This is a genomic window from Christiangramia qingdaonensis (assembly GCF_048381525.1).
In the GTDB taxonomy this organism is placed as follows: domain Bacteria; phylum Bacteroidota; class Bacteroidia; order Flavobacteriales; family Flavobacteriaceae; genus Christiangramia.
Map to the genome: position 1 here is coordinate 18957 of NZ_JBLWIM010000001.1, position 47831 is coordinate 66787.

General features: G+C 38.1%; 42 protein-coding genes, 1 other RNA gene and 1 pseudogene. 24 read left to right on the top strand and 20 right to left on the bottom strand.

What is annotated here, in order from left to right; translation table 11 throughout:
• Positions 1-648, bottom strand: a pseudogene (locus ACNI3T_RS00125) (hypothetical protein); the annotation flags it as partial.
• Positions 649-735: 87 nt separating this feature from the next.
• On the opposite strand from ACNI3T_RS00125, the gene ACNI3T_RS00130 reads away from it, so the two are divergent.
• Complete coding sequence (locus ACNI3T_RS00130) at positions 736-1884, top strand: cysteine desulfurase family protein (protein WP_418226076.1); 1149 nt, start codon at positions 736-738, stop codon at positions 1882-1884.
• Between the two features lie 64 nt (positions 1885-1948).
• Here the strand turns inward: ACNI3T_RS00130 and ACNI3T_RS00135 are convergent, their stop codons facing one another.
• Positions 1949-3637 (bottom strand): M23 family metallopeptidase, encoded by a 1689-nt coding sequence (locus ACNI3T_RS00135; protein WP_418226077.1) that lies wholly within the window; start codon positions 3635-3637, stop codon positions 1949-1951.
• A gap of 185 nt (positions 3638-3822) precedes the next feature.
• Between ACNI3T_RS00135 and ACNI3T_RS00140 the strand changes: the two genes are divergently transcribed.
• From ACNI3T_RS00140 to rny, 4 genes are all read left to right on the top strand, one after another.
• Positions 3823-4113 carry a hypothetical protein gene (locus ACNI3T_RS00140; protein WP_418226078.1) on the top strand — a complete coding sequence of 97 codons (291 nt, stop codon included), beginning with the start codon at positions 3823-3825 and terminating at the stop codon, positions 4111-4113.
• 6 nt (positions 4114-4119) lie between these two features.
• The gene (locus ACNI3T_RS00145) at positions 4120-4413 is read left to right on the top strand and encodes a cell division protein ZapA (RefSeq protein ID WP_141877545.1); all 294 of its coding nucleotides are present in this window, start codon (positions 4120-4122) and stop codon (positions 4411-4413) included.
• Between the two features lie 51 nt (positions 4414-4464).
• Positions 4465-4583: non-coding RNA, 6S RNA (gene ssrS, locus ACNI3T_RS00150), on the top strand.
• Positions 4584-4636: 53 nt separating this feature from the next.
• Positions 4637-6199, top strand: a complete 1563-nt coding sequence (gene rny, locus ACNI3T_RS00155; RefSeq protein ID WP_322302639.1) for a ribonuclease Y — start codon at positions 4637-4639, stop codon at positions 6197-6199.
• Positions 6200-6268: 69 nt separating this feature from the next.
• Here the strand turns inward: rny and ACNI3T_RS00160 are convergent, their stop codons facing one another.
• Positions 6269-7216 (bottom strand): aldo/keto reductase, encoded by a 948-nt coding sequence (locus ACNI3T_RS00160; protein WP_322302640.1) that lies wholly within the window; start codon positions 7214-7216, stop codon positions 6269-6271.
• Between the two features lie 77 nt (positions 7217-7293).
• Positions 7294-8190 (bottom strand): site-specific tyrosine recombinase XerD, encoded by an 897-nt coding sequence (gene xerD / locus ACNI3T_RS00165; protein ID WP_418226079.1) that lies wholly within the window; start codon positions 8188-8190, stop codon positions 7294-7296.
• 110 nt (positions 8191-8300) lie between these two features.
• Here xerD and ACNI3T_RS00170 point away from each other — a divergent pair, with 110 nt between their 5' ends.
• The 7 genes from ACNI3T_RS00170 to ACNI3T_RS00200 all read left to right on the top strand — a co-directional run bounded on the left by ACNI3T_RS00170 (position 8301) and on the right by ACNI3T_RS00200 (position 12744).
• Positions 8301-8906 carry a porin family protein gene (locus ACNI3T_RS00170; protein ID WP_418226112.1) on the top strand — a complete coding sequence of 202 codons (606 nt, stop codon included), beginning with the start codon at positions 8301-8303 and terminating at the stop codon, positions 8904-8906.
• A 129-nt stretch (positions 8907-9035) separates the two neighbouring features.
• Positions 9036-9569, top strand: a complete 534-nt coding sequence (locus tag ACNI3T_RS00175) for an outer membrane beta-barrel protein (protein WP_418226080.1) — start codon at positions 9036-9038, stop codon at positions 9567-9569.
• Positions 9570-9703: 134 nt separating this feature from the next.
• Positions 9704-10234 carry an outer membrane beta-barrel protein gene (locus ACNI3T_RS00180; protein ID WP_418226081.1) on the top strand — a complete coding sequence of 177 codons (531 nt, stop codon included), beginning with the start codon at positions 9704-9706 and terminating at the stop codon, positions 10232-10234.
• Between the two features lie 140 nt (positions 10235-10374).
• Positions 10375-10908, top strand: a complete 534-nt coding sequence (locus ACNI3T_RS00185; RefSeq protein ID WP_418226082.1) for a porin family protein — start codon at positions 10375-10377, stop codon at positions 10906-10908.
• 119 nt (positions 10909-11027) lie between these two features.
• Positions 11028-11552: a hypothetical protein gene (locus ACNI3T_RS00190; protein WP_418226083.1), complete on the top strand. Its 525-nt coding sequence runs from the start codon at positions 11028-11030 to the stop codon at positions 11550-11552.
• A gap of 51 nt (positions 11553-11603) precedes the next feature.
• A complete protein-coding gene (gene aroQ / locus ACNI3T_RS00195; RefSeq protein WP_418226084.1) occupies positions 11604-12029 on the top strand; it encodes a type II 3-dehydroquinate dehydratase in 426 nt (141 codons plus the stop codon).
• Positions 12022-12744, top strand: coding sequence for a Dph6-related ATP pyrophosphatase (locus tag ACNI3T_RS00200; RefSeq protein ID WP_418226085.1), 723 nt, complete (start codon positions 12022-12024; stop codon positions 12742-12744). Before aroQ ends, ACNI3T_RS00200 begins: the two co-directional genes overlap by 8 nt.
• A gap of 160 nt (positions 12745-12904) precedes the next feature.
• Here ACNI3T_RS00200 and lpdA read toward each other — a convergent pair whose 3' ends face one another.
• The 5 genes from lpdA to ACNI3T_RS00225 all read right to left on the bottom strand — a co-directional run bounded on the left by lpdA (position 12905) and on the right by ACNI3T_RS00225 (position 16757).
• Positions 12905-14296, bottom strand: coding sequence for a dihydrolipoyl dehydrogenase (gene lpdA / locus ACNI3T_RS00205; protein ID WP_418226086.1), 1392 nt, complete (start codon positions 14294-14296; stop codon positions 12905-12907).
• Between the two features lie 137 nt (positions 14297-14433).
• Entirely contained in the window at positions 14434-14955 is a 522-nt protein-coding gene (locus tag ACNI3T_RS00210; protein WP_418226087.1) for a collagen-like protein, read from the bottom strand.
• A 16-nt stretch (positions 14956-14971) separates the two neighbouring features.
• Positions 14972-15364 carry a peptide-methionine (R)-S-oxide reductase MsrB gene (msrB, locus tag ACNI3T_RS00215; RefSeq protein ID WP_418226088.1) on the bottom strand — a complete coding sequence of 131 codons (393 nt, stop codon included), beginning with the start codon at positions 15362-15364 and terminating at the stop codon, positions 14972-14974.
• Positions 15365-15368: 4 nt separating this feature from the next.
• The gene (msrB, locus tag ACNI3T_RS00220) at positions 15369-15857 is read right to left on the bottom strand and encodes a peptide-methionine (R)-S-oxide reductase MsrB (protein WP_418226089.1); all 489 of its coding nucleotides are present in this window, start codon (positions 15855-15857) and stop codon (positions 15369-15371) included.
• A 27-nt stretch (positions 15858-15884) separates the two neighbouring features.
• A complete protein-coding gene (locus tag ACNI3T_RS00225) occupies positions 15885-16757 on the bottom strand; it encodes an alpha/beta fold hydrolase (RefSeq protein WP_418226090.1) in 873 nt (290 codons plus the stop codon).
• Between the two features lie 186 nt (positions 16758-16943).
• Between ACNI3T_RS00225 and ACNI3T_RS00230 the strand changes: the two genes are divergently transcribed.
• Positions 16944-17765 (top strand): M48 family metallopeptidase, encoded by an 822-nt coding sequence (locus tag ACNI3T_RS00230; RefSeq protein WP_418226091.1) that lies wholly within the window; start codon positions 16944-16946, stop codon positions 17763-17765.
• Between the two features lie 61 nt (positions 17766-17826).
• Complete coding sequence (locus ACNI3T_RS00235; RefSeq protein WP_418226092.1) at positions 17827-19176, top strand: MFS transporter; 1350 nt, start codon at positions 17827-17829, stop codon at positions 19174-19176.
• Between the two features lie 23 nt (positions 19177-19199).
• Here the strand turns inward: ACNI3T_RS00235 and ACNI3T_RS00240 are convergent, their stop codons facing one another.
• The 4 genes from ACNI3T_RS00240 to ACNI3T_RS00255 are packed head-to-tail and all read right to left on the bottom strand — an operon-like array spanning position 19200 to position 22142.
• Positions 19200-19922 (bottom strand): head GIN domain-containing protein, encoded by a 723-nt coding sequence (locus ACNI3T_RS00240; RefSeq protein ID WP_418226093.1) that lies wholly within the window; start codon positions 19920-19922, stop codon positions 19200-19202.
• Positions 19923-19947: 25 nt separating this feature from the next.
• Positions 19948-21069, bottom strand: coding sequence for a DUF4097 family beta strand repeat-containing protein (locus ACNI3T_RS00245; protein ID WP_418226094.1), 1122 nt, complete (start codon positions 21067-21069; stop codon positions 19948-19950).
• Positions 21050-21598 (bottom strand): DUF4179 domain-containing protein, encoded by a 549-nt coding sequence (locus ACNI3T_RS00250; RefSeq protein WP_418226095.1) that lies wholly within the window; start codon positions 21596-21598, stop codon positions 21050-21052. The genes ACNI3T_RS00245 and ACNI3T_RS00250 overlap by 20 nt, the downstream gene beginning before the upstream one ends.
• The gene (locus ACNI3T_RS00255) at positions 21588-22142 is read right to left on the bottom strand and encodes an RNA polymerase sigma factor (protein ID WP_418226096.1); all 555 of its coding nucleotides are present in this window, start codon (positions 22140-22142) and stop codon (positions 21588-21590) included. Before ACNI3T_RS00255 ends, ACNI3T_RS00250 begins: the two co-directional genes overlap by 11 nt.
• Positions 22143-22352: 210 nt before the next feature.
• On the opposite strand from ACNI3T_RS00255, the gene lon reads away from it, so the two are divergent.
• The 3 genes from lon (at position 22353) to rpsA (ending at position 27652) form a co-directional block, all read left to right on the top strand.
• Entirely contained in the window at positions 22353-24803 is a 2451-nt protein-coding gene (gene lon, locus ACNI3T_RS00260; RefSeq protein WP_418226097.1) for an endopeptidase La, read from the top strand.
• A 90-nt stretch (positions 24804-24893) separates the two neighbouring features.
• Complete coding sequence (cmk, locus tag ACNI3T_RS00265) at positions 24894-25592, top strand: (d)CMP kinase (protein WP_322302659.1); 699 nt, start codon at positions 24894-24896, stop codon at positions 25590-25592.
• Between the two features lie 209 nt (positions 25593-25801).
• Positions 25802-27652 carry a 30S ribosomal protein S1 gene (rpsA, locus tag ACNI3T_RS00270; RefSeq protein ID WP_322302660.1) on the top strand — a complete coding sequence of 617 codons (1851 nt, stop codon included), beginning with the start codon at positions 25802-25804 and terminating at the stop codon, positions 27650-27652.
• A 76-nt stretch (positions 27653-27728) separates the two neighbouring features.
• On the opposite strand, the gene ACNI3T_RS00275 is transcribed toward rpsA, so the two are convergent.
• The 3 genes from ACNI3T_RS00275 to ACNI3T_RS00285 form a co-directional block, all read right to left on the bottom strand.
• Positions 27729-30113: a glucosidase family protein gene (locus ACNI3T_RS00275; RefSeq protein WP_418226098.1), complete on the bottom strand. Its 2385-nt coding sequence runs from the start codon at positions 30111-30113 to the stop codon at positions 27729-27731.
• Positions 30114-30253: 140 nt separating this feature from the next.
• Positions 30254-30685: a response regulator gene (locus ACNI3T_RS00280; protein WP_418226099.1), complete on the bottom strand. Its 432-nt coding sequence runs from the start codon at positions 30683-30685 to the stop codon at positions 30254-30256.
• Complete coding sequence (locus ACNI3T_RS00285; protein WP_418226100.1) at positions 30672-33356, bottom strand: PAS domain S-box protein; 2685 nt, start codon at positions 33354-33356, stop codon at positions 30672-30674. Before ACNI3T_RS00285 ends, ACNI3T_RS00280 begins: the two co-directional genes overlap by 14 nt.
• 290 nt (positions 33357-33646) lie before the next feature.
• Between ACNI3T_RS00285 and ACNI3T_RS00290 the strand changes: the two genes are divergently transcribed.
• From ACNI3T_RS00290 to ACNI3T_RS00315, 6 genes are all read left to right on the top strand, one after another.
• Complete coding sequence (locus ACNI3T_RS00290; RefSeq protein WP_418226101.1) at positions 33647-34648, top strand: alpha/beta hydrolase; 1002 nt, start codon at positions 33647-33649, stop codon at positions 34646-34648.
• A gap of 96 nt (positions 34649-34744) precedes the next feature.
• Positions 34745-35299 carry a bifunctional pyr operon transcriptional regulator/uracil phosphoribosyltransferase PyrR gene (gene pyrR / locus ACNI3T_RS00295; RefSeq protein ID WP_418226102.1) on the top strand — a complete coding sequence of 185 codons (555 nt, stop codon included), beginning with the start codon at positions 34745-34747 and terminating at the stop codon, positions 35297-35299.
• Positions 35292-36224, top strand: a complete 933-nt coding sequence (locus ACNI3T_RS00300) for an aspartate carbamoyltransferase catalytic subunit (RefSeq protein ID WP_418226103.1) — start codon at positions 35292-35294, stop codon at positions 36222-36224. Before pyrR ends, ACNI3T_RS00300 begins: the two co-directional genes overlap by 8 nt.
• Before the next feature lie 8 nt (positions 36225-36232).
• Complete coding sequence (locus ACNI3T_RS00305) at positions 36233-36565, top strand: ribonuclease Z (RefSeq protein ID WP_418226104.1); 333 nt, start codon at positions 36233-36235, stop codon at positions 36563-36565.
• A gap of 3 nt (positions 36566-36568) precedes the next feature.
• Positions 36569-37492 (top strand): ribonuclease Z, encoded by a 924-nt coding sequence (locus ACNI3T_RS00310; protein WP_418226105.1) that lies wholly within the window; start codon positions 36569-36571, stop codon positions 37490-37492.
• 173 nt (positions 37493-37665) lie between these two features.
• Positions 37666-38172 (top strand): CAP domain-containing protein, encoded by a 507-nt coding sequence (locus tag ACNI3T_RS00315; RefSeq protein ID WP_418226106.1) that lies wholly within the window; start codon positions 37666-37668, stop codon positions 38170-38172.
• 101 nt (positions 38173-38273) lie between these two features.
• Here ACNI3T_RS00315 and ACNI3T_RS00320 read toward each other — a convergent pair whose 3' ends face one another.
• Positions 38274-39752, bottom strand: coding sequence for a S41 family peptidase (locus ACNI3T_RS00320; protein WP_418226107.1), 1479 nt, complete (start codon positions 39750-39752; stop codon positions 38274-38276).
• 339 nt (positions 39753-40091) lie between these two features.
• On the opposite strand from ACNI3T_RS00320, the gene ACNI3T_RS00325 reads away from it, so the two are divergent.
• Complete coding sequence (locus ACNI3T_RS00325) at positions 40092-42242, top strand: T9SS type A sorting domain-containing protein (RefSeq protein WP_418226108.1); 2151 nt, start codon at positions 40092-40094, stop codon at positions 42240-42242.
• Between the two features lie 422 nt (positions 42243-42664).
• On the opposite strand, the gene ACNI3T_RS00330 is transcribed toward ACNI3T_RS00325, so the two are convergent.
• The 3 genes from ACNI3T_RS00330 to ACNI3T_RS00340 form a co-directional block, all read right to left on the bottom strand.
• Entirely contained in the window at positions 42665-44539 is a 1875-nt protein-coding gene (locus ACNI3T_RS00330) for an OmpA family protein (RefSeq protein ID WP_418226109.1), read from the bottom strand.
• 16 nt (positions 44540-44555) lie between these two features.
• Positions 44556-45452 carry a PorP/SprF family type IX secretion system membrane protein gene (locus ACNI3T_RS00335; RefSeq protein ID WP_418226110.1) on the bottom strand — a complete coding sequence of 299 codons (897 nt, stop codon included), beginning with the start codon at positions 45450-45452 and terminating at the stop codon, positions 44556-44558.
• 12 nt (positions 45453-45464) lie between these two features.
• A partial coding sequence (locus tag ACNI3T_RS00340) for an HYR domain-containing protein (RefSeq protein WP_418226111.1) occupies positions 45465-47831 on the bottom strand: 2367 nt, incomplete at its 5' end.

Below are 47831 nucleotides of genomic sequence, written 5' to 3' on the forward strand. Positions count from 1 at the left end.
CAGATAGTTAGGGATACCATCTGTGTCCGTATCAACCTCTCCATTATCATCCAATATGGAATCTTCGTTGATAGCACGTTCTCTTTCAGTAAGTACGTTATCACCATCATCATCCACGTCCAGGTAATCTGGAATTTCATCACCGTCTGTATCCTGATGATTAATTCCATCTGGATCCCAACCTTCCTGTAAATTAGAGAGACCATCGTCATCTGGATCTGCATCTCCGGTTTCGTCTGTAAATCTGGTAGCGATGGTCACAGTTCCATCAGAACCACTCTCATACTCTGTTGTTGGCACCGGTTCACTTGGAGGAACTACCTGGCAGAAATAGTTACCGCCATCAATCTGTCCATTATATATACGGTAAATAACCTTGTTTGATGTATTTAGAGAGAAGGTAATGTTTTCAGAAGTGTTGGTAATAAACTTTCCAGAATCATCGGTAGTAATATTGCTATTGGTGAATTCCAGAGAGATGGATTCGTTTACATCATCATTATTGGTAGCGTAGATCACAAACTTATTCGGGCCTTCACAAAATTGAAGTGTACTGTCCTCAAAATCAAAGTCGGTTACAATGATATCTCCATCATCACAGGAAGTAAGCAGGCCTAGCAGCGCAATCGCGATCAAAAAACGTTTCATTCTATTGCTTTTTAAACAAAAATACAGGAATCAAAGATATGAGGAAGAGATGTAGGAAGTTATTTTATTTCCATTAATTTTGCGGCCATGAAAAATGTCTATTTTGATTCTGCAGCTACCACCCAGATTCGGGATGAAGTGGTCGATAAAATGACCAGCGTTTTAAAAGAAAACTATGGAAATCCATCTTCCACGCATAGCTTCGGAAGATCTTCCAAAACCCTGATCGAGCAGGCCAGAAAATCTGTTGCTAAGATCCTTAATGTAAAAGCATCTGAGATCGTATTTACTTCCGGAGGGACTGAAGCAGATAATCTTGCTTTAAATTCTGCCGTAAGGGATCTGGGTGTTCGAAGGATCATTACTTCCAAAATCGAACATCATGCGGTACTTTATACTGTTAATCAACTACAGGACTGTTTTGATATCGAGGTAGAATATGTTTCCCTGGATTCCAAAGGTCATGTGGATCTCAAAGATCTTGAAGAACGATTAAAATCTTCAGATTCCAAGACATTGGTAAGCCTGATGCACGTGAATAATGAGATTGGTAATATGCTGGATCTCAAAAAAACCGCCCAACTGGTAAAGTCCTATAATGCTCTTTTTCATTCAGATACCGTACAGTCTGTGGGTCATTTTGAGCTTGATTTCGAAGAAATTCCTGTGGACTTCACCGCGGTAAGTGCTCATAAATTTCATGGACCAAAAGGTGTTGGCTTTGCGTATGTGCGTCGCAACTCTGGTTTAAAACCGTTAATTTTTGGTGGGGAGCAGGAGCGAGGTCACCGTGCAGGAACTGAAGGTGTACACAATATTGTGGGTCTGGAAGAGGCTTTAAAACTTGCCTATCAGGATCTGGACAAAGAACAGGCTTATGTAAAAGGTTTAAAACAACACTTTATAGATAAGCTGAAGCAGGAAATTCCTGGTGTAAGTTTTAATGGTGCCTGTGAAGATCATACTCAAAGTACATATACTTTATTGAATGTTTGTCTGCCTGTAACCCAAGAGAAGGCTTTAATGTTATTATTTCAGCTGGATCTAAAAGGGATTGCCTGTTCTAAAGGGAGTGCCTGCCAGAGCGGTAGTGACACGGGTAGTCACGTGCTAAACGCATTTTGTTCGGAAGAGGATTTGAAAAAACCTTCCCTGCGATTTTCATTTTCCCGATACAATACTAAAGAAGAAATCGACTATGTAGTAGCGACTTTAAAAGATTTTATAGAAAGCTAAACTATAGTCCAACTATAAAAAAGCCCGGATCATAGATTCGGGCTTTTTCTTTTTTATATAACTATTATTTTCTGAAGAACTTCGCGGTGTAAGTAGTTGTATTGCCAACATTATCATTCACGATGATCTTTAGATCATTCTCAGTTTCGGTCACTACATCATCTGAAAAGTAATGCGTGAGTGTATTGTTCTTGTATTCGTATTCCATCAAAATGAACTTCCCATTCACTGTTGCTCTGAAATCCTGAATTCCTGAAAGATCATCTGATATTTTAACTTTCAGGGTTTCATTACCAGAAATCCATTGACCATCGTAGAAATTAACCGGTCTAACGCTCGGGGCATTCGTATCCTGTGCTAGTCGATAATTACCAAATGTTCTGGTGCCTGTGGTAAAACGATTTCCTTTCTTATACGTCGTCGAATAGTTCAACCTGCCATTATCTGAAACACGTGCAATAAAGGTTTTCGCTTTATCTTCTTCGGAAAGATCACTTACATCAAAACCTATAGTGAAGTTTTTATGTAAAGGTATTTCATCGCGATGTACCGTTACAACATCATCACTGAAGTTGATATCAAGATAGGTGTCATTATATAAACTACCACCGGGAATATATACATCCATTTTTCCTCCTTTGGCAGATAGTCCATTGTCGCTGGAAGCCAGGTATTCCGTTTCCAATTTTTCTCTTTTAACGATCTTATCACTAATCTGTCCTTTAATTGGAATGCGAATAAGCTTTTCATTGCCTTTAAGATCTGTTACTCTTATAGTGTATTGATAATCGAGGCTATCCTTAATATTAAGCAATCCCTCGTTCTGCATATTTCCGTAGATACTTAAAGGATTACTTGGAGTTTTATAAAGGCGTTGTATTCTACTTCTATTGGACATGTAATATTCATAATCGATCAACTGATTAAGATGCCTGGTTTCAGCGAAAGAAAACTTTTCGAACTTTATTTCGAAAACTTCTTCTCCATTCAGAATTGATTCTATTTTAAAAACACCATTCTGATTGTAAGCGCCATCTTGCTGATCTACAGTGGTGATACCAAAGCCTATTTCACCACAAGCTTCAACTTCTGGAACTGCAAATGTTCCGTCATTTTGAGGGATCAGTTTCAATTTCTGTCGGTTTTGAGAGTTATTTACATGGGCATCTTCACCAATAGGATAGGCAAATATTCCCTGAATGATAGGCGGTTTTGAGTCGGCAACATCCAGACCAAATAATTGAGCATTCATGGGGCGCTGGCTTCCATCCCTTATTTCGAAATGTAGATGCGGGCCACCGCTACCACCTGTATTGCCACTATAGGCGATCAATTCTCCTTTTTCAACTTTAAGTTCACCAGGTTCTGGGAAAAGTTCTATTTCGTAAGATTCCTTAGCATATTGCTGTTTCCGCAGATAATCCTTCAGCTTTGGAGATAACTTCTGAAGATGTCCGTATACTGTAGTGTAACCATTTGGATGCTGGATGTAAAGAGCCTTTCCGTAGCCATAATGCTGAATATTGATTCGGCTAATATAACCTTCCGCAGCAGCATTTACCTCAAGACCTTCACGCTGCTGGGTTTTAATATCTAGTCCGCTATGGAAATGATTGGACCTTAATTCACCAAAGGTTCCAGCGAGAACGATGGGTACATTAAGCGGATTTTCAAAATAATCCTGAGGTAATTCTTGTTGGGAGTGAACCTGAATACAGATAAAGGATAACAGGAATAATAAGGCTTTCTTCATAGATCTGGGGACTTTTTCATTTTCAAAGCAGCTGTAAAGTTAATTAAAGTTCTATCAATATTAAATGGCTTGCCTACAGAGAATTACTAACATTGTTCATTATTATTTTAAATCACCTGAAAAAGTATTGGGATATTTCAAAGCGTATGTTAACTTTGTAAGGGTTCACATCGGTTTTAGCGATTATGAGTGATATGACAGAAATAGTTGATAACCTGGAGAATAAGATCAGTAAGCTCCTTCATAGATATGAATCTGCGAGGCAGTCCAATAAATCTTTACAAGAGGAATTGATTTCTGTAAGATCTGAATATGAGAAGCTGGAGGAGGATTTACAACTTTCCAGAGATCAAATTCAAACTCTAAAAGCAGCGAACGCGATGCTTGGCAGTACCGAACATAAGACAGAAACGAAGCTCAAAATAAATAGCCTGATTCGGGAAATCGATCAGTGCATCGTTCAGTTATCTGAATAATTTAGGATGGAAGATAAACTGAAAATTAAAATATCGATCGCAGACCGCGTGTATCCGTTAACCATTCAGCCCAGCCAGGAGGAAGGTTTGCGAAAGGCAGCGAAAAAGATCGAAGCGATGATCAAACAGTTTGAGCAAAATTATGCTGTGCGCGATAAGCAGGATGTATTAGCCATGTGTGCTTTACAATTTGCGGCTCAAACAGAGCAGAAGAATATAGATAAGTCGAGTGAGATGATTGAAGCAGAAGATAAGTTAAAGGAACTTAACGATCTGTTACAGGAACATTTAAGCTCATAAGTTCATAAAATATAATAAAGGTTACTGCCTGTATTAGTGCTTTTTTGATAAACTCAACACGAATTCTTTAAAGAGGGTAAGTCTATGTTGTAAAAGCGTGCCGTGTCCCTTTACCGGGAGAGCGGATTCTTGATCAGCTTGTTAGCCCTAAACTTGATTTTAAGGAGTTTAATCCAAAACACAGCTAATACAGGCTTTTTTTTTTACATCTAATTCAATATAAATGGAAATACTTATAATAATTGTTGCAGCAGTGGTAGGCCTTGCGTTGGGTTTTGCGATTGCAAAGATGCTTGAGAAGAAACAGGCTTCTAATACTATTATCAGCGCAAAAAAAGAGGCAAATTCTATTATAAAAGAAGCCAAAGCAGAAGGGGAGAGCATTAAAAAAGATAAAATTCTTCAGGCAAAAGAAAAGTTTATTGAATTAAAGTCTGAGCATGAGAAAGTGATCTTATCCAGGGATAAGAAAATTGGTGATGCAGAAAAGAGAATAAAGGATAAGGAGTCTCATGTCTCTAATGAGCTTAGCAAAAACAAAAAACTAAACAAAGATCTTGAAGGTAAACTTGCAGATTATAATCATCGTGTAGATTATTTAGATAAGCGCCAGGAAGAGATCGATAAACTTCATAACAGTAAAGTGCAGCAACTGGAGGTTATCTCCGGACTTTCTGCGGAAGATGCCAAGGCACAACTTATAGAATCACTGAAGGATGCTGCTAAGGCAGACGCTATGTCTTTGATCCAGGATACGGTTGAAGAAGCAAAGCTAACTGCACAGCAGGAAGCGAAGAAGATCATCATTAACACCATTCAGCGAATTGGAACTGAAGAAGCTATTGATAATTGCGTTTCAGTATTCAACCTGGAAAGTGATGATGTAAAAGGCCGGATTATTGGTCGTGAAGGTCGAAATATTAGAGCTTTGGAAGCTGCTACGGGAGTTGAAATCATCGTTGATGATACTCCAGAAGCAATCATTTTAAGTTGTTTTGATTCTGTTCGTAGAGAAGTTGCGAGATTATCACTTCACAAATTAGTGACCGATGGTAGAATTCACCCGGCACGTATTGAAGAAGTAGTTAAGAAAACACGTAAACAGATCGAAGAAGAGATCATTGATATAGGTAAAAGAACTGTCATCGATCTTGGTATTCATGGTTTACAGCCAGAATTGATTAAAATGGTAGGAAGAATGAAATATCGTTCTTCTTATGGGCAGAACCTGCTACAACACTCTAGAGAAGTCGCCAAACTTTGTGGAGTCATGGCTTCAGAACTTGGTTTAAATCCAAAATTAGCTAAGAGAGCAGGATTATTGCATGATATTGGTAAAGTTCCAGAAACGGAAACTGAAGTTCCTCACGCGATCCTTGGAATGCAATGGGCAGAGAAGCATGGCGAAAAGCCGGAAGTGTGTAATGCTATTGGAGCTCACCATGACGAGATCGAAATGAATTCACTATTATCACCGATCGTTCAGGTTTGTGATGCTATTAGTGGTGCCAGACCGGGAGCAAGAAGACAGGTGCTTGATTCTTATATTCAGCGTTTAAAAGATCTTGAGGAAATAGCCTTTGGTTTTGGCGGAGTTAAGAAAGCTTACGCTATACAGGCTGGACGTGAACTTCGAGTTATCGTTGAAAGCGAGAAAGTTTCTGATGATAAAGCTGCGAACTTATCTTTCGAGATCTCCCAGAAGATCCAGACAGATATGACCTATCCAGGACAGGTGAAGATCACCGTGATCAGAGAAACTAGAGCAGTCAATGTTGCAAAATAAAAAATGGAAGTATTTATAAAAAAAGGCCGTTCGTAAGAACGGCCTTTTTTTTATTTGAGTTCTGTATTCTTAATCATTATAGATGTTCTCATATGAGTTTCCTTCCATCTCAAAGAATTTCCCGGTAACATATCTAAAGTGATCATCAAGATCTGCGATCTCTTTAAGATCATCTTCGTCCAGTTGGAAACCGGCACTTTGTAGATTTTCCTTTATCCTACCTTCATTAGTGGACTTTGGAATAACAGCAGTACCTCTTTGCTCACTCCATTTGATTAGGATCTGTCCAGCAGAAGCTCCATGTTTTTTGGCAATTTTATTTATCACAGGATTTTCAAGCAGAGAAGGTTCGTCATCAGCTTTCATTTCGTCGCTACGATCACCACTACCCAGCGGAGAATAACCAGTGACATTAATCCCATTTCTACTGCAGAATTCCAGCAGTTTATCCTGTTGCAAATAAGGATGAAGTTCAACCTGATTCATTTCAGGTGCATGGTCGGTATCGTTCATAAGCTCCTCTAGTTTTTCAATACTAAAATTGGAAACTCCAATATGCTTTACCAGGCCTTGCTCTTTCGCTTTGATCATTTCTTTCCAGGTCTCTATGAGTGGTACTTCCTCCAGAGATAAGAAATCTTCCGCTTTTTCAGGAAATGATACATCAGGTTTAAAAGCTACCGGCCAGTGAATAAGATACAGATCAAGATACTCCAGCTGTAAATCTTTAAGGGTCTGTTTCAAAGCTGGAATGACATCTTCCTTTTTATGGGCGTTGTTCCACAATTTAGAAGTAACCCAAACATCTTCACGTTTTATATCACCTTTGCCAAAAACTTCTGCGAATGCCTCGCCAACTTCAGCTTCGTTGCCATAAGTGGCAGCACAATCAATGTGTTTATATCCATTGTTCAGGGCAATCTTCACGGCGTTCGCTACTTCACCTTTTTCAGATTTCCATGTTCCAAGACCTATGGCATCCATATGGTCTCCATTCTTAAATTTTAAAGTCTTCATAATTCAATTTTTTATGAAGTTAAGGATTTATAGAGGGAGCGAAAAGTCCTGAAATTGGTTTAGCAGAACTTTAATATCTAGCGGCGCGGATGGAAGCTTTCCATGACTTCCCTCAAATGCGACCTGTCTACATGTACATAGACTTCAGTAGTTGTGATGCTCTCATGTCCTAACATTTGCTGAATGGCTCTTAGATCTGCTCCATTTTCCAGTAAATGGGTAGCAAAGGAATGACGAAAAGTATGCGGACTCACTTTTTTCTTAATACCGGCTTCTTCGGTGAGTTTTCTTATAATGGTGAAGATCATAGCTCGTGTTAGTTGCCTCCCTCTACGATTCAGGAAAAGCGTATCGCTGTATTCGTCTTTAATTGCCTGATGTGGACGAACTTCATCTTTATAAATAGTGATGTATTTTATGGTGTATTCTGAAATAGGAACAAAACGCTGTTTATTGCCTTTACCGGTTATTTTAATGAAGCCTTCATCGAAAAAAAGATCAGACAATTTGAGTTCGGTAAGTTCGGAAACACGTAATCCACAGCCGTATAAGGTTTCAATAATGGCTCGATTTCTTTCGCCTTCAGCTTTACCAAGATCTATCGCCCGTATAATTCTGTCAACTTCTTCCGTAGATATAATATCGGGAAGTTTTCGTCCTGTCTTTGGAGATTCAATAAGTTCCATAGGATTTTGTACCCGGTAATTTTCAAAAACCAGGTAATCAAAAAAGCTTCGCAAACCGGAAATTAATCTTGATTGAGAACGGGCATTTATGCTTGAAGAAACATCATAAATAAACTTTTGTATGAGTTCTTCTGAAACTTGATCGGGACCTACTTCAATTTCATTAACATTAAGGAACTTCTGAAGTTTTCGTACGTCCAATTGGTAGTTTAAAATGGAATTATCTGATAATCCACGTTCAAGCTTAAGGTAGTTGGTATAATCCTTTAAGGCATGCTCCCATTTCATGTGTTAAAGATAGCAATTACGGGGTATCAGTCTTAATAATACTTTAAGCTTGCGTAACTTTTTGTTAACAGGTTGTATCCTACTTTTGGCGGAAATAAAAATTAATCATGATGAAAAAAACAGTTTTATTAGTAGCCGTTGCGTTGATGGGATTTGTATCTAATTCGTTCGCACAGGAAAGTTGGAGTTTTGGTGTTAAGGGTGGTGTAAACTTCTCTACCGTAACTGGAGATTACTTCAATGATCCAAGTCATAGAACAGCATTTAATGTTGGTGTTCTTGCTGAAATTCCTGTTGCAAACAGACTATCTATTCAGCCAGAGGTATTATACTCTGCTCAGGGATACGATTTTGCATCGATCGATGAAGACAACATTTTCGATATTGACGACAACATTGAATATCAATTAGATTATATCCAGGTACCGGTACTTGCAAAAGTATATGTAACTGATGGATTGAGTGTTCAGGCAGGTCCTTCTTTTAACTTCAATGTGAACGAAGAAATCGATTACTCTCCGACTGAGAACGGTGGGGATATCGATCTTGAAGATCAGGTAAAAGATTTTGAAATTGGTGGTGCTGCAGGTTTGGAGTACAAACTTAACAACGGATTCTTTATCCAGGGTAGATATACTTACGGTTTTACCGAAGTATTTGATGGATCTGATGCTCATAATTCAGTTTGGCAGGCAGGTATTGGATACCAGTTCTAGTCTATTGACAAATCAGTATGAAAAAGCGGACGTTGTCCGCTTTTTTTATGTCAAAAAATTTGAAGGAAAATTTCTACAAGTATATAATATTATTAGTTTTGGCGATCTAACTACAAATTCAATCAAATAATGTTAAAAACAATTATGTGTGCGATGGCATTCACCATGCTGTCATTATGTTCCTTTGCGCAGGAATCAACTTTTGGTCTTACCGCAGGGTATTTAAATGCCGAGTTCAAAGTAAGTGAAGAGACTGTAAGTTTCTCTGATGACGGATCTGGTTTTTATGTTGGAGTTCTAGCCGACTTCGAACTTAACGAAGCATGGCATCTTGTTCCCGGAGTAAATTATGGTAGAGTGGAAGAGACCAATCTTTTATTTATTCCCGTAATGGCGCAATACCATATCGCGAACTCCGGAGTCTTCCTTCAGGCCGGGCCGCAAGCGACATTGAACCTTGAAGATGATCCAGGAGAATATACCAACACAATAGGTGTGGATGCAGCATTTGGCGTAGGTTATGAGATCAATGAGAATTTTTTCGTTGAAGCTAAATATGCGCTTGAACTCACAAACCGATTCGCAGATAGGGTAAGGGAGATGGATGATGACTTTAAACTGAATTTAAATACGTTCACCGTTGGAGTAGGCTATAAGTTTTAGATTTTTCTTTCCTAAAGCCTTGAAACCGAAGAGATTCTCTTCGGTTTTTTTATTTATAAACGTTAGTTGGTAATATTTCAGAAAAAGCTCCGTTTTCCTTGTTATACTTACTAACCTCATTAAATAATAAACCTATGTTTAAAAAAATCATGTTGATTGCAGGATTCGTAATCCTTTCCTTTTCATCTTCCGCCCAGGAAACTTCATTTGGAGTTACAGCTGGTTATCTAAACTCAATATCGACTCTTAACGATACTGAAATTGATTATACAGATAGCTCCTCTGGCTTTTATGTTGGAGCGCTATTAGATATTACTTTAAATGAATCTTTCAGCCTGGTTCCGGCAGTTCAGTATGCCCGTGTTTCTGAAGTTAACCTTTTGTATGTTCCTTTAACATTACAATACGATATTGGCAATTCCGGAATATATGTACAGGGTGGACCTCAGGCTACCGTATTATTACAGGAATCCAGTAGAATATATAATAATTTCGGACTTGACCTTGGAGTTGGTCTAGGGTACGACATCAATGATAATTTTTTCGTTGAAGCAAAATATTATCACGAAGTAACCAACAGGCATGGCGAAGATCCTTATGATCTTTACGATGATCTGGATCAGGGTCTCAATTCATTAATGATTGGAGTTGGTTTTAAATTCTAAAATTTTTCTATTAGTAAAGTATTGAAACCGAAGAGAATCTCTTCGGTTTTTTTAATTATAAACGTTAGCTAATAATAATTCATAGTAAGCTTCGTTTTCCCTGCTATACCTTACATCTAACCTATTTAAATTATTATCTAATGTTTAAAAAAATCATTTTGATTGCAGGTTTTGCAATCCTTTCTTTGTCATCTTTTGCTCAAGAAACTTCTTTTGGAGTTACAGCTGGTTATTTAAATTCAATCTATTCCGTAAAAGATGAAGTTTATAACTATAATCTCAGTGAATCCGGATACTATGTTGGTGCCTTTCTGGATATTAGCCTCAATGAATCATTAAGTCTTGTGCCCGGTGTAAATTATTCAAATTCTCATGATTCTAATATGCTGTATGTACCACTTATGTTGAAATACAAAATTGCTAATTCCGGTTTCTATCTTCAGGGTGGGCCACAGGCATCTATAATTTTTGAAGAAGAACGCGTTAGACATAATCAGGATTTTGGTATTGATCTGGGTTTCGGACTTGGATATAATATTAACGAACATTTTTTCGTGGAAGCTAAATACTATCACGAGGTCACGAATAGATTTAAAGATCATGAATTTCATATGTCCAATGACCTCAAAGAAGGAATAAATTCATTGATGATAGGAGTCGGCTACAAATTCTAATACATTGAAAAATTTAAATTTTAAAGCGAAGATTAAATCTTCGCTTTTTTTTAGAATAAATCTGAATCAATTTCGTTATTATTGGTATTACGCTTACGACTACTAAAACCTATCTAATTATGCTGAAATCTTTCAATATCTTATTGATCCTTGCTATATGTTCTTCCAGTCTTGTGGCTCAGGAAAGGGAAGAATCTCCATTAACACCTGAAGAAAATCGTGCTAAAATCAATTTTGAAGGTCAGCAGGGACAGGTAAAATATTATAATGATAGCAACCTGGAAGCTGATACTTTCTATCTTGGTAAAATTTTGCCGGGCTTGAAATTACAGCCTCATCAGGTAAGGTATGAGAACCCGACCAGTAAGACCGATATTATGGGATATAATTTAAAATATCAATTAGGGAATTCAGACTTTTCAATAATGGCGGGTGGTCAGGAGATCATCTATTCAAGTATTGACGGTAAAAGAGACTATGATTTTACTACAGTTCTTGGTGCAGATTATGAAGTAAATAAAACCACCTCTTTAGAAGCCAATTACTTTTTTGGTTTTCAGAATTTAAATTCGGGGAAAGCCGTTTCTCCAGTTCAGTATATACCTTTGCAACCTTTAAATTTCAAATTCAAAACAACATTTTAGAACAGCTTAGCCTATTCTTACTTTTTCTTCAGAATTGATTATTTTCACCTTATGAAATTATTGATATTAAACGGGCCTAATCTTAATCTGTTAGGAACCAGGGAACCTGATACTTACGGCAGCAAAAGTTTTGAAGACTACTTTTCAGAACTTCAGTTCAAATTTAGAAACATTGAGCTTTCTTACGATCAAACCAATATTGAAGGGGAGCTTATAGATATGATCCAGAAGGGACAGGAAGATTTTGATGGCATCATCCTTAATGCAGCTGCTTATACACATACTTCAGTAGGAATTGGTGATGCAGTCGCAGCAATCAATATTCCGGTGGTAGAGGTCCATATTTCTAATACTTTTTCCCGTGAGGATTTCAGGCACAAATCCTACATTTCACCTAATTCGAAAGGTATTATTGTTGGCTTTGGTCTGCAAGGCTATGACCTGGCCATTCAAAGTTTTCTAAAGGTCAATGAATAAAGCCTATATCAACTGGAGCAGTGGAAAAGATGCTGCGATGGCTTTTTACTACGCCCGGAAGAACAGGGAGCTGGAAGTTGGAAAGCTGGTAACAAGTCTGAGTGTAGATGTTGAGAGAGTTACCATGCACGGAGTGCGCAGAGAATTGCTGCTTCAACAGGCTCATTGCATCGGTATGGATTTACAAATTATAGATCTTCCTGCCAATGCGGGAATGGAAACCTATAATCAATTAATGTCTGAAGCTACAGAACAATTAAAGTCAGAAGATTATTCTCATGCGATTTTTGGTGATATATTCCTTGAGGATCTACGAACCTATCGTGAAGAGCAATTACAAAAAGTTAATATTCAGGCGGTCTTTCCTTTATGGAAACTCAATACAAAAGAATTGCTCCAGCAGTTTATCGATCTCAATTTTAAAGCGATCGTGGTTTGTACCAACTCCAAAGTGCTCGATGAATCTTTCTGCGGAAGACTTATTGATAAAGAGTTTGTAAATGACTTACCCGAAAATGTTGATCCCTGTGGAGAAAACGGAGAATTTCACACTTTTGTTTACGACGGACCAATTTTCGAAAAACATGTTGAGTTTGAAGTAGGAGAGAAGGTAAAGCGATCCTATTCTTCTGCGGAAGATGAAAATAATTGTCATAGCGATACTGAAAAACCCTGGGATACTGAATTTTGCTTTTGTGATCTTCTTCCGAAGTAAAATTTTGAAATAGTATCTATTTCGCTGAGCTAAAATAAAATTTAGTAGAAGATAGAAATATGATCATCGTGATTCTTTGTTTAGTCTAGCATATATCACATTAAAATAAAAAACCCGCCTTCATTTGAAGGCGGGTTTTAATATATAATAGGTTTACTTCTTACAAGTGAATCACTTCATCGTAAGCAGCAGCTACAGCTTCCATTACCGCTTCACTCATCGTTGGATGAGGGTGAACTGCTTTTAATACTTCATGACCTGTAGTTTCAAGTTTTCTACCTAAAACAGCTTCCGCGATCATATCGGTTACACCTGCACCAATCATATGACAACCTAACCATTCACCATATTTAGCATCAAAGATTACCTTTACGAAACCATCTTTTTTACCAGACGCGCTCGCTTTTCCTGAAGCTGAAAATGGGAATTTTCCAATTTTCAATTCATAACCAGCTTCTTTTGCTTGCTTTTCAGTCATTCCAACTGAAGCAATTTCCGGAGTAGCATAAGTACATCCAGGAATATTTCCGTAGTCAAGTGGTTCTACATCCATTCCTTTGATCTTTTCAACACAAAGAATTCCTTCCGCAGAAGCAACATGCGCCAGAGCTGGTCCGGCTACTACATCTCCAATTGCGTAAATTCCTGAAACATTTGTTTGATAAAAATCATTCACGAGAATCTTATCCTTGTCTGTCTTGATCCCAAGATCTTCAAGGCCAATATTTTCGATATTTGTTTTAATCCCAACTGCAGAAAGTACTATGTCTGCTTCCAGAGTTTCTTCTCCTTTTTTGGTCTTTATTTTAGCTTTTACTTTATCGCCAGACTTCTCAACGCTTTCTACTGAAGAATTCGTCATTACTTTGATGCCGGCTTTCTTGATGCTTCTTTCAAATTGCTTGGAAACTTCTTCATCCTCTAAAGGAACAACGTTAGGAAGATATTCCACTACGGTTACTTCTGTTCCCATAGAATTATAGAAGTGCGCGAACTCCACACCAATCGCTCCAGAGCCAACGACGATCATTTTCTTTGGCTGCTTTTTAAGAGTCATTGCTTCACGGTAACCAATCACTGTTTTACCATCTTGCTTAAGATTTGGCAATTCTCTTGATCTTGCTCCAGTTGCAATGATAATATTATCTGCCTGGTATTCAGTTTTCTTGTCCTTACTGTCGGTAACCTCTACTTTTTTACCAGATTTAAGTTTACCAAAACCTTCAAGAACATCAATTTTGTTCTTCTTCATTAGGAACTGAACACCTTTGCTCATTCCATTGGCAACATCTCTGCTTCGTTTTACTACCGCATCAAAATCCTTATCTGGATTTTCAAGTTTTAAACCATAGTCTTCAGCATGTTTCAGGTATTCAAAAACTTCAGCACTTTTTAATAATGCTTTGGTTGGAATACATCCCCAGTTAAGACAAACTCCACCAAGACTTTCCTTCTCAACAATAGCGGTTTTAAAACCAAGTTGAGAAGCACGAATGGCAGTTACATATCCACCTGGGCCACTACCTAGAACTATAATATCATATTTAGTCATATTCAGAATATTTTGATTCGGTTAACGAAGTTGCGAATTTAAGGAATTTCAGCTTAAACTAAAAGCCGAGAAGACCCATTATAAAATGAAAAAAGCCTGCTTGATTCAAGCAGGCTTTCGATATAAATTAATGAAGATTATTTTACTTCAAATCTCTTGATATTAGAATCATTAAGATCAAGCGAAGTCTTTACCGACTGGTAATCACTTACGTCAAGATTATTGTCCTGAGCATAATCTACAGGTAATACTACGATCTTAAAGATCTGATCCTGAGTGTATCGCTCTCCTAAAGTTCCAAGGTCGATATTTCCCTGAAGGTATATATTCACGTCAAAATCTGTATGATTGTAGTTATACTGAAATTCTCCGTCTTCAAAATAAATTGTTTGTGGGATCAGGTTCCAAACATCGGTTCCATCGTCCACCAGTTCCAGCCAGTAAACCAATACAACATCAGATTCCAGTACTTCAATAGTAGAAGGAATATCAGCAAAAACTGAATAATCTGGATCATTGAAGTCTGCTTCGATCTCAAATGCCTGTCCAACGATATTGACACCATCCTGTCCCGGAGGTCCTGGAGGTCCAACTTCACCGTCTGAAGAACATGCGACAATAGTACTTGCTATTAAAATAAGTGATAGTAATTTTTTCATGATAAATTGGATTTAGTTATTGATTAAAGTTGATGCTTGCCGAATTAACGCAATAGCGCTGACCGGTTTCTGTAGGACCATCATCAAAAACGTGGCCAAGATGGCTTCCGCAGTTAGAACATAGGATTTCAGTACGTATCATTCCAAAAGTTCTATCCTGGATATACTCGACTTTTCCATCAATCGCATTGTCGAAACTTGGCCATCCACATCCACTTTCAAATTTTGCATCACTTTCAAATAATTGCTCTCCGCAAGCCGCACACTGGTATTCGCCATCTTCGAAATGAAGATTGTATTCACCCGTGTGAGGCGCTTCGGTCCCTTTTTGTCTTAAAACTCTATATTGTTCCGGAGAAAGTTTTTCTTTCCACTCTTCTTCGGTCTTCTCTATATTATATTTTTTCATCTTACTACTTTTTTGGTTCGAAATCCATTGCGACTCCGTTGATACAATGTCTTTTTCCCGTAGTTTCCCTTGGACCGTCATTAAAGACATGACCAAGATGTCCACCACACTTAGCACAATGAACTTCATCGCGTTGATATCCTAATTTTGAATCACTTCCATAGGCAACACCGCCTTCGATCGCACGATCAAAACTTGGCCATCCGGTACCGCTTTCAAATTTGTGCTCATTCTCGTATAATTCATTTCCACAAGCAGCGCACACAAAGGTCCCAGGTTCCTTAATATCCAGTAGATCACTACTATAAGGTCTTTCTGTTGCCGCCTCTCTCAAAACTGCATACTCCTGTGAAGTTAATTCTGCCTTCCATTCCTCTTTGGACTTGGTTACTTCGTAGGATTTGGAACTTTCCTTAGTAGAATCTTTTTGTGCATTTCCGTTACAACTAAACAGAAACGTGGCCATTAGGCTTAGTATTAAAAACTTTTTCATCTTTTAATTTTTTCTTTAAAATTACAATTATTGTGCCGCTATAAAACTTGTAATTTTGTTAATTACTTCAGGATTACCTAGTATCCTGCGGTGTCCAAGGTTTTCGGTGATCATCAATTCACTATTCTCCAGAACCTCATCAATCTCGTAAGCCGAATTCACTTCAACATCCACATCATGTTTGTCGTGAATAATAAGAGTAGGAGTAAACACTTCTTTGGCAGACTCTGCACCAGAAAGTGCGTCCATATCCTGTTTAAATTTATTGTCCAAATATGCTTTCATCTTCCTAGCAACCTTATCGTTCATTTTCATGTTAGCAGCAAAGTTTTTAGTGATCTCGGTAACGTTATTTGCCGTTCCAATCAATATTAGCTTGTTGGTTTTTAATCCATCCTTTATAGCTCTAAGAGATGACATACCTCCAAGAGAATGTCCGATTACAGCTTCAAATGGACCATACTTATTATCCAGAAATTTTACAGCTTCAATAAAGAAAGGCATCATGCTCATTTTCCCGTCGGCTTTTCCGTGTCCTGGAGCATCAAAACTTATTGTTTGATAGCCCATTACTTTTAATGCTGAAGCAATTTTAGCCAGCTGAGTTCCCCGGCCGCTCCAGCCATGAACAAGCAGAACTTTCTTACTTGACTTTCCATATTTGTAGGTCACGATTTCTCGGTTCATTGAAGGAACTATTACCTTTTCCTGTTCTGTGTTTTCATCCATTTCCTTTTCTCTCTCCGGAAGTTTATAACGGAAAGGAGTAAGAAATAGCTTCGCCGCAAATCTGCTGGCCAGAAACGGACTTACTTTTGTTAGAATTTGGGATGTAGTTAGAATATACTGCGGAACCAATAGTCTTTGAACCGGTATGCTGTCTTTAGTATTTTGAGTCATTTTGGGTGCGTTCTGGTCGTGAGTCGGCTTTCATACGATGTTTGTAATATGCTTTGAAAGCCTTGTGAATACTGCAAATATCAACAATGGTATTGTTTTTGAAACTGCTTTTATTGTTAAATCATACTTAATTCAACTCGAGCAGGTTTGCTGCTTTTGTACTTTTAGGTATCAAAAACCAACGATATGAAATTTAAGAATGCCTTATTAGGTTTAAGTGTACTGCTTATAGTGGTGTCATGTAAGACCAATCCATTTACAGGAGAGAAAAATTTGAACTTTGTCTCCAATGATCAATTGTTCCCAACTTCTTTTGAACAATACAATCAATTTCTGAACGAAGCCGAAGTCGTGAATAATACGGAAGAATCCAGAAAGGTTAAAAGACTTGGAGAAGATATTGTAACTGCTGCTGAAAGATATTTGAACGCCAACGGTTACCAGGGTTTTATGAATGACTTTAAATGGGAGTTCAATCTTGTAAAAGATGATCAGGCCAATGCTTTTGCTATGCCTGGTGGAAAAGTTGTCGTTTATACAGGTATTTTGGACGAAGCTCAGAATACAAATGGTCTCGCTACAATCATGGCTCATGAGATCGCCCATGCACTTGCAGATCACGGTGCTCAAAGAATGAGTGCAGCACAATTACAACAATTAGGAGCAGTAGCTGGAACGGTAGCTGTGAGTGGTCGTAGTGAAAGTACGCAACAAATCTTTGCCCAGGCTTATGGTCTAGGTACGACAGTAGGAGTAATGCTCCCTTTTAGCAGAAGTCATGAGTCTGAAGCTGATAGAATTGGGTTAACACTTATGGCAATTGCTGGTTACGATCCTAGGGAAGCTCCGGAATTATGGAAAAGAATGCAGGCTAATAGTGACGGACAGGCTCCACCAGAATTTTTGAGTACTCACCCTTCAAATGCTACAAGGATTAACAATTTAACTCAGTGGGCTCCTGAAGCTATTGCTGAAGCGAAAAAATACGGTTCCACTACTTTTAAATAAGATATCTTAAAATTAAAATTGAAAAGCCACCGGTCTCGGTGGCTTTTTCTATTTTTAGTGCATGAAGCAATTACCTAAAGGCAGCAGAAAGCTAATTCACGCTTGGGCTTTTTATGATTGGGCCAATTCAGTTTATAGCCTGGTTATCTCCTCGGCAATATTTCCAATATTTTATGGTGCCCTAACGATCGTAAAAGATTCCGAAGGGAACATGATAAGCGATACGGTTAACTTTTTAGGTTTCGAATGGAATAACGATACCCTCATTAGTTACGTTACAGCCGCTGCATTTCTTGTAGTTAGTTTTCTTAGTCCATTTCTGTCTGGTATTGCCGATTATGTTGGAAACAAAAAGAATTTCCTGAAATTCTTCTGTTACCTGGGGGCTGTATCCTGTATAGGTTTATTCTGGTTTAATCTTGAGGATTTGTGGTTCGGTTTACTTTGCTACTTTCTCGCGCTAATTGGTTTTTGGTCGAGTCTGGTGTTCTATAACTCATATTTGCCAGATATCGCCTTTAACGATCAACAGGATAAAGCAAGTGCGAAGGGATTTTCCCTTGGCTATTTAGGTAGTGTGATACTACTTGTGCTTTGCCTTATTATGATCCTGAAATACGAATGGTTTGGTTTTGAAGATGAAGGTTTGCCTACACGACTTTCCTTCGTGCTTACGGGAATCTGGTGGATCGCTTTTAGTCAATATACCTATTACTATCTTCCAAAGGGGAATAAGAAAGCCCGACTTACAAAGAATGTACTATTTAACGGGTTCAAGGAATTGAAAGGTATCTGGTTTAAGATCAATCAGAATAAACAATTGAAGCGCTATTTAGTGGCATTCTTTGTTTACAGTATGGCTGTTCAAACCATTATGTTGATCGCGACTTATTTTGGGATCGAAGAACTGGAATGGGGAGAACAGGATGCAACTACAGGTTTGATCATAAGTATTTTGCTAATTCAGCTTGTAGCGGTACTTGGAGCTTTTTTAACCTCTCGACTGGCCATTAAGTATGGAGATGTTAAGATCCTGATTTTCATCAACCTGATATGGATAGCAATTTGTGGGTATGCTTATTTCATCACAACTCCGCAACAATTTTATGTAGCAGCAGCTTCCGTAGGTTTGGTTATGGGCGGGATCCAATCACTATCAAGATCTACTTATTCCAAAATGTTACCAGAGAATGCTGTAGACACTGCCAGTTATTTTAGTTTTTACGATGTAGCAGAAAAGATCGGGATCGTGATAGGGATGTTCATGTATGGTTTGGTAGCTCAAATTACTGGTAGTATTAGAAGTTCAATTCTATTCCTGGTCGTTTTCTTTATCGCCGGAGTATTTTTATTAATGCGTGTACCTAAAAAGCATCCAAAAATAAAAAACCTGCCAGAAGACAGGTTTTAATATTACAGCAATTTTAATACTTTTTAGTAGCTGGAAACACTTCCGGAACCATTCGTTTTAAAACTTTGTTTTTCCGGATAACCTTTATAAACGATATCTCCTGAGCCACTCACGTTTGCTTTCAAACTTGAAGAAGCGTAAACCATAACATCTCCGGAACCGGAAACTCTTGCTTCCACATTTTTTGCTCTTAGATCGAATGCGTCAAAATCACCGCTTCCCGTTACGTTACATTCAAAATTGTCACTACTACCTTTGATCTTTATGTCACCCGACCCGGTTACATGACCTTTTAAAAAATTTGTCTGTATATCCAGAACCATATCTCCAGAACCTGTAACACTCACGCTCAATCTTTCTTCTGAAAGTTGATCCTGTGTCCAGATATCCCCGCTTCCAGTAAGCGAAATGTCATTCACACTCTTTACGGGAACAGTAATGAGCAGATCTTTTCTAGTCTGAAGGTTAACGCCTTTTTCCGTAGAAATTTTAAGCGTTCCATTTTTTACTTCCGTAAGTATATATTCCTGAAGATTACTTTCTGCAGCAACTTTGATATTTCCTTCAGTTCCCGAAACTAATTTTACGTTCATGGATCCAACCACATGAATTTTTTCATAATCTGAAGTATTCCTGCTTTCCGTCACCATATCTCCGTTTCCACGAATTTTTTTACTGCCCCATTGTGCGTGGGCAGAGGTGAAGGCAAGAAGGAAGAAGGCCGATAGTAATAGTGCTTTTTTCATAATAGTTATTTTAATTGATGATTAATTATTCTTTGCTAAATTTTACACTTCCATAACTGGTGGAGATATCGATCCATGCTCCAGAACCAGAACCATAGTTTCCAGAGATGGATTTACTAGTGTTTTTTTCATTGGTACGGTGAACATCCAGACCATCTGTTCCATTAATGCCGCCATAACTGGTCTTTACGTCAAAACTGAATGCCATTTCACGATCGTATCCCAGATGCACACCAGCATAATCGGTGTCAATATTTACAGATTTGGTACCGTTTACTATTTTTTCGATATGCAAAGATCCATAATCAAGATTGATGTCTGCAGAAGTGAATATCCTGTCTACTTTGGTTGTTAAGTAATCCCCATTCCCAATGAGTACCTTTACTTTGTTGATCTCAATACTTCCATAATCACAGTTGAAATCAAGTTTGGTTACTTTGCGAATTCGGGATTTGGTATAATCTGCATTTACCAGTAATTCTTCGGCTTCTCCAATTTCATAGTCTGAATAGTCAGCATCAATTTCAGCATTGGTGACAAAACCTATTCGGCTACTTCTGCTATAATCAAAATTCAGAATATTAGAGCGACCATTTAACTCGCCTACATCTATCTTTCCGTAGTCACAATTGATATCAGTATTCCCAAAAGTTTTGTCAATGTAGATTCCGCCGTAATTATTATCGAGAGTAAGATTGTTGTTCTCTGGGGCGCGAATTACGTAATCCACTTCCATGTTCACATTGTCGAATCCATCAAAGATATTCTTCCACCAGGACCTGTTTTCCTTAGAGAATTTGGTAGTTGCCGTCACTCCTGAAGAATTCTGTTCAAATTCCACTCGTATATCATCTAGCTTGTCTTCCACATCATCCTCATCGTTCCCATTGGTTTTGATGGTAACCTCAATAAGAACCCGATCTTCTTTCCAGGTCACAATATCGATGTTCCCATAACTATTGTTAATATTGAGATCACCATTCGTCTTTACGTCAAATTCCTTCCTTATTGTCTTTTTTCTGGTGTGTTTGGCTTCTTCATTTACAGTAGCTTCAGTCGTAACTTCGGGCTCTGTACATTTGCTTTCAGGGTACATGTTGGTAACAAGCACCATGAGGAATAGGATGCTAGATAGTATTGCTTTCATAATTTTGATTGTTTAATGATTTGATGTTTTCAACTTGTTCTAAAACTTGGCTAAGTAGATCTATACGCTGCTGGAAATTTTGAATCATAGCGTGTATAACTCTCTTATCATTTCCACTTTCTAGAAGGTCATTCTCCATTCTTTTATATCGATTTTCCAGTTTTTTTAATTGCTGAAGGGCATCCTTGATGATCGCCTGAGTTTCAGGAGTGGCTTCAGCATTTAGAGCGATGAGTTCTTTTTCAATTAATCCTGAATAAAATTGCTGAGTCTGCTTCATTTCAGGAGAAATACTTGCCAGATCTGATTGGTTTTCCTGGTTAAAATTATTGGATAATAACAGCACTAACGCCAACACGGCAGCGATACTTAATAATCCAGTCCAGATATTTCCTGAGTTGCTTCCAGCTTTTTCTGACTTTTTAGTTTTTTCCAACTTACGGGCAAACTTTTCGCGATGATCTGTTTGCGGTTCTTCGATGTCAAAATTTGCAGACTCGAAGAATTCTTCAAATTCATTATCTTTCATATTGCTGCAATTTTTTTCTTAAACTTTCTTTAGCTCTGGAAATCATCGTTCTACAATTTCCGTAGGAGATTTTCATAATCCCACCAATTTCTTCATGATCATAACCTTCAATAAGATGTAGCGTTAGACAAACTCTGTAGTTCTCCTTCAAATTCTTTAATGCGTTAAGCACTAATTTCACTTTATCATTGGTATAATCATCGATTACCAAACCACAAGAGTCCTCTTCATTTCTCAGCTCATCATTATAAGAAACCTCCGCCAGCTTTTTGGATCTGTTTAAAGCAGTGATACTTTGATTAATTACGATACGTTTCAGCCATGCTCCAAAGGTGGCATCCTCGTTAAAACTATCTATTCTCGTAAAGGCCTTTAAAAATGATTCCTGCATAATATCTTCAGCTTCAGCAGAACGTCCTGTAATCCTATACGCGGTGTTGTACATTGCTTTGTAATACCGGTCATAGATTTCCATCTGCGCACGTTGTTCTCCTTTACGGCAACGGGCAACAAGATCATTAATATGTGTGATGGTTGGTGTCAATTAATGTCTGGTTTCTATACTAAAGATGGAACTATTTGAAGATTGTTACACTTTCTGAAAATAAATTTATAAATAAGGCGTGGCATAGGAATTGAATATTTGATATTGCAAAACTATAGAAAGCCCCAATGCGTTGCATTTCAAGGCTTTTAACGAACGTTACCAAATTACTGAAATTTAATCTGGTGACAGTTTGACTTAAATACAATTATGGCTAAAACAAAGTTTACGAATATTGACAGTTTGTCATTTCAGGGAATAGATGAAGATGCAGAATTGATTCCTTTAATGACACCTGAAGATGAAGAAGAAATCAATAAAGAAAATCTTCCGGAAACCTTACCAATTCTACCTCTTAGAAATACGGTTCTATTTCCAGGAGTTGTAATTCCTATTACGGCGGGTAGAGATGCTTCTATTAAGCTTATTAATGAAGCGAATAATGGAAGTAAGATCATTGGCGTTGTTTCTCAGAAGGACGAGGAAGTAGAGAATCCAACCTCAAAGGATATTAATAAGGTTGGAGTAGTTGCCCGTATTCTTCGAGTGTTGAAAATGCCTGATGGTAATACAACAGTAATTATCCAGGGTAAAAAGCGCTTCCAGATCACCCAGGTCGTGACCGAAGAACCTTATATGAATGCTACCGTCGCTGAGGTTCCTGATAATCGTCCTGAGCAGGATAATGCTGAATTTGGAGCAATCATAGAATCTATCAAGGATCTTGCGCTTCAAATTATCAAAGGGAGTCCTAATATTCCTTCGGAAGCTTCCTTTGCGATCAAGAACATAGAAAGTAATTCTTTCCTCATCAACTTTGTTTCTTCTAATATGTCTCTATCTGTTTCTGAAAAGCAGAAGTTACTGGAGATGAACGATCTTAAAGAAAGAGCACTTTCCACGCTGAAGCATATGAATACTGAGAACCAGAAACTGGAACTTAAAAATGATATTCAGAGCAAGGTTCAAAGTGATATGAGCCAGCAGCAAAGAGAATATTTCCTACACCAGCAAATGAAGACCATTCAGGAAGAACTTGGTGGTGTTTCTCATGAAGGTGAAATTGTGGAAATGCGTGATCGCGCAAAAGACAAGCAATGGGACGAGGATGTTCAGAATCATTTTGAGAAAGAACTTTCCAAGATGCAACGTATGAATCCGCAGGTTGCAGAATATTCCATACAACGAAATTACCTGGACCTGTTCCTGGATCTTCCATGGAACGAGTTCAGTAAAGATAAATTTGATCTGAAAAGAGCTAAGAAAATTCTTGATCGTGATCATTATGGTCTTGATGATGTGAAAAGAAGGATCATAGAATATCTTGCAGTTTTAAAGCTGCGAAACGATATGAAGTCTCCAATTCTTTGTCTATATGGGCCTCCCGGAGTTGGTAAAACTTCTCTTGGAAAGTCGGTAGCAGAAGCACTTGGTAGAGAATATGTGAGGATTTCCCTGGGTGGATTGAGAGATGAAGCAGAGATACGCGGACATAGAAAAACATACATTGGTGCCATGCCAGGTCGAATTATTCAGAGTTTAAAAAAGGCCGGAACCAGCAATCCTGTTTTTGTTCTGGATGAGATCGACAAATTAAGTATGGGAAATGCTGGAGACCCTTCTTCAGCATTACTCGAAGTACTGGATCCTGAGCAGAATTCAGAATTTCATGACAACTTTCTCGAGATGGGATTTGATCTATCCAAGGTGATGTTCATAGCTACCTGTAATTCATTGAATACTATTCAGCCAGCACTAAGAGACCGAATGGAGATTATCAATGTGACAGGTTATACGATTGAGGAGAAAGTAGAGATCGCAAAAAGACATTTACTTCCGAAGCAATTAGAAGAACACGGTCTGACTGCAGAACATCTTAAAGTAGGTAAAAAGCAACTTGAGAAAATTGTTGAAGGTTATACCCGGGAATCTGGAGTGAGATCTCTGGAGAAGCAAATAGCCAAAGTGGTTAGATATGCAGCCAAGAATATTGCAATGGAAGATGAATATAATATCAAATTAAACGAAGAAGATATTATTGAAATTCTTGGAAGTCCTAAAATGGAGCGTGATAAATACGAGAACAATGATGTTGCTGGTGTAGTTACCGGACTTGCCTGGACTCAGGTGGGTGGTGATATTTTGTTTATCGAATCTATTCTTTCTAAAGGTAAGGGGAATCTTAGTATTACCGGAAATCTCGGGAAAGTAATGAAGGAGTCGGCCACTATCGCTATGGAATATATCAAAGCGAATGCAGATGATCTCGGAATCGATGCCTCAATTTTTGAGAAGTATAATGTACACATACACGTCCCAGAAGGGGCAACCCCTAAGGATGGTCCTAGTGCAGGTATCACCATGCTTACCTCTCTTGTATCCCTATTTACTCAGAAGAAAGTTAAAAAGAGTATTGCCATGACCGGCGAGATCACTTTACGAGGAAAGGTTCTACCTGTTGGCGGAATTAAGGAAAAGATTTTGGCGGCCAAAAGAGCCCGTATTAAGGAATTGATCCTTTGCGAAGAAAATAAGCGAGATATCGAGGAGATTAAGGACGAATATTTAAAGGGTCTAACCTTTCATTATGTAAGGGATATGAGCGATGTCATAGATATTGCCATTACCAAGCAGGCGGTAAGGAACGCTAAGAAATTATAAACTAAGAAGCCCCGAAAGGGGCTTTTCTTTTGGATATATACCTAGTAAAAAGTTTAAAAATTTACCTTTGTAATTAGAAGTTTAGAGAATATGAGTAAGAAAATAACGATCGCCATCGACGGCTTTTCTTCAACGGGCAAAAGCACTGTTGCAAAAGGACTGGCTAAAAAATTGAATTATGTATACGTCGATACCGGCGCCATGTATCGCGCGGTGACTTTGTATATGATGCGAAAGCTATTTGTTTCAGATACTAACTTCGATGAAGAAGCGATCATCAGGCATTTGCCTTTTGTTAGTTTAAAATTCATTTTCAATGAAGAAAAAGGCTTTGGTGAAATGTATCTGAATGGTGAAAATGTTGAGAAAGAAATTCGATACATGGAAGTTTCGGAACAGGTGAGTAAGGTTGCAGCTGTTACAGATGTTCGAAAAATGCTTGTAGACCAGCAGCAGGAGATGGGAAAAGAGAAAGGTGTTGTCATGGATGGGCGCGACATAGGGACCGTAGTTTTTCCAGATGCTGAGCTAAAGATCTTTATGACAGCTTCTACTGAAAAAAGAGCCCAACGAAGATACGATGAGCTTATTGAAAGAGGTGATGAGGTGGAATTTGACGCGGTTTTGAAAAATGTGAAGGATCGTGATTTTATGGATTCAACGCGGGAAGATTCGCCGCTAATCCAGGCTGAAGACGCCGTGGAATTTGATAATTCTGAAATGGACCTGGAAGAGCAATTTGATAAGATCTTAGAGATCGCTAATAAACGAATTGATGAGGTGAGCTAGTCACTTGATTTATAAAGAATAAAACCTCCGCAATTAATCTAAGTATTAGTTGCGGATTTTTATTTAGTTATGTATTTTTGCACTCCTTTTTTGGCAGAATACCGGGAATCCAAAAAGGGTTGAAAATCAAAACTATAAACAACTTCTGTAGTTTCTGTTTTGCTGAAAGATTTCCGAAGAAACACAGAATACAAATTTAGGAGTCAGTAATGGCTGAAGAAAACACAAACAAAGAATCTCAGGAAATCGAAGTACAAGATGTTGCCGGAATGGCAAATGAGTCTCAACCTGACGCAGAAACGCAACAGGCAAACCCTGAGAAATTTCTAGAAGAATTTAACTGGCACAATTACGAAGAAGGAATTGATCCTATCGACGATAAGAAGCTGGAAGAATTCGAAAAACTAGTAGCTGAAAATTTCGTTGACACTTTAGATGACGAGGTTGTAACAGGAAAAGTAATTAATATTACAGATCGTGATGCAATCATTGATATCAATGCAAAGAGTGAAGGTGTTATTTCTCTAAACGAATTTCGTTACAACCCAGACCTTAAAGAAGGTGATGAAGTTGAAGTACTTATTGACGTTCGTGAAGATTCTACAGGTCAGTTGATCCTTTCTCACCGTAAGGCGAGAGTGATCAAGGCATGGGAAAGAGTAAATACAGCACATGATGAAAGTCTTGTTGTAAATGGATTCATTAAGTGTCGTACCAAAGGTGGTATGATCGTAGACGTATTTGGTATCGAAGCCTTCCTTCCAGGATCGCAAATCGATGTGAAGCCAATTCGTGATTACGATGCTTACGTTGGTAAGAACATGGAATTCAAAGTTGTAAAGATCAACCACGAATTTAAAAACGTTGTTGTTTCTCACAAAGCGCTTATCGAAGCAGATATCGAAGAGCAGAAGAAAGAGATCATTGGACAGCTTGAAAAAGGTCAGGTACTTGAAGGTACTGTTAAGAATATTACTTCTTACGGTGTATTCGTTGACCTTGGAGGTGTTGATGGACTTGTTCACATTACAGACCTTAGCTGGTCTAGAATCAACCATCCAAATGAGATCGTTGAACTAGATCAAAAACTTAACGTTGTAATTCTTGATTTTGATGAGTCTAAGTCTAGAATTCAGTTAGGTCTTAAACAACTTAGCCAGCACCCATGGGATGCGCTTAGCGAAGATCTTAAGGTTGGTGACAATGTAAAAGGTAAAGTAGTTGTAATCGCAGATTACGGTGCATTTATCGAAGTTGCTGAAGGTGTTGAAGGTCTTATCCACGTTTCTGAAATGTCTTGGAGCACGCACTTGCGATCAGCTCAGGATTTCGTAAATGTTGGTGATGAGGTTGATGCTCAAATCCTTACTTTAGATAGAGAAGACAGAAAAATGTCTCTTGGTATCAAGCAATTGAGCCAGGATCCATGGACTGATATCACTACTAAATATCCGGTTGGGTCAAGACATGAAGGTATCGTTCGTAACTTCACTAACTTCGGAGTATTCGTTGAGTTAGAAGAAGGAATCGATGGTCTTATTTATATCTCTGACCTTTCATGGACTAAGAAGATCAAGCACCCATCTGAGTTTACAAACGTAGGTGATAAGCTTGAAGTTGTAGTTCTTGAACTGGATGTTGATGGTAGAAAACTTAGTCTTGGTCACAAGCAGATCGAAGATAACCCTTGGGATAAGTATGAAGCCGACTTTGGAGTTGGAACAAAACATACTGCTGAGATCACTGAGATCGTAGACAAAGGTGCAACTATCGACTTCAATGAGGATATCACTGCATTCGTTCCACAGAGACATCTGGAGAAAGAAGATGGTTCTAAACTTAAGAAAGGTGAAGAAGCAGAATTCCAGATCATTGAATTCAATAAAGAATTCAAAAGAGTAGTAGCTTCTCATATGGTAATTCACAAAGAAGAAGAGCAAAAAATCGTTAAGCAGGCTGCTAAGAAATCAGCTTCGCAAAACAAGGACAACGCCACTACAATTGGTGATGTTAATGCTGATCTTCAAGCGTTGAAAGACAAGATGGAAGGGAAGAGCTAATTAACTCTCTCAGACATTAAATATAAAAACCTCCTTAGTTCGCTAAGGAGGTTTTTTTTATTCATATTATCCGTTCTTAATTGGATATTATTTCCGCTTCATTTCCGGTTAATAGAAAAGATGAACTGCCTTTATCTTCCTGAGCTAAAATTTCTCCACTCACTTGATAATTGCCTTCAGGTAAGATGATTCTAACCTTCCATTCTGGCTGAAGCTGACTAATTTTAAAAGAAACTTTATCATTCAATTTCGAGTAATGGATCGAAAGTGAGTTTTGCGCTATTTTTACATTTTCCAGAGAAGCATTTTCCCACTCTCCTGGCATTTGTGGTTTGATCGTTACAAGTTTTTCGGAAGCCATTGGATCAATCCCAAAGAATTGCTGAATAATTGGAATTGCATAGCTGTAAATGGTCCATGCCTGAGTGATCATCCCATAATCCGGACTTACTTCGTACATACTTCCAGGGAAGGCATGGCTGAACGAACGGGTCATTTTCTTAAGATAATTCAATGCTTCATCAGGCCGGCCATAATTGTTTTCAGCAATTGCCTGAACTCCGGTTGGAAGTGTCATTACAGCCCCTGTATAGGAAAAACTTTTACTTCCTTTGAAACTTTCATTTCCTGTATCTGATGATTTATCGCGGTCTATCCCTGTAACAAATACCCCAAATGGATTCGTGTAAATTTCAGCTGTCTTTAGGGCTTTAATAGCTTTGGAAGAATCTGCTATCTTCATTTCCATTGGAGCATTTACCACCCAATTATGGTGTAGAACGAAAGGGCGCGACTCGGCAGAGGGATTATTCTGGATATAAGCCTTTGTTTTCTTCAATTCTGATACAGACCAGGGTTTATTTAAGGTATCGGCTCTTACGATCGCATCATCAATTAAGCTCAAAGCCTGGGAGTCAGTACCAATGAAATCTGCGAAAGATTGAAATTCTTCAGACCAGAAATCGGAATTGATCTTGCGTTTTAAACTTTCGGAAATACGTTTGTAATCTTCAGTTAAAGCATCCTGATTCAATACTTTAGCGATTAGAGAAGCATCCTCGAATCCTTTCTGGGTATAAGAAGCAACATCGATCATTTCACTATCCAGTCCATGAATTTCCATCATTCCAAAGCCATCCGGAAAAAGATTCTTATTGACATCGTTTTCGTTCATCAACCAGTTCAGACCTTTCTTAATGGTGGGAAAATATTTATTGATGAAGCTATGGTTACCGTTCCATTTATAGATCTCCCAGATCAACGAAGCGAACTGTGGGGTTTCATTAATATTTCCATTATTAAAAACAGCCCCATTTGTGGACATTTCGTGGATAATACGGCCGTTTGAATTAATCGCCATAGATACGCTATCTAGTAATTTGATGGTTTTATCGACCGCTTCGGTCTGGCCAACCGCCATATATCCTCTCAATGCGTATTCACTATCTACTCCAAACCACCAGGGGTAGTCTGGTATACCAGCGGTTATACCAGTTCCAATTTCAGGAACAGTCTGTACAAGCCATTCACAGTTGTACTTCAACCATTCAAATGTTTGCTGTATATTTTTATCTGGAATAGTTAACTTTGAATTTTGTGCAATCTGCTTGTATTTCTCCTTTTTATAGGTGATCTCACTCTTCAGATTATCTTTTATATGGTTAAGATCCTTGAGAGAGTTTGAAACGGAAGTATATGATCCGGCAAGAAAAAAAGTGATCATTTCAGTCTCCCCAGGCTCTATAGACAGATCATAGCCAAGAAGTGTTCCTGTCCCCATGCCACGATACTTCTTAGGGACATTTTGGTGATAGTCTGATTTTCTATCAGCTTTAAAGACCGCACTCCACGGGTTTATACTATCATTAATAATCCAGTAGTCATGATCACCGTGGTATACAGCATGATCTGGTGAATCCACCATATTAGTTCTTTCTCCCAGCCAGGTTGGTCTGAGATCTGAATATGCACTGAAATTAAATTTTAAGTTTCTCGATTCAGATCCTGTATTTTTAAGAATGAACTGAATGGCCAGACTTTGTGTTGTGTCAGATACAAATTGCCATCGTTCTATTTCAATTTGTTTTTGCGCAAAATTGAAAGAATGCAGGCTGGCATATGGATAGTTAGTAAATAGTGCTGCATTATTTAATTCCAGGCTGTCCTGTTCTATTATAATCTCTGCTGAGACACCGTCAAAAAGTTTGATAGGATGATTCCAGATTCCACCCATCTCTCCGTTAATATGCCATCCTATTTCAGGAAATGAGCCATCTTGATAGCCAACCATATATGTTCTTCTTCCTGAGGTAACAAACGGTGAATTTAGATAGGATTCTTTACCATTTATATGAGTTGATTCTTTTAAATGATCTTTTATCCTTACTTCATTCTGAGATATCACAAAATTGGAGAGAAAGATTATAGTTAGAAATGAAATTTTGTCAATCATATTGGACATAACAATATTATTTATCATCTTAATTTAAGGACAAATTCGCAAGTGAGTCATCTTATGACCTAATCTGAATATAAAAATTGCGAGTTACCGGACGAAATTTCTGATCGAATGTTCAGGAAGCTGTTAGTTCTTCTGTAAAATTACTTTTCTGAACTATTTTCTGTTGAGAATATATTCTTCTGAAAGTTATTCATTAAATCCATAAGTTGATCTGCTTTGATAGGTTTAATAAGATAATTATCTACTTCACCATAACTCTTTGCCCTTTCTACATCATCTGGATCTACTGAAGAAGTTACTATATATATAATGACCTTTTTTGAACTTGGTATTGTTATGAACTCATCCAGGAATTGCCATCCATCCATAATTGGCATATTCAGGTCCAGTAATATAACATCCGGAACTGATTTATTAGATATCATGATAGGCCGTAATTTGGTAATTGCTTCTTCACCATTTTTAAATACCATAATACTCTCGGCAAAATTTGCCATTTCCATGATCCTTTTTGTGCCATAGATAAAAATTGGATCGTCATCTATAATACAGGCTATATCAACTTTTTTCATAATTCTTTAAATAAATTGAGAAGGTCGTTCCATGTCCAGGTGCACTATCAACCTGAACTTTACCTTGAAGGGCTTCAATTTGATTTTTGGTAATGAATAAACCAATTCCTCTGGAATCTTTGTGATCGTGGAATGTTTTGTACATTCCAAAAAGTTTTCTTCCGTGTTTTTTAAGGTCTATACCAAGGCCATTATCTTCAATTTCAATTCGAACATATCCATCGTCTAATCTTTTCGCGCTTAATTTTACAAAAGAATCTTTTTCTAAAGAGCTGTATTTTAAAGCATTGGTCATAAAGTTTAGAAGTATGCTATCTATATATGCCGGAACTCCTAATACATAAATATCATCTGGAATGATGTTTTGAATATCAACCATTTCTCTCAGTGCAATGGCTGAAATTGAATGTTTGATATTTTCTGCACTTTTGTAAAGATTTACAGCATCTAAATTCTCTTCAACTGCGGTATTGATAAGGGTAACTTCGTTAAGATGTTCAATAGTTTCTGTAAGATTTGCAGATGCGTTATTGAGATGAGTGCATATCTCATTCTCTGTCAATTCTGGATAATCACGCATCGCAAGATCCAGGAGCATCCCGATGTTACTGGAATGAGATCTTAGATTATGAGAAACTATATGCGCGAAGTTTTTGAGTCTTGCATTCTGCTCCTGGGTGATGTTCATCACGCTGGAAAGTTCTTCTTCTACCATCTTCAAGTTCGTAATGTCGATAGCCATAAAAAGGTATCCTGTATTCTCACCGTTTTCTAAAATTGAAGTAATTGCCAGTTGCACAGGAAATTCTGTACCATCTTTTCGAACATAGGTCCAGTCCTTATTTTTGAGCTTTTTACTATTTGAAATCTTTTTCAAAAACTCAGGGAGATCATAGTTCTCATGATCATTGAATAGATTATTGGAGAAAGATTCAAGTTCGTTAGAAACATGAATTGAAGTAATATTCAATTGCTGGGAAACTTCAGTCTGGGTGTATCCAAGCATTCTCTCAGCTCCTTTGTTGAAAGATTCTATGCGCCCTTCAGAATCTGTTGAAATGATACTAACGTGGGTGCTCGCATTAAAAATACCTTCCAGTTTGTTTAATGTTTGTCTCAGCTTTTCTGAAGCGATCTTTTCTTTAGTTATATCTGTAATTTGAGAAACAAAATGTAGTGGTCTGCCTTTATTATCCCGAACCAGTGATACGGCAAGTTTGATGAATACGATCGATCCGTTCTTATGGAAATATCTTTTTTCCATGTGATAAAATTCTCGTTCCCCGGCAACCAGCTCATTAAGTAAACTTAAATCGGTATTCAAATCATCCGGATGGGTAATATCCTGAAATGTTAGTTTTCTGAGCTCTTCTTCAGTATAACCTATAATATCGCAAAGACTCTTATTTACACTAAGCCATTTCCCACTAATATTCAGAATTGCCATTCCAATGGCGGCATGCTCAAAACTGCCCCGAAATGTCTGCTCACTAATACGCAATTTCTTTTCTGCAGTTAGCCTGTGATTAATATTGTGCATAGCTACTACCGCTCCGTCAAGTTTACCATCCTGATCGAAAAGCTGAACACCGTTTACAGATACTGTAACCTCTTCCCCAGAAACTGGCCGGATCTTCATGATTTCATTATTGATAGGACCTTTACTGAGAGTTTTGATCAATGGAATCTCGTGCTCTTCCAGTGCTTTGCTGCCATCTGCGTTGTATAAACCATAGTGTTTGGAAAGCTCTTCGACGGGAACCGGCTTAGCAGGTAAACCATGCCAGTTTTTCGTAGCTTGATTAAATAACGTGAGTTTGCCTTTAGCATCACAAGCTACGATACCTACATCAACACTTTCCAGAACCTTCTCCATTAGTTCTTGCTTGCGGTGGTTTTCAGCCTGGCTATTTTTAATTTCAGTAATATCTGCAGTATGCATAATAATACCTCCAATTTCGTTTTCAGAATTGTACCATGGCCGTACTTCCCACGTAATCCAGTTCTTCGAACCATCGGCACGTACAAAACATTCTTCATCTTTACTATGTATAGCCCCGCTAAGGCATTCCTTATGGATTTGTTTCCAGTCTTCCCCAATTTCAGGAAAGATCTCATAATGTGATTTTCCCACCACATCGATATGTTCAATATTATAATCTTTTAGCCATCTTTTTGAAACTGCTATATATTTCAGATTGTTGTCAAACATTGCAATTGCAGAGGGAGCCTGTTCTATAAATAACCTTTTGAGTTCAAACCTTTTTTTCATCTGGCTAATTTCCTCACTGCTAATTCCTCCAACGATACTGCTGGATAATTGCTGAATAACATTCTGCTTCTGTTCTTCCAGAGCGAATATTAATGAATGGTCTGGAGACTGAATTACCTTATAAATAAACTTACAGAAGTGTCCCTTGGAAGTTTTAAGCTTAATATGGCCAGACTTATCATCACTCTTCGGAATATTAAAAAGTAGTTTGTTCCAGCTGGACAATTCGAGAAGATCTTCAATATTTTTCTTTTCAAGGATATGTATAGGGGCGGCAAATCCAAGGTTGCGCAGAATCTGAGTATTAAACCAGATAGTTTTCGGTTGCTCCGGCTTGTATATCAAAAATCCATGCAAGCCAAATTTTTGAATAAATTCAAAAAATTGGGGATCTCTCATAATTAATGAGATTTCACTGTTTCTCACTTTCTGCATAGGAGATTAGTTAAAATAGATTGGGGTATCTTTTACTGCAATTAAGATATTTTCTTCGATTTAAACAATAAGTATATCTGTAAAATACACATATTTATGTTTTTATACATTTTGAAGCATGTTATTTGAGGGTAAATCTTACAGAATTATAAAAGTATATCATAGTGCTGTGAGGTATCAATTAATATATAATTTGAGTAGATTTAGATTCGGTAGGAGCAGTCAGGTTATTCAAATTTCAGTATTATTGAAGCATGAAAAAAAGATACTGGATTGTGCTTATTCTCGTGGTGGTTCTCGCGGTCACTTACTTTACCGGACCAGTTCCCGAAGAACCAGAATATGATCTAAAGCTTCCGAAGATAGCTTCCGGTCTTAAAAATCTGGACGCTTATATTAACGATAGAGAATCGAAAAAACCTACCCGTAAGGATAACCAGGCTCGTATTGAATGGTTTGGAAAATCACCTGTTAAAACTGAATATAGCATCATTTATCTTCATGGTTTTGCAGGTAGTTATAGAGATGGTTATCCGGTTAATAAAAACATTGCCAAGAAATTAAATGCAAATATTTACTATGCTCGCTGGGCAGGTCACGGACTGGAGCCTCAGGCAAGTCTGGATGATTTTAATGGAGAGAATGCCTGGCAGTCTGCAAAGGAAGCTTTAGCCATTGGAAAGCAGATTGGGGAAAAGGTGATTATAATGAGTACCTCTACGGGTGGGACCTTGGCGTTTAAGCTTGCTGCTGAATTTCCTGAAGATGTTCATGCTCTCATAAATATGGGGCCAAACCTTGAGGATGATCAACCCGGTACTTTTGTGTTGAATACTCCTTGGGGCTATGAGATTGCGAGCTTGATAAGCTTTGGGGATAACAGGAAAATTGAGCATGAGCAAAAAGTCGCTACTCAATACTGGGATACCATATATCCATCTCGGGCTCTGGTAGATCTTCAGGTTCTCGTCGAAACCACAATGATACCGGAGACATTTAAGAAAGTGAAATGTCCAGTACTAACTTTATACTATTATAAAAACTTTATACAGGAAGATGAACATGTAGAGGTGGATATCTATGAAAACATTCATAAATTACTGAGCACTCGAGATTCAATGGTAGTTTTAAAGCCGCTAGCTACTCCAGAAACCCATTTTGTAGGGAGTGATATAAAATCAAAGGATACAGAGATCGTTGAAAAAGCTATTGAAGAATTTCTGAGAAATAAACTAGATATAAATATATATGAATAGTTTTCAGCAGTGAAATGATAATACGATCAGACTATAGTTTAGTAAAAGATCAATCCAAAAAAAGCCTTACTTTTGTTTCAATCTACAACCAGTTTTATGAGCCGCAAAGTTCTTTTAGACTCAAATCAACTTGATATCATTCTTCACAGGTTGGCCTGTCAATTAGTAGAAAAGCATACAAATTTTGAAAATACCGTACTTATAGGGATTCAACCGCGTGGAATATACGTTGCTGAAAGGATAATCAATATCCTGAAAAGTGAGTATGGATTGGATCACTTGAAAACTGGTCAGCTTGATATTACCTTTTACCGCGATGACTTCAGAAGAGGTGAAAAACATTTGGAAGCGAACAAGACCAGAATAGATTTCGTAGTGGAGGATAAGAATGTAATTTTTATTGATGATGTCCTGTACACCGGCCGAAGCATTAGAGCGGCACTAACTGCTATTCAATCCTTCGGAAGACCACTCGAAATTGAATTGTTAAGCTTGATAGACAGGCGCTTCAGCAGGCATTTGCCAATACAACCAGATTACACAGGAAGACAGGTAGATGCGATCAATGACGAGAAAGTAAAAGTAAGCTGGAAAGAACAGGATGGAGAAGATGCGGTTTATTTAATTGCAAAAGACTTGGATCATGAGTAGTGAATTAAGTGTAGATCACTTACTGGGAATCAAATATCTTCAGCAGGAAGATATAGAATTAATATTTAAGACTGCAGATCATTTTAAGGAAGTGATCAACAGACCTATCAAAAAAGTACCATCGCTTAGAGACATTACCATTGCAAATCTCTTTTTTGAAAATAGTACAAGAACCAGACTTTCTTTTGAACTGGCAGAAAAAAGGCTAAGCGCAGATGTGATAAATTTTTCTGCAGCGTCCTCTTCAGTAAAAAAAGGTGAAACCCTAATCGATACTGTGAATAATATCCTTTCGATGAAGGTCGATATGGTCGTGATGAGACATCCAAATCCTGGAGCTGGAATATTTCTATCACGACATGTAAACGCCAGCATAATTAATGCTGGAGACGGGGCACATGAACATCCTACCCAGGCTTTGTTAGATTCCTATTCTATTCGTGAAAAGCTTGGGGATGTATGCGGGAAGAAGGTCGTTATCGTGGGAGATATTCTTCACAGCCGGGTAGCCCTTTCCAATATTTATGCACTAAAGCTTCAAGGTGCCGAAGTCAAAGTGTGTGGACCCAAAACCTTGCTGCCAAAACATATTGAATCTCTGGGGGTAAAGGTTGAAACTAATCTCAAAAAAGCTCTGGATTGGTGTGATGTAGCAAACATGCTGCGCGTTCAGAATGAGCGTATGGATATCAGTTATTTCCCTAGTACAAGAGAATATGTAAAGCAATTCGGACTTAATAAAAAGATGCTGGATAGTCTCAATAAGGAAATTGTGATCATGCATCCCGGACCAATCAATAGGGGAGTGGAGATCACTAGCGACGTGGCAGATTCTGAACATGCGATCATACTTGATCAGGTACAAAATGGGGTTGCGGTGAGAATGGCAGTAATTTATTTGCTCGCATCCAAGATTAAACAATAAAAGAAATTATGAAAAGAACCGAGAAAGATAATTACATACTTATCGCTGCTGAAGATGCAGAGCTTAAAGACTTTACGAGTGAGTTAACCAAACACCATCACGATTTTGAATCTTCTAATATTGTTGTGGATTTAAGTAACTATAAGAATTTAGAGAATCAACAGCTGCTGGCTTTTCTGGAAGTCTCCAATTTGCATAGAGAAGCGAACAAAAGTTTTGTGATTGTTAATGATGCATTGGGAATTGATGAATTACCAGAAGAATTAGTCGTAGTTCCCACATTGCAGGAAGCAGAGGACATGATACAGATGGACGAGATCCAGCGTGATCTTGGATTTTAAAGAATGGGTAACAGCCAGTTAAAAATAACGATCCTTGGCTGTTATGCCGCTACTCCCAGAAGTTTCACTAATCCAACCTCCCAAGTACTTGAGATTAAAAGCAATCTTTTTCTAATTGACTGTGGGGAAGGTACTCAGGTAGCTTTGCGTAAGAATAAAATTAAGTTCTCCAGGATCAAGCATGTATTTATCTCCCATCTTCACGGTGATCACGTCTTTGGGCTGGTAGGACTTGTCTCTACATTTTCCTTACTGAACCGGGAAACTGAACTTCACATTCATGGACCCAAAGGCATTAAGAAATTTATTACCGTACAACTTCAACTAAGTGGTGCATGGACTAAATACCCATTAATCTTTCATGAACTAAGCTCTAAGCATTCAGAGGTCGTTTTGGAAGATGAAGAAGTTACCGTAAGTACAATTCCTTTGAAACATAGAGTCTATACCAATGGATTCCTATTTCAAGAAAAGCTAGGTGATCGAAAGCTATTATTAGATGAAGCCCAGCAAAAAAACATTCATTATACGCTATTTAAAAGTTTAAAAAAGGGCAAGGATGTCACTTCGGAAGATGGCATCCTTATAAAAAATGATTTGGTCACTGAAGATCCGGCCGCACCTTTATCCTATGCTTTTTGCAGTGATACAGTGTATGATCCTGAAATAGTTCCATTAATCCAGGAAGTGTCTGCTCTTTATCATGAATCAACATTTCTAGAAAGCGAAGCGGCGCTCGCAGCTCCTACGAAGCATAGCACTGCAAAACAAGCCGCTAAAATTGCTAAACTTGCCCGGGTAGGAAAGCTTGTTCTTGGACACTATTCTACTCGCTATGGAGATATTAATAAATTTAAGGAGGAAGCTATCACTGTTTTCCCAAACGTGATTTTGGGCGACGACGGACAAGAAATAACCGTTGAATAACTCTCCATTATTTTTCGAGACACGTCTTTAATCGACATACATCCAGATAATTAGACGTAAATTCCTACAGTTTATGTTAAATATTATATATAATTACTGGAAATTATAGCGGTAGATGTTTTTCATCGATATAATATGTACATTTATCATCCCAATCTAAATGAACCTCTATTATGACGAAATTTTATTCACACGGGATAATCTTGATTTTATGTACTCTATTTCTTACATCTTGTTCCAAGGATAATTCTGAAGATGATGTAACCGGGTATGATCAAACTGTAACCAGTCGTGCTTCTTATGAATATAGTGCACTGGAAGTTGAGATTTTAGAAGATCTTAATATTTATAGAAAAGCTAATGGGTTGAGTGAATTGCAGCCACTTGCTGAAGGTTCAGTTGAATCTGAAGATCATAATTACTACATGATAGATGCAGGTGCGGTTAGCCATGATAACTTTTCTGATAGAGCTTCCTATTTAATGAATGCAGTAGGGGCGAGTAAGGTAGGAGAAAATGTAGGTTATGGATATAGAACTTCTGAAGCAGTGATTAATGCATGGCTAAAGAGTAGAGGACATAAGGATAATATTGAAGGAAATTATACTCATTTTGGAATATCTGTTAGACAGGATGCGGAAGGAAAAAATTATTTCACGAACATATTTGTAAAAAAATAGTACAATATATACACCCCCCAAATCTAAAAGGGAACAGGCTAGAGGCTGTTCCCTTTTTTTATTTCTCAATTAAATTTTAGCATCTATAAATCAATGATGCATTACTGAATTACGGCTGGGATACGATCAATATACATCTTCTGAAAGTCGGCATTATTCATCCCGCTTTCGCCAAGAAGCTTAATTTCCATTCTGTTTACTTTTGTCTTAGAAATGCTGGTTCGTCCCAGAATGCTATTGATGGCAATTTCCAGAAGAGGTTCTGAAGGTTCGCCAAGAACTCCAAGATTATTCAGATCCTCAATATACTCTACATCCGGTTGTAACCCATTGATGTAATCTGAATTACCATCCACATTAATCGATTTGAATACCAGTGGCTGCATAGCATAAGTATGGTTTTCACTGGCACCTTCTCTAGTGTAGTCATCACTATCATAAAGGGTCACTGAAGCCTGGAATTTTCCTGCCGTACGATCTCCGATCTGGTTTACGGTAATATATGGATCAAGCCCATTGATGATAAGTTCGCTGGCAGATGCACTGGACCTTGATGTTAGTACATAAACTTCAGATAAGTTCAAGCTGTTTATCGATGAACCGCTTCTAACATTTCCTTCAAATCTATTTAGTAAAGCTTCAGGATTCTGAGCTTCATAGTAGGTTTGATATTTATCATTCCACTGCTCCTGCATAAAGATCTCTCCTTCGAATTGTCCGGTGATCATGCTGGCCAGGTCAACGGCAGATTGCACAGAACCGCCACCATTGTATCTTAGATCTACCACCAAGTCTGTAACGCCGTTGGCCTGAAATTCAGCGAATACTGCATTGAGATCATCATCGAAGCTTGCCGTAAAGCCATTGTACATCAGGTAGCCAATTTTTCTACCATCTATATTCAACGTTTTAGCAATATATACCGGGTTTTCGGTATATGCATCATCAGTTAGATTCACAACCTGATCTGTGACAATGATTTGGTTCTCCTGGACGTAAGCAACGTTGATGCTAAAACTATCCTGACTTATAAGTTCCATAAAATTTGAAGAGGTCAATTGCTGACCATCAATTTCAGTAAATACAGTACCACGGGTCAAACCTGCTTCATCTGCAGATGTTCCGGGTAACACATATCGTATAAAACCAAAAACAAAATCTGAATTAGAGATCTGCCCAATACCATACTTGATACCAGTAGCTCCACTCATTCCTTCAAATCTTTCCTCAAGTTCATTATAATCATCAGTTATGAAGCTGAATCTGTCAAAATCTGCAGTTAGATCATCGAAGAGAGATTCTGGTGAAGACGCTTCTGCAAGAAATTCTGTTTTTTCCGTTGTGGTTGAGAAATAATTATCTGCAAGTTCCGGAACATCCTCTTTATATAGATAGATCTCGTTTAGACCATTATAGACAAAGCTTTCTACCTCTATAGCTTCATCAACAGGATCTTCATTCTCATCGATAACATTTTCAGGAAGATTGGGATTTCTTTCGGTAGGTGTTTCTTCTTTCTCACAGGAAGTAAGAATTCCAAAACTGAAAAGAAAGATCACTATTTTACTTTTTATACTCATGTGTTTCATTCTTATGGTGGTACAACGTGTAAAACTCACTAATTGTGCCATTTTTGTTCATTAATATCTACGAGAAATGATGAGATCCGGTTTAATTTTAAATTTTTAGATATCAAAAATGATTTATGAGTAGGATGAGATAACACTTAGGAGAGTAATAATAGTAATTTAAAGAGGTATCTAAAATGAGCTGGACGAGAAACTCTAAAAGATTTAATTTAGCGCAAATAGTTATCTATTAACGAATTAAGCCAGAAAAATTAGTTAAAGTAAATCTAAGTTATCGTTCAGAACATATGATAAGTTCTATATTACGAAAACCAAAAAAATCAAGGAAATATGAAAAGAATTTTACTATTGAGTTTGATAGCATTCTTCGGATTAACATCCGGAAATACTAATGCTCAAACTGTTAAATTAATTGTTACTTCTACTAGTGACGATACGAACGCAAGAGACGCCAATCCTGGAGACGGAATATGCGAAGACAACAACGGCAGATGTACTCTAAGAGCTGCTGTGGATGAAGCAAATGCAAGTTCAGGTAAGGATGTAATCATCGTGATTCCCGGCTTACTTCCGGGTTCGAACTCGGGGAAATTTACCTTAAGTCGTGTGGCTCCAAACGTAGCCTTCAATACTTACGAAGATGACAATGCCTACGGAGATCTTGATATTAACGGAGATTTTAATACGTTAACTCTTCAAGGAACTGGGACTCCGGGTCCTTCAATTTCAGTAAGTCCAAATGACAGAATCCTAGATATAGTTTCTGGTGGAACTGTATATGTAGAAAGAATACAATTTTCCGGTGGTACCGCACGTGCCGGACGAAATGGAAATCCTGATAATTTAGGATCTTATGGAATTGATGGGGAAGACGGAGCCGATGGTGGTGCAATGAGAATTAATGATGGTCAAGTCGTAAAGATGGATCAGGTTACTTTCAATTCGAACTTCACTCAAAGTGGAGGAAACGGCACAGCACCCGCTAGTTCAATATCACTTATTAATGGTGGTAATGGTGGTAGCGGTGGAAACGGCGGCGCTATTTATATAGGAATTGGTGCCGATGTAGAAATTAACCGTGGAACTTTTTCTGGAAACGGTACCGGTGATGGTGGGAGTCCAGCATCGGGTCAAAGTAACGGAGATCCGGCCGAAGGTGGTCGTGGTGGAAATGGCGGAAATGGTGGTGCAATATATAGTGCAGGCTCATTACGATTATTAAATTGTACTATTACTGCCAATAATGGTGGTGATCCAACTAGCGGAGCTGCAGGGGTTAACGGTGGAGATCGCGGAGAAGATGGTGAAGGAGGATCTGGTGGAGCCATTGCCCTTTCAAGATATATCGATGGTGAGCAGGTTGTGGAAGGAACAGCTACTTTGCTCAATAATATTATCGCTGGAAACACAGCCGGGGATGATACTAGTGATGGAACACAACCGGGTACGGATTTTTATGATAACAAAGGTGGTAAACGTTTTACTTCTGAAGGTTATAATCTTATTGGAACCAAAAACGCATCCGGTGCTTTTAGAACTAAAACTGGTGATGTTATAGGTAATGGTAAGAAAGGTATCGATCCATTGTTGAATGGTTTGAATCAAAATGATAATGAGGCTGTACCTACCAGAGAACCTAGAGCTAATAGTCCAGCTGTAAATTCAGGAACCAGCACGATGGATAATAATTTTGATGCAAGAGGTTTTCTGAGACCTGCAGATGGCCAGGCAGATAAAGGCGCTCACGAAAGAGAGTCTGAGCCATTTGTAACCGAATTTGAAATTTCAGATTTTAATGTTACAGATAATGATGGCGAATTCGTTACAATTACTAACACCAGTAACTATCCAGCACAAATGGATGATCATGTCCTGGTAGCTTTTCCGAGAGATTACGATGAAGGTGGCTCAAGTTGTCTATCTAACAATTTATACGGAGAACTTGCACCGGGAGAGACTTTTACAGTTGCAGATCCTGGAGTGGAATCTAAATTCCATGAGCTACTTTTAGATGCTGTTGGAACCAATTGTGGGTCGAGTGCAACAGATCAATTTGATGATCCTAGAGGTGCTATAGCATTATATAAAGGTGGAGCTGCTAGCTTTCAAGGATTTGTTCTAGGGAACTATGAGGTATCTAGAAAAGCCTTGGTCGAATATGTTGGTGAGGAAACATCTAGTGATAGTGATGATAGTACAACTAGCAGGACTTTGAGAGAAACCTCCGGTGTGGAATTCAAAGCATATCCGAATCCTAGTAGTGACAGAGTAGAAATTAGTTTTTATGCTTCACAGAAGGCAAATTATAAGCTTAGGCTTTTTGACATGAATGGAAGACAGTTATTTAATAAGAACATTAAGGTCTCCAAAGTAGGCGATCGAACAGAGGAATTACATTTAAAAGATTATCCCAAAGGGATGTATATCGTTCAGATTGTAACTCCTGAAGGAAAGTTATCCAAATCTGTAGTTCGTAAATAAAATTAAGGATTATATTAAAAAGCTCCATCAGAAATTGATGGAGCTTTTTTTATATGCGTTTTTGGAGATTTTTCTAATTGATTAGTGAGATTTGCTGACTCTAGTAGTAGAGGAAGTAAAAATGGTAGAATGCTTTACAAGTTTAATTGCAGCAGTCTGCTTAAATCATATGCGGAAATCTAGGAAAATGGTATCTGTGAATAATCGCGATTTAATGAGAAGATTAATTTTCGCAGACTCAAGTGTTTTGAAGGTATAATGTTTTGCCATTCAGTGATCAATCGAAATCTATAAAATCGAAAAAGGTTCAGGCTAGAGGCTGAACCTTTTTCTTTTCAAATCGATTTGTTGGGGTCGATTTATTCATCATATCAACTTTTGTCGATACCCCAGCTTCGATTCTGGTAGGGTCTTAAAATATCTTATTTTGATTCTTTCATTTCAACAACACTAAACATAGATCGTCTGTTTAGTTGGTGATCTTTTTCTGAACATCTATCGCAGTCAATCGCCGGTTTATTCTCACCATAGCCTTTGTATTCCTGAATTCTATCTTCAGCTATGCCTTTAGCAACCAGGTAGTCGAAGGTTGATTTAGCTCTACGTTCGGCCAGTTTTTCGTTATACGCATCTGTTCCTCTACGGTCTGTATGAGAACCAATTGCTATTACGAGTTCTGGATACTCATCCTTCATTAAGGCTACAAGTTTATCCAGCTCTTGTGCTGCATCTGGCCTTATATTCGATTTGTCGAAGTCAAAATATATATTGTCAATTTCAGCCAGATATTCAACGTCCTTAACTGGGTTTAGCTGAATATCATATTTCAGAGTATCAATTTCATCACTCTCTCTGGTATCTATAATTCCTTTAAAAGTTTCGTATCTAATCTCTTTTGCTTCAACTGGAAACTCTAGATTTCGGTCAATTTCAGTCTCGTAATAACCTTCTTCATTTGTTTCGAGAAATGCAAGTTCCTCACCATTTTCATCCATGATTCTAACTGTTGCAGAACTTATTGGATTTCCATTTATAGCATCAGATACTGTTCCTGCAACCACTAAAGGATTCATCTTGTTAAAAACGAAAATATTATCATTATCTCCTTCCCGGTTACTTGAAATATAACCTTCTTTAGAATCTTCCACCTGGAAATAAGCGAAGTCATCAAGACTACTATTAATGGTCTCTCCAAGATTCTCTACAGTTTCACTTCCTTCTTCTAATCTGAAGATATCGAATAAACCTAAGCCGGCATGTCCATTAGAAGAGAAGTAAAGAGTACCATCAGTATCCATAAACGGAAAGGTCTCATCAAATTCTGTATTTACGGGCGCTCCAAGATTTTCTACAGAGCCATATGTGTTGTCTTCATTGATCGCTACTTTATAGATATCTGTTCCCCCATTTCCATTGGGCATATCTGAAGTAAAATAAAGTGTTTTGCCATCTCTAGACAAGGAAGGGTGACCAATGGAATATTCATTGCTATTAAAAGGTAATTCCTTTACGTCCATCCATGTACCATTGGTGCTGGTAGCTGAATACAATTTTAAGTGATTCGTTTTATCCTTATCTCTTTTTCCTTCCTTATTTCCGAAGTAATTATTTCTGGTAAAATATATAGTACTGCCATCTGGAGAAACTACTGCTGGACCATCGTGAAGTTTGGTATTAATATCACCCTGAATAGGCATAATGTTCCCTGTTTCTGAATCCATCACATAAATATCCAGAAATGGTTCCCCATTCCAGCTATACGTTTTCCCTTTTACGTCTACATCCTGAGCTCTGGCGGAAACAAAATAGATCGTTCCATCCATCTCGAATACTCCAAAATCACTAACTTCAGAATTGAAATCTGCTTGCTGAAGTTTATAAGTCGCCATGCTCTTAAATTCATCCTTATTCAGCATGGATTGTATTCCATCAGAATCTCTTCCAGTTTCGAGGTATCGTTTTAAGAAAGTTCTGGACTCATCATATCGCTTAACTCCGCGAAGAGCCTGTGCATACTTATAGTAATATTCTGGAGATATAGTCGTGTCTTCAATAACATCTCCGTAATAAAATACTGCATTTTCAGGACTTCTTAGCATCATATATGCATCACCCAAACGAGTTGAATTATAAGTGACGTTATATTCATCTTCAATTAGATCCTTGTAAACTTCAGTAGCTTCAAGATAAGCGAAGTCTTTGTATAGCCTGTCTGCTTTTTTTTGTTTTCCACTTTGCGCCTGCATCCCAAGGGAACAGATAAAGATAGAAAGGAAAAATATATAGTAGTTTTTCATAATCTATAGACTTTGGTTAGAAGAAACGTGGAGATTTGTATCTGGTATTTTTAAATCTGAATTCGTAAATAAGAATGAATTCATGAGATCCTGAAGTATATGGCTGAATATCTGAAATTGAATATTCATACGCATAACCTGCTCTGAAGCCTGGAAATAACTGCACATCCAGAAAAGCTCCAATGGCATCATCTATTCTGTAATTTGCTCCCAGGTAAAACTTCTCATTTAATATAGCTGTAGCCGTCATGTCTACTGAAAGCGGTGCTCCCTGAGTGGCCTTCACCAGAGTGGAAGGCCGTAGTTTCAGGTTGTCGCTTAGATCAAATACATAACCAGCTGTTAAGTAATAATGCACTTGTTCCAGTGCTCGAAACTCGTCAAGTTCATTGTTATCTTTATTGATCAGTTTTGGAGCAGATAAACCAACATACCAGTTCTGTGCTGAGAGATAAGCACCCGCTCCAAAGTTTGGTGTCCATCTATTGAAGTCATCTGCAAAAAATGGATCTGTTCCAATAGTAGGATCATCCAGACCATAGTAATACGCGCCAGCCTTAAGTCCCAGTCTTAAAGACACATCTGCACTTAGGTCTACCCTATAAGAGAAGTCACCATAAACAAAAGTGGTATTTTCATCACCAATCTTATCATTGATAACCGATAATCCTAAACCGATCTTATCATTTCGCAATGGCGAGTTGATAGAGAGCGTTTGTGTTACCGGTGCTCCATCCACACCAACCCATTGGTTTCGGTTAAGTGCAGTAATGGAGAACCCATCTCTACTACCTGCATAGGCAGGGTTGATAGATACCGTGTTATACATGTATTGAGTAAACTGAGGGAGCTGCTGCGAAAATCCTGGGGCCGCAACAAATAGCATTAATATAATTAGATAAACTTTTTTCATGGTTTCCCTTTTTTATTTAGTTCCTAAGTAAATATAACCTTGAATTGGTTCGAAGTTACCTTCTCTTATTTCCAGAACATAGAAGTATGTTCCTGATGGCAATTGATTTGAGCTTGTGAATGACGAGTCTGAGTATCCATCCCAGTTATTCTGGTAGTTTTTAGCATCGAATACTTTAGCACCCCATCTATTAAATATCTTAAGATCATATGTGAATCCACATGCAATGTCTGTATCTATGGTAAAGAAATCGTTGATGTTATCACCATTTGGAGTTACTGCTTTAGAGATGCTATCTCTTACATCTTCCACACTACAGTCTAAAACTACACAGTCATCGTTGATCATTACGGTTACAAATGTACTTTTCGGACAAATCCCTTCGATTTGCAATTCGAAAGTATATGTTCCAAGTTCCAAAGAGCCTGGAGTTACAAATCCGTTTTCAAGTGCTCCGGTGTTATCTGTATCTATCCAGGTTCCAACATCTTCATTATCTGCAATTAGATCGAAAAGATTGAAAGCTGAATCATCGATACAAAGATCAACCACTCCATTATCGATTAGTACAATATCTTCTGCTACTGGTTCAGCTAAAACTATCGTAGTAAGATCAGATAATTGACCAAACTCATCCTGAGCAACAACATCATAAGTACCCGGACTCAAGTTTGTAAATATCCCGGTCGCCTGATAGGTTTCACCATCTATGCTATAAGTTAATCCATTTTGAACGTCTACGGTGATCGTTCCTGTTGGTTCTGAACAGCTCGGTTGAACCACATCTACTTCAGGAGCAGCCGGTGGAGCTGGAGCAGGTTCTTCTTCAACGGTCACTGTAAAGCTACATTCTGAAGTATTTCCAGCGGCGTCAGTTACTTCAAAAGTAATCGTGGTTACACCTAAAGGAAACTCTTCACCGGAAGCGATACCATTAGTCATAGTGATAGTCTCTCCAGAACAGTTATCGGTCGTTTCAGCCACACTATATTCCACTATACTGCTTTCTATCCCGAAGCCAACTGTTACGCTGATATTCTCCGGACACTCTATTACAGGAGGTTCATTATCAATCACCGTTACAGTGAAAGTAGAAGTTGAAGTATTTCCGTTACTATCGGTCGCTGTGTAAGTCACGGTTGTAGTTCCAACCGGGAATTCACTTCCAGAGTCCATGCCTTCGGTCAAAGTAACTTCGGCTAATTCGCAATTATCTGTAGCAGTAGGAGCTTCATAGGACACAACAGCGCCACATATTCCGGTATCATTATTAACGGTTATGTTCTCTAAGGGTTCCAGTTCCGGTGATTGATCATCAGTTACAACAATATCGAATGAACATTCAGAAGTATTTCCTGCAGCATCGGTGACAGTGAATGTTACAGTTGTTGTTCCTACAGGGAAGGTTTCTCCAGAAGCCAGACCAGCAGTTTGAGATACTGTAAATTCTCCAGAATTATCAGATACCTGAGGTGTTTCAAATTCAACAACAGCACCACAAATATCCTCATCATTGCTTATTTGGATATCATCCTGGCAAACGATCGTTGGATCTTCGTTGTCTTCAACTGTTACAGTAAAGCTACATTCTGAAGTATTTCCAGCAGCATCGGTAGCTGTAAAGGTTATGGTGGTAGTTCCAATCTCGAATTGAGATCCGGAAACCGGTCCGCCAGTTTGTTCTACAGTCACCTCGCAATTATCGGTTGCAGTTGCATCGTCAAAATCTACTACTGCATAAGAAACGCCAGTTTCAGTATCGATGGTGATATTCGCAGGACAGCTTATTTCAGGTGCCTTGTTATCATTTACGGTTACCGTAAAGCTTTCGGTAGTGGTATTTCCAGAGATATCGGTTACAGTATAAGTAACGGTGGTAGTACCAACTGGGAATTGAGATCCTGAAGTAAGACCTTCGGTAACTTCAACAGATTCCAGTTCACAATTATCAGTTACTCCAATCATTCCGAAGTCTACAACAGCGCCACATACTCCAGTATCATTATTAACTGTAATGTTCTCCATTTCTTCCACTACAGGAGCTTCAGAATCTGTTACGATCACATCAAAGCTACAGAAGCTTGTGTTTCCAGCGGCATCGGTAGCAGTAAAGCTTACCGTCGTATTTCCTACAGGAAATGTTTCCCCTGAAGAAGGACCGCTAGTTTGCTCTAAGCTTACATCACCAGAATTATCAGCTATTTCAGGAAGCGTGAAGCTTATAGCTGCGCCGCATATACCTGGATCATTTTGCTGATTTATAGTTTCAGGGCAAACGATCGTTGGATCTTCGTTGTCTTCAACTGTTACAGTAAAGCTACATTCTGAAGTATTTCCAGCAGCATCGGTAGCTGTAAAGGTTATGGTGGTAGTTCCAAT

Coding starts and splice junctions, on each gene's coding strand:
- msrB (WP_418226088.1), bottom strand. CDS start 15,364: ATGAAAAAATATAATATAGAGAAGACCGAAGAAGAGTGGAAAGAAAAA.
- ACNI3T_RS00130 (WP_418226076.1), top strand. CDS start 736: ATGAAAAATGTCTATTTTGATTCTGCAGCTACCACCCAGATTCGGGAT.
- ACNI3T_RS00325 (WP_418226108.1), top strand. CDS start 40,092: ATGAAAAGAATTTTACTATTGAGTTTGATAGCATTCTTCGGATTAACA.
- ACNI3T_RS00305 (WP_418226104.1), top strand. CDS start 36,233: ATGAAAAGAACCGAGAAAGATAATTACATACTTATCGCTGCTGAAGAT.
- ACNI3T_RS00250 (WP_418226095.1), bottom strand. CDS start 21,598: ATGAAAGATAATGAATTTGAAGAATTCTTCGAGTCTGCAAATTTTGAC.
- ACNI3T_RS00225 (WP_418226090.1), bottom strand. CDS start 16,757: ATGACTCAAAATACTAAAGACAGCATACCGGTTCAAAGACTATTGGTT.
- ACNI3T_RS00235 (WP_418226092.1), top strand. CDS start 17,827: ATGAAGCAATTACCTAAAGGCAGCAGAAAGCTAATTCACGCTTGGGCT.
- ACNI3T_RS00245 (WP_418226094.1), bottom strand. CDS start 21,069: ATGAAAGCAATACTATCTAGCATCCTATTCCTCATGGTGCTTGTTACC.
- ACNI3T_RS00275 (WP_418226098.1), bottom strand. CDS start 30,113: ATGTCCAATATGATTGACAAAATTTCATTTCTAACTATAATCTTTCTC.
- ACNI3T_RS00210 (WP_418226087.1), bottom strand. CDS start 14,955: ATGAAAAAATTACTATCACTTATTTTAATAGCAAGTACTATTGTCGCA.
- aroQ (WP_418226084.1), top strand. CDS start 11,604: ATGAAATTATTGATATTAAACGGGCCTAATCTTAATCTGTTAGGAACC.
- ACNI3T_RS00170 (WP_418226112.1), top strand. CDS start 8,301: ATGAAAAAAACAGTTTTATTAGTAGCCGTTGCGTTGATGGGATTTGTA.
- ACNI3T_RS00175 (WP_418226080.1), top strand. CDS start 9,036: ATGTTAAAAACAATTATGTGTGCGATGGCATTCACCATGCTGTCATTA.
- ACNI3T_RS00280 (WP_418226099.1), bottom strand. CDS start 30,685: ATGAAAAAAGTTGATATAGCCTGTATTATAGATGACGATCCAATTTTT.
- ACNI3T_RS00320 (WP_418226107.1), bottom strand. CDS start 39,752: ATGAGTATAAAAAGTAAAATAGTGATCTTTCTTTTCAGTTTTGGAATT.
- ACNI3T_RS00285 (WP_418226100.1), bottom strand. CDS start 33,356: ATGAGAGATCCCCAATTTTTTGAATTTATTCAAAAATTTGGCTTGCAT.
- pyrR (WP_418226102.1), top strand. CDS start 34,745: ATGAGCCGCAAAGTTCTTTTAGACTCAAATCAACTTGATATCATTCTT.
- ACNI3T_RS00335 (WP_418226110.1), bottom strand. CDS start 45,452: ATGAAAAAAGTTTATCTAATTATATTAATGCTATTTGTTGCGGCCCCA.
- ACNI3T_RS00135 (WP_418226077.1), bottom strand. CDS start 3,637: ATGAAGAAAGCCTTATTATTCCTGTTATCCTTTATCTGTATTCAGGTT.
- ACNI3T_RS00290 (WP_418226101.1), top strand. CDS start 33,647: ATGAAAAAAAGATACTGGATTGTGCTTATTCTCGTGGTGGTTCTCGCG.
- ACNI3T_RS00300 (WP_418226103.1), top strand. CDS start 35,292: ATGAGTAGTGAATTAAGTGTAGATCACTTACTGGGAATCAAATATCTT.
- rpsA (WP_322302660.1), top strand. CDS start 25,802: ATGGCTGAAGAAAACACAAACAAAGAATCTCAGGAAATCGAAGTACAA.
- rny (WP_322302639.1), top strand. CDS start 4,637: ATGGAAATACTTATAATAATTGTTGCAGCAGTGGTAGGCCTTGCGTTG.
- ACNI3T_RS00330 (WP_418226109.1), bottom strand. CDS start 44,539: ATGAAAAACTACTATATATTTTTCCTTTCTATCTTTATCTGTTCCCTT.
- ACNI3T_RS00140 (WP_418226078.1), top strand. CDS start 3,823: ATGAGTGATATGACAGAAATAGTTGATAACCTGGAGAATAAGATCAGT.
- ACNI3T_RS00180 (WP_418226081.1), top strand. CDS start 9,704: ATGTTTAAAAAAATCATGTTGATTGCAGGATTCGTAATCCTTTCCTTT.
- ACNI3T_RS00240 (WP_418226093.1), bottom strand. CDS start 19,922: ATGAAAAAAGCACTATTACTATCGGCCTTCTTCCTTCTTGCCTTCACC.
- ACNI3T_RS00315 (WP_418226106.1), top strand. CDS start 37,666: ATGACGAAATTTTATTCACACGGGATAATCTTGATTTTATGTACTCTA.
- ACNI3T_RS00200 (WP_418226085.1), top strand. CDS start 12,022: ATGAATAAAGCCTATATCAACTGGAGCAGTGGAAAAGATGCTGCGATG.
- ACNI3T_RS00145 (WP_141877545.1), top strand. CDS start 4,120: ATGGAAGATAAACTGAAAATTAAAATATCGATCGCAGACCGCGTGTAT.
- lpdA (WP_418226086.1), bottom strand. CDS start 14,296: ATGACTAAATATGATATTATAGTTCTAGGTAGTGGCCCAGGTGGATAT.
- ACNI3T_RS00185 (WP_418226082.1), top strand. CDS start 10,375: ATGTTTAAAAAAATCATTTTGATTGCAGGTTTTGCAATCCTTTCTTTG.
- ACNI3T_RS00190 (WP_418226083.1), top strand. CDS start 11,028: ATGCTGAAATCTTTCAATATCTTATTGATCCTTGCTATATGTTCTTCC.
- cmk (WP_322302659.1), top strand. CDS start 24,894: ATGAGTAAGAAAATAACGATCGCCATCGACGGCTTTTCTTCAACGGGC.
- ACNI3T_RS00160 (WP_322302640.1), bottom strand. CDS start 7,216: ATGAAGACTTTAAAATTTAAGAATGGAGACCATATGGATGCCATAGGT.
- xerD (WP_418226079.1), bottom strand. CDS start 8,190: ATGAAATGGGAGCATGCCTTAAAGGATTATACCAACTACCTTAAGCTT.
- msrB (WP_418226089.1), bottom strand. CDS start 15,857: ATGAAAAAGTTTTTAATACTAAGCCTAATGGCCACGTTTCTGTTTAGT.
- lon (WP_418226097.1), top strand. CDS start 22,353: ATGGCTAAAACAAAGTTTACGAATATTGACAGTTTGTCATTTCAGGGA.
- ACNI3T_RS00310 (WP_418226105.1), top strand. CDS start 36,569: ATGGGTAACAGCCAGTTAAAAATAACGATCCTTGGCTGTTATGCCGCT.
- ACNI3T_RS00230 (WP_418226091.1), top strand. CDS start 16,944: ATGAAATTTAAGAATGCCTTATTAGGTTTAAGTGTACTGCTTATAGTG.